At 62.6% G+C, this 55,103-nt stretch carries 58 protein-coding genes and 2 pseudogenes (2 of these 60 cut by a window edge); 29 read left to right on the top strand and 31 right to left on the bottom strand.

The window, feature by feature from the left end; genetic code table 11:
* The 4 genes from EJ066_RS02795 to EJ066_RS02780 form a co-directional block, all read left to right on the top strand.
* Nucleotides 1-199 carry the end of a nitrite/sulfite reductase gene (locus EJ066_RS02795; protein ID WP_126034709.1) on the top strand. It extends 1,472 nt beyond the left edge of the window, so 199 of the gene's 1,671 nt are visible here — the last part of the coding sequence; its start codon lies off the left edge, out of view; the stop codon is at nt 197-199.
* Entirely contained in the window at nt 174-938 is a 765-nt protein-coding gene (locus EJ066_RS02790) for a phosphoadenylyl-sulfate reductase (RefSeq protein WP_126034708.1), read from the top strand. Before EJ066_RS02795 ends, EJ066_RS02790 begins: the two co-directional genes overlap by 26 nt.
* Nucleotides 939-1,104: 166 nt before the next feature.
* Complete coding sequence (locus EJ066_RS02785) at nt 1,105-1,641, top strand: DUF934 domain-containing protein (protein WP_126034707.1); 537 nt, start codon at nt 1,105-1,107, stop codon at nt 1,639-1,641.
* Between the two features lie 118 nt (nt 1,642-1,759).
* Nucleotides 1,760-2,380 (top strand): DJ-1/PfpI family protein, encoded by a 621-nt coding sequence (locus EJ066_RS02780; protein ID WP_126034706.1) that lies wholly within the window; start codon nt 1,760-1,762, stop codon nt 2,378-2,380.
* Nucleotides 2,381-2,427: 47 nt separating this feature from the next.
* Here EJ066_RS02780 and EJ066_RS02775 read toward each other — a convergent pair whose 3' ends face one another.
* On the bottom strand, nt 2,428-3,450 hold the full coding sequence (locus EJ066_RS02775) for a fatty acid desaturase (RefSeq protein WP_126034705.1): 1,023 nt from the start codon (nt 3,448-3,450) through the stop codon (nt 2,428-2,430).
* A 150-nt stretch (nt 3,451-3,600) separates the two neighbouring features.
* A complete protein-coding gene (locus tag EJ066_RS32515) occupies nt 3,601-4,041 on the bottom strand; it encodes a hypothetical protein (protein WP_348629284.1) in 441 nt (146 codons plus the stop codon).
* 34 nt (nt 4,042-4,075) lie between these two features.
* On the opposite strand from EJ066_RS32515, the gene grpE reads away from it, so the two are divergent.
* Nucleotides 4,076-4,711: a nucleotide exchange factor GrpE gene (gene grpE / locus EJ066_RS02765; protein WP_126034704.1), complete on the top strand. Its 636-nt coding sequence runs from the start codon at nt 4,076-4,078 to the stop codon at nt 4,709-4,711.
* 86 nt (nt 4,712-4,797) lie between these two features.
* Here grpE and EJ066_RS02760 read toward each other — a convergent pair whose 3' ends face one another.
* The 10 genes from EJ066_RS02760 to sppA all read right to left on the bottom strand — a co-directional run bounded on the left by EJ066_RS02760 (nt 4,798) and on the right by sppA (nt 14,588).
* Complete coding sequence (locus EJ066_RS02760; protein ID WP_245455256.1) at nt 4,798-5,673, bottom strand: GNAT family N-acetyltransferase; 876 nt, start codon at nt 5,671-5,673, stop codon at nt 4,798-4,800.
* Nucleotides 5,674-5,846: 173 nt separating this feature from the next.
* Entirely contained in the window at nt 5,847-8,135 is a 2,289-nt protein-coding gene (locus tag EJ066_RS02755) for a PAS domain-containing hybrid sensor histidine kinase/response regulator (RefSeq protein ID WP_126034702.1), read from the bottom strand.
* Between the two features lie 109 nt (nt 8,136-8,244).
* A complete protein-coding gene (locus EJ066_RS02750; RefSeq protein ID WP_126034701.1) occupies nt 8,245-9,234 on the bottom strand; it encodes an MDR family oxidoreductase in 990 nt (329 codons plus the stop codon).
* A 51-nt stretch (nt 9,235-9,285) separates the two neighbouring features.
* Nucleotides 9,286-9,786: a signal peptidase II gene (lspA, locus tag EJ066_RS02745; RefSeq protein WP_126034700.1), complete on the bottom strand. Its 501-nt coding sequence runs from the start codon at nt 9,784-9,786 to the stop codon at nt 9,286-9,288.
* An 8-nt stretch (nt 9,787-9,794) separates the two neighbouring features.
* Nucleotides 9,795-10,652 carry an RNA methyltransferase gene (locus EJ066_RS02740; RefSeq protein ID WP_126034699.1) on the bottom strand — a complete coding sequence of 286 codons (858 nt, stop codon included), beginning with the start codon at nt 10,650-10,652 and terminating at the stop codon, nt 9,795-9,797.
* Entirely contained in the window at nt 10,653-11,699 is a 1,047-nt protein-coding gene (locus EJ066_RS02735) for a class I SAM-dependent rRNA methyltransferase (protein ID WP_126034698.1), read from the bottom strand.
* A gap of 158 nt (nt 11,700-11,857) precedes the next feature.
* The gene (locus EJ066_RS02730; RefSeq protein ID WP_126034697.1) at nt 11,858-12,829 is read right to left on the bottom strand and encodes an ornithine cyclodeaminase family protein; all 972 of its coding nucleotides are present in this window, start codon (nt 12,827-12,829) and stop codon (nt 11,858-11,860) included.
* A 36-nt stretch (nt 12,830-12,865) separates the two neighbouring features.
* Nucleotides 12,866-13,198, bottom strand: a complete 333-nt coding sequence (locus EJ066_RS02725) for a DUF1049 domain-containing protein (RefSeq protein ID WP_126034696.1) — start codon at nt 13,196-13,198, stop codon at nt 12,866-12,868.
* A gap of 81 nt (nt 13,199-13,279) precedes the next feature.
* Nucleotides 13,280-13,564, bottom strand: coding sequence for an integration host factor subunit beta (locus tag EJ066_RS02720; protein ID WP_006200394.1), 285 nt, complete (start codon nt 13,562-13,564; stop codon nt 13,280-13,282).
* Between the two features lie 70 nt (nt 13,565-13,634).
* Nucleotides 13,635-14,588 carry a signal peptide peptidase SppA gene (gene sppA / locus EJ066_RS02715; RefSeq protein WP_126034695.1) on the bottom strand — a complete coding sequence of 318 codons (954 nt, stop codon included), beginning with the start codon at nt 14,586-14,588 and terminating at the stop codon, nt 13,635-13,637.
* 321 nt (nt 14,589-14,909) lie between these two features.
* On the opposite strand from sppA, the gene lptC reads away from it, so the two are divergent.
* From lptC to ptsN, 6 genes are all read left to right on the top strand, one after another.
* Entirely contained in the window at nt 14,910-15,623 is a 714-nt protein-coding gene (gene lptC, locus EJ066_RS02710) for an LPS export ABC transporter periplasmic protein LptC (RefSeq protein WP_126034694.1), read from the top strand.
* Entirely contained in the window at nt 15,610-16,209 is a 600-nt protein-coding gene (locus EJ066_RS02705; protein ID WP_126034693.1) for an LptA/OstA family protein, read from the top strand. The genes lptC and EJ066_RS02705 overlap by 14 nt, the downstream gene beginning before the upstream one ends.
* Nucleotides 16,209-17,027 carry an LPS export ABC transporter ATP-binding protein gene (gene lptB / locus EJ066_RS02700; protein WP_126034692.1) on the top strand — a complete coding sequence of 273 codons (819 nt, stop codon included), beginning with the start codon at nt 16,209-16,211 and terminating at the stop codon, nt 17,025-17,027. The genes EJ066_RS02705 and lptB overlap by 1 nt, the downstream gene beginning before the upstream one ends.
* A gap of 199 nt (nt 17,028-17,226) precedes the next feature.
* Nucleotides 17,227-18,753: an RNA polymerase factor sigma-54 gene (gene rpoN / locus EJ066_RS02695; protein WP_126034691.1), complete on the top strand. Its 1,527-nt coding sequence runs from the start codon at nt 17,227-17,229 to the stop codon at nt 18,751-18,753.
* 266 nt (nt 18,754-19,019) lie between these two features.
* Nucleotides 19,020-19,604 carry a ribosome-associated translation inhibitor RaiA gene (gene raiA, locus EJ066_RS02690; RefSeq protein WP_126034690.1) on the top strand — a complete coding sequence of 195 codons (585 nt, stop codon included), beginning with the start codon at nt 19,020-19,022 and terminating at the stop codon, nt 19,602-19,604.
* 83 nt (nt 19,605-19,687) lie between these two features.
* Nucleotides 19,688-20,152 (top strand): PTS IIA-like nitrogen regulatory protein PtsN, encoded by a 465-nt coding sequence (gene ptsN, locus EJ066_RS02685; protein ID WP_095488401.1) that lies wholly within the window; start codon nt 19,688-19,690, stop codon nt 20,150-20,152.
* Between the two features lie 74 nt (nt 20,153-20,226).
* On the opposite strand, the gene EJ066_RS02680 is transcribed toward ptsN, so the two are convergent.
* The gene (locus EJ066_RS02680; RefSeq protein WP_126034689.1) at nt 20,227-20,484 is read right to left on the bottom strand and encodes a DUF1150 family protein; all 258 of its coding nucleotides are present in this window, start codon (nt 20,482-20,484) and stop codon (nt 20,227-20,229) included.
* A gap of 64 nt (nt 20,485-20,548) precedes the next feature.
* A complete protein-coding gene (locus tag EJ066_RS02675) occupies nt 20,549-20,974 on the bottom strand; it encodes an Hsp20 family protein (RefSeq protein ID WP_126034688.1) in 426 nt (141 codons plus the stop codon).
* 143 nt (nt 20,975-21,117) lie between these two features.
* On the opposite strand from EJ066_RS02675, the gene EJ066_RS02670 reads away from it, so the two are divergent.
* Nucleotides 21,118-22,059, top strand: a complete 942-nt coding sequence (locus tag EJ066_RS02670) for a nucleoside hydrolase (RefSeq protein WP_126034687.1) — start codon at nt 21,118-21,120, stop codon at nt 22,057-22,059.
* A 62-nt stretch (nt 22,060-22,121) separates the two neighbouring features.
* On the opposite strand, the gene EJ066_RS02665 is transcribed toward EJ066_RS02670, so the two are convergent.
* The 5 genes from EJ066_RS02665 to EJ066_RS02645 all read right to left on the bottom strand — a co-directional run bounded on the left by EJ066_RS02665 (nt 22,122) and on the right by EJ066_RS02645 (nt 26,969).
* Nucleotides 22,122-22,736, bottom strand: coding sequence for a LysE family translocator (locus tag EJ066_RS02665; RefSeq protein WP_126034686.1), 615 nt, complete (start codon nt 22,734-22,736; stop codon nt 22,122-22,124).
* A gap of 127 nt (nt 22,737-22,863) precedes the next feature.
* Nucleotides 22,864-24,312 carry an amidase gene (locus EJ066_RS02660; RefSeq protein WP_126034685.1) on the bottom strand — a complete coding sequence of 483 codons (1,449 nt, stop codon included), beginning with the start codon at nt 24,310-24,312 and terminating at the stop codon, nt 22,864-22,866.
* Nucleotides 24,313-24,321: 9 nt separating this feature from the next.
* Nucleotides 24,322-25,230, bottom strand: a complete 909-nt coding sequence (locus tag EJ066_RS02655) for a ribokinase (protein ID WP_126034684.1) — start codon at nt 25,228-25,230, stop codon at nt 24,322-24,324.
* Between the two features lie 105 nt (nt 25,231-25,335).
* On the bottom strand, nt 25,336-26,214 hold the full coding sequence (locus EJ066_RS02650; protein ID WP_126034683.1) for a methylated-DNA--[protein]-cysteine S-methyltransferase: 879 nt from the start codon (nt 26,212-26,214) through the stop codon (nt 25,336-25,338).
* A gap of 260 nt (nt 26,215-26,474) precedes the next feature.
* A complete protein-coding gene (locus EJ066_RS02645) occupies nt 26,475-26,969 on the bottom strand; it encodes a DUF2244 domain-containing protein (protein ID WP_126034682.1) in 495 nt (164 codons plus the stop codon).
* A 22-nt stretch (nt 26,970-26,991) separates the two neighbouring features.
* On the opposite strand from EJ066_RS02645, the gene nth reads away from it, so the two are divergent.
* A complete protein-coding gene (gene nth, locus EJ066_RS02640) occupies nt 26,992-27,789 on the top strand; it encodes an endonuclease III (protein WP_126034681.1) in 798 nt (265 codons plus the stop codon).
* Here nth and EJ066_RS02635 read toward each other — a convergent pair.
* Nucleotides 27,783-28,238 carry a DUF2214 family protein gene (locus EJ066_RS02635; protein ID WP_126034680.1) on the bottom strand — a complete coding sequence of 152 codons (456 nt, stop codon included), beginning with the start codon at nt 28,236-28,238 and terminating at the stop codon, nt 27,783-27,785. The genes nth and EJ066_RS02635 overlap by 7 nt on opposite strands.
* Before the next feature lie 173 nt (nt 28,239-28,411).
* Between EJ066_RS02635 and EJ066_RS02630 the strand changes: the two genes are divergently transcribed.
* A complete protein-coding gene (locus EJ066_RS02630) occupies nt 28,412-28,951 on the top strand; it encodes a GNAT family N-acetyltransferase (protein WP_126034679.1) in 540 nt (179 codons plus the stop codon).
* 30 nt (nt 28,952-28,981) lie between these two features.
* Here the strand turns inward: EJ066_RS02630 and EJ066_RS02625 are convergent, their stop codons facing one another.
* Entirely contained in the window at nt 28,982-29,773 is a 792-nt protein-coding gene (locus tag EJ066_RS02625; protein WP_126034678.1) for an IclR family transcriptional regulator, read from the bottom strand.
* 193 nt (nt 29,774-29,966) lie between these two features.
* On the opposite strand from EJ066_RS02625, the gene EJ066_RS02620 reads away from it, so the two are divergent.
* From EJ066_RS02620 to EJ066_RS02600, 5 genes are all read left to right on the top strand, one after another.
* Complete coding sequence (locus EJ066_RS02620; RefSeq protein WP_126034677.1) at nt 29,967-30,944, top strand: tripartite tricarboxylate transporter substrate-binding protein; 978 nt, start codon at nt 29,967-29,969, stop codon at nt 30,942-30,944.
* 130 nt (nt 30,945-31,074) lie between these two features.
* A complete protein-coding gene (locus EJ066_RS02615; RefSeq protein ID WP_126034676.1) occupies nt 31,075-31,611 on the top strand; it encodes a tripartite tricarboxylate transporter TctB family protein in 537 nt (178 codons plus the stop codon).
* A gap of 4 nt (nt 31,612-31,615) precedes the next feature.
* Nucleotides 31,616-33,139 carry a tripartite tricarboxylate transporter permease gene (locus tag EJ066_RS02610; RefSeq protein WP_126034675.1) on the top strand — a complete coding sequence of 508 codons (1,524 nt, stop codon included), beginning with the start codon at nt 31,616-31,618 and terminating at the stop codon, nt 33,137-33,139.
* A gap of 14 nt (nt 33,140-33,153) precedes the next feature.
* Nucleotides 33,154-34,338, top strand: coding sequence for a CoA transferase (locus EJ066_RS02605; protein ID WP_126034674.1), 1,185 nt, complete (start codon nt 33,154-33,156; stop codon nt 34,336-34,338).
* A 13-nt stretch (nt 34,339-34,351) separates the two neighbouring features.
* Entirely contained in the window at nt 34,352-35,203 is an 852-nt protein-coding gene (locus EJ066_RS02600) for a citryl-CoA lyase (protein ID WP_126034673.1), read from the top strand.
* 19 nt (nt 35,204-35,222) lie between these two features.
* On the opposite strand, the gene EJ066_RS02595 is transcribed toward EJ066_RS02600, so the two are convergent.
* Nucleotides 35,223-35,690: an NUDIX hydrolase gene (locus EJ066_RS02595; RefSeq protein WP_126034672.1), complete on the bottom strand. Its 468-nt coding sequence runs from the start codon at nt 35,688-35,690 to the stop codon at nt 35,223-35,225.
* 132 nt (nt 35,691-35,822) lie between these two features.
* Nucleotides 35,823-36,128: a hypothetical protein gene (locus EJ066_RS02590; RefSeq protein ID WP_126034671.1), complete on the bottom strand. Its 306-nt coding sequence runs from the start codon at nt 36,126-36,128 to the stop codon at nt 35,823-35,825.
* A 503-nt stretch (nt 36,129-36,631) separates the two neighbouring features.
* Between EJ066_RS02590 and EJ066_RS02585 the strand changes: the two genes are divergently transcribed.
* From EJ066_RS02585 to EJ066_RS02560, 6 genes are all read left to right on the top strand, one after another.
* Nucleotides 36,632-36,721, top strand: coding sequence for a K(+)-transporting ATPase subunit F (locus tag EJ066_RS02585; RefSeq protein WP_126034670.1), 90 nt, complete (start codon nt 36,632-36,634; stop codon nt 36,719-36,721).
* A gap of 103 nt (nt 36,722-36,824) precedes the next feature.
* Entirely contained in the window at nt 36,825-38,939 is a 2,115-nt protein-coding gene (kdpB, locus tag EJ066_RS02580) for a potassium-transporting ATPase subunit KdpB (RefSeq protein WP_126034669.1), read from the top strand.
* Nucleotides 38,940-39,052: 113 nt separating this feature from the next.
* Nucleotides 39,053-40,735, top strand: a complete 1,683-nt coding sequence (gene kdpA, locus EJ066_RS02575) for a potassium-transporting ATPase subunit KdpA (protein WP_189644417.1) — start codon at nt 39,053-39,055, stop codon at nt 40,733-40,735.
* 20 nt (nt 40,736-40,755) lie between these two features.
* Nucleotides 40,756-41,319: a potassium-transporting ATPase subunit C gene (locus EJ066_RS02570; RefSeq protein WP_126034668.1), complete on the top strand. Its 564-nt coding sequence runs from the start codon at nt 40,756-40,758 to the stop codon at nt 41,317-41,319.
* An 83-nt stretch (nt 41,320-41,402) separates the two neighbouring features.
* Nucleotides 41,403-44,126: a sensor histidine kinase KdpD gene (locus EJ066_RS02565; protein ID WP_126034667.1), complete on the top strand. Its 2,724-nt coding sequence runs from the start codon at nt 41,403-41,405 to the stop codon at nt 44,124-44,126.
* Complete coding sequence (locus EJ066_RS02560) at nt 44,123-44,812, top strand: response regulator transcription factor (RefSeq protein ID WP_126034666.1); 690 nt, start codon at nt 44,123-44,125, stop codon at nt 44,810-44,812. The genes EJ066_RS02565 and EJ066_RS02560 overlap by 4 nt, the downstream gene beginning before the upstream one ends.
* Before the next feature lie 277 nt (nt 44,813-45,089).
* Here EJ066_RS02560 and EJ066_RS02555 read toward each other — a convergent pair whose 3' ends face one another.
* The 4 genes from EJ066_RS02555 to EJ066_RS02535 all read right to left on the bottom strand — a co-directional run bounded on the left by EJ066_RS02555 (nt 45,090) and on the right by EJ066_RS02535 (nt 47,155).
* Nucleotides 45,090-45,272 carry a hypothetical protein gene (locus EJ066_RS02555; protein WP_126034665.1) on the bottom strand — a complete coding sequence of 61 codons (183 nt, stop codon included), beginning with the start codon at nt 45,270-45,272 and terminating at the stop codon, nt 45,090-45,092.
* The gene (locus EJ066_RS02550; RefSeq protein WP_126034664.1) at nt 45,272-45,460 is read right to left on the bottom strand and encodes a DUF3606 domain-containing protein; all 189 of its coding nucleotides are present in this window, start codon (nt 45,458-45,460) and stop codon (nt 45,272-45,274) included. Before EJ066_RS02550 ends, EJ066_RS02555 begins: the two co-directional genes overlap by 1 nt.
* Before the next feature lie 158 nt (nt 45,461-45,618).
* On the bottom strand, nt 45,619-45,879 hold the full coding sequence (locus EJ066_RS02545) for a DUF982 domain-containing protein (RefSeq protein WP_126034663.1): 261 nt from the start codon (nt 45,877-45,879) through the stop codon (nt 45,619-45,621).
* A gap of 514 nt (nt 45,880-46,393) precedes the next feature.
* On the bottom strand, nt 46,394-47,155 hold the full coding sequence (locus tag EJ066_RS02535; RefSeq protein WP_126043722.1) for an NYN domain-containing protein: 762 nt from the start codon (nt 47,153-47,155) through the stop codon (nt 46,394-46,396).
* A gap of 314 nt (nt 47,156-47,469) precedes the next feature.
* On the opposite strand from EJ066_RS02535, the pseudogene cml reads away from it, so the two are divergent.
* A pseudogene (gene cml / locus EJ066_RS02530) lies at nt 47,470-48,676 on the top strand (CmlA/FloR family chloramphenicol efflux MFS transporter).
* A gap of 80 nt (nt 48,677-48,756) precedes the next feature.
* Here cml and EJ066_RS02525 read toward each other — a convergent pair.
* From EJ066_RS02525 to EJ066_RS02515, 3 genes are all read right to left on the bottom strand, one after another.
* The gene (locus EJ066_RS02525) at nt 48,757-49,032 is read right to left on the bottom strand and encodes an Atu4866 domain-containing protein (protein WP_245455255.1); all 276 of its coding nucleotides are present in this window, start codon (nt 49,030-49,032) and stop codon (nt 48,757-48,759) included.
* A 92-nt stretch (nt 49,033-49,124) separates the two neighbouring features.
* Nucleotides 49,125-49,553 (bottom strand): carboxymuconolactone decarboxylase family protein, encoded by a 429-nt coding sequence (locus tag EJ066_RS02520; RefSeq protein ID WP_245455254.1) that lies wholly within the window; start codon nt 49,551-49,553, stop codon nt 49,125-49,127.
* Between the two features lie 58 nt (nt 49,554-49,611).
* A complete protein-coding gene (locus tag EJ066_RS02515) occupies nt 49,612-50,337 on the bottom strand; it encodes an SDR family oxidoreductase (protein WP_126034659.1) in 726 nt (241 codons plus the stop codon).
* A gap of 160 nt (nt 50,338-50,497) precedes the next feature.
* Between EJ066_RS02515 and EJ066_RS02510 the strand changes: the two are divergent.
* Nucleotides 50,498-51,024 (top strand): annotated as a pseudogene (locus tag EJ066_RS02510) (LysR substrate-binding domain-containing protein); the annotation flags it as partial.
* A gap of 312 nt (nt 51,025-51,336) precedes the next feature.
* Nucleotides 51,337-51,747, top strand: a complete 411-nt coding sequence (locus EJ066_RS02505; protein ID WP_126034658.1) for a hypothetical protein — start codon at nt 51,337-51,339, stop codon at nt 51,745-51,747.
* A gap of 516 nt (nt 51,748-52,263) precedes the next feature.
* Here EJ066_RS02505 and EJ066_RS02500 read toward each other — a convergent pair.
* A complete protein-coding gene (locus EJ066_RS02500) occupies nt 52,264-52,971 on the bottom strand; it encodes an outer membrane protein (protein ID WP_126034657.1) in 708 nt (235 codons plus the stop codon).
* 595 nt (nt 52,972-53,566) lie between these two features.
* Here EJ066_RS02500 and EJ066_RS02495 point away from each other — a divergent pair.
* On the top strand, nt 53,567-55,103 hold the 5' portion of the coding sequence (locus tag EJ066_RS02495) for an SLC13 family permease (RefSeq protein WP_126043721.1). The gene runs 236 nt beyond the window's last position; the window shows 1,537 of its 1,773 coding nt (coding positions 1-1,537); its start codon is at nt 53,567-53,569; its stop codon lies off the right edge, out of view.

Genomic DNA, 55,103 nt, shown 5'->3' with positions numbered 1-55,103 from the left:
CGACGAGAACACTTCGGTCGGCGAGATCATCGGCCGCGGCTTCAGTTCGGAAGAGATCACCGATGCCATCGAGCAGATTGTCGAGACCTATCTCGGCCTTCGGCTCGACAGACACGAAAAGTTCATCGACGCCTACCGCCGTGTCGGTCCCGCGCCGTTCAAGGAGGCGCTCTATGCTGGCGAAACCAAGGCCGCTTGACCGTATTGTCGACGTCGAGGCCGGCGTCGCCGCCGAAGCGGCGGGGCTCGATGCGCTCTATGGTCATCTGAAGCCGCTGGAGATCATCGAGCGGTCGGCCCGGGAATTCTTTCACGATGAAATCGCCGCGGTTTCGTCCTTCGGCGCGGATTCGGCGGTGCTGCTGCACATGATCGCCAAGATCGACCGGACGCTGCCGGTGATCTTCCTCGACACCGGCAAGCATTTCGAGGAGACGCTCGGCTATCGCGACGCGCTCGTCGCCGATTTCGGGCTGACCGATATCCGGGTGATCACGCCCGACGAGGCGGCGCTCGAACGGATCGATCCGACCGGCAATCTGAACGAGACCGACACCGACGCCTGCTGCGATGTCCGCAAGGTCGAGCCGCTGGCGCGCGGCGTCGAGCCGTTCCGCGCCTGGTTCACCGGCCGCAAGCGCTTCCAGGCGACGACGCGGGCAGCGCTTCCGGTGTTCGAGGCGGTCGGCTCGCGCATCCGCATCAATCCGCTGGCGCATTGGACGACCGCCGACCAGGCCAACTATATGCGCGCGCATGCGCTGCGTGAAAATCCGCTGGTCGCCTATGGCTATTTGTCGATCGGCTGCTTTCCGTGCACGCAGCCGGTGCAGCCGGGCGAGGACGCACGCAGCGGCCGCTGGGCGGGGCATGCCAAGACGGAGTGCGGCATCCATCTGTCGGGGCTGGAGAAGTCGCTGACCGACGCATCGCTTTAGGGTATGTTGATATTCAGCCGGCCTGCGAACGGCGGTTTCCTGCGCTTCCGGTGCTCACGTACCCAGAGTACGCTCCGCTCCGGTTCTCGGAAGCCACCATTCTCGGCTCGGCCTGACCTGAATCTCAACACACCCTAGGATTCTTTTGGGCTTTAGGAATTTTTTGATGACCGAACCGACGCCAGAGATCGCCATCCGCCTCTGGACCCCGAAGGGTTTTCGCGAGGACGAGTGGACCCATGCCGAAAGTGCCGATGCGCTGTCCGGCAATGGCCGTTTCATCCTGCCTCTGCAAATATTTCTCGACCTCGACCCGGCGGTGCGCCGGTCGGCGAAGGAACGCCTTGGCGTGCTGCTCCAGCCTGGCGACCAGCTCGAAAAGATCGCAGGCCTGCTCGACCAGGTATCGCTGGTGGCGTTGGCCTTCCCGGCATTCAGTGACGGCCGTTCCTTCTCCAAGGGCGAACTGCTGCGCAGCCGCCATCATTTCGAAGGCGCGATCCGCGCCACCGGGCAAGTTCTGGTCGACCAGTTGCCGCATATGCTGCGTCTCGGCTTCGACGAGTTCGAAGTGTCGCATCCGGTGCTTTTGAAGCGGCTCGAGGAAGGCCGCACCGGCGGTCTGCCGCTCTCCTATCAGCCGACCGTGAAGCCGGAGGCCAAGGGCCCCAACTATTCCTGGCGGCGGGTGCGCGCCAACTGATCGCCGAATCTGGTCGGACCACTTTGCAGATTCAGTCTTTTATTTTCACCATCCTGCCCTTAGGATAGGCCTATTATTTCGCCATCCGAAATAAATATCGCCAAGGGAGGAACCGGGAATGGCTGGTAAGAAGATATTGATGCTCGTTGGCGAATTCAGCGAGGAATACGAGATTTTCGTCTTTGAACAGGCCATGCATGCGGTCGGCCACACTGTCCATGTCGTGTGCCCCGACAAGAAAGCGGGCGACATTCTGAAGACCTCGCTTCACGACTTCGAGGGCCACCAGACCTATACGGAAAAGCTTGGCCACGACTACATCCTCAACAAGACCTTTTCCGAGGTGAACCCGGCCGAATACGATGCCGTTTACGCCGCAGGCGGACGTGGGCCGGAATATATCCGTATCGACAAGCGCGTGCAGGCGCTGGTGCGGCATTTCCACGAGACCGGCAAGCCGATCTTCACAATCTGCCACGGTGCGCAGGTTCTGATCGCGGTCGACGGCGTCGTGCGCGGCAGGGAAGTCGCGGCGCTCCAGTATTGCGAGCCGGAAGTCACGCTCGCCGGCGGCACCTACATCGATGTCTCACCGACCGGCGCCCATGTCGACGGCAACCTGGTGTCAGCCAAGGGCTGGCCGGGCCTTGCCGCCTTCATGCGCGAATGCCTGAAAGTCCTCGGCACCGAGATCCAGCACGGCGAGATGTTGATGCGCGCCGAACGCAAGGCGGCTTGAGCCAGGCCTTGCAAGCACCGCCGCACCTGTGGTGCGGCGGGGTGTTTTTACGCAGCCATCCGCGCTTCGCGGAACGACACCAGTTTCCTGCGGTTCTCGTCCCACAGCGCCAGCTTGACGCAGCGCAGGCTCTCGACAAGCGTGATGCGGCCGATTTGGCGCAGTTCCGGGTAGTCCCTCAGCACTTCCTGCAGCCGGTAGCATGGCACCTTGGCGGAGAGATGGTGCACGTGGTGGACGCCGATATTGCCGGTGAACCAGTTCAGCACCGGCGGCAGGTCATAATATGAGGAACCGTGCAGCGCCGCATGCTGGAATTCCCACTCGGAATCTTTTGCCCACTCGGTCTCCTCGAACTGGTGCTGGATGTAGAACAGCCAGATGCCGGCCGAACCGGCCAGGATGACGATCGGCAAGTGGACGACCAGGAAGGCGCCAAGGCCGACGAACCAGATGAGGATCGCAGCAGCAAGCGCGATGGCGAGATTGGTGGCCATGGATGACACCCAAGGCGTCAGGCCGCCCCGCATCATGCCGATCGGCAGCCTCTGCTCGAATATGAAGAGCCATATCGGGCCAAGGCCGAACATGACCAGGGGGTGACGATAGAGACGATAGGCAAGGCGGCCTTGCCAGGGCATCTGCCGGTATTCGGCGACGGTCAGCGTCGTGATATCGCCCATGCCGCGTTCGTCGAGATTGCCGGCGTTGGCATGATGGGTTGCGTGAGCGCGCCGCCAGCAATCGTAGGGTGTCAGCGTCAGGACGCCGAGGCTACGGCCAATCCAGTCGTCGACGGTGCGATTGGCGAAGAAGGCGCCATGGCCGCAATCGTGCTGGATCATGAATATCCGCACCAGAAAGCCGGCCGCCGGAAGGATGAGGATCAGGCCCCACCAATGGCCGTAGGCATAGGCAGCTGAGGACAAGGCCCATAGCGTGGCAAAAGGGATTAGGGTGATGGCAAGTTCAACGGCGCTGCGGCGCCTGTCCGGCGTCTTGTAGCGCGCCAGGATTTTCAACCAGGCACGTTTGCTGTTCGCCACAGCTTCGAGGGAAATCATGTTCATTAGAGAGCATAGACGGGCCATCCCGCTGCCGCAAGGCAGAGATCACGCAGAATTACTGCGCGTAATTGTCGCGCGATGCGCAAGGTGCTGCAATGCGGAAAGGGCATGCTTGGGTTCCGGTGGCACGGAACGACGGGCGTGTATGTCCGTCTATCGCCGGCGGCTATCGGCGGCTACGCTGCTCTCGATGCCGTCCAGGCGGTCGAGCAATTCCCTGAAACGATCGGGAATGTCATTCTCCGTCCGAAATGCCGGCAACGCGCGTAGAAAGCGCATCGTTGCCTCGGTGCCGAACTGGCGCCTGACGCCGGCTGCGAGCCTTTCACGCCTTTTGTCATCGTTGCGGGCGCCATTGTTGTTACGGTCGCTATTATTGCGGGTCGTCATCTCAAAATCCTGTGTCGGCTTCGAAACTCTTCCAGCGGACGAATGGTTCCCCCATCGCAGCATCTTGGCAAGCAATGCCGGCGGGTACAGTAAAATTTGAATTAATATCGAAAGGTCTTCATGAGGCGTCGCCAAAGCGCGAGCGGCATCTCCAGTATCGCTTGCCCTCTTGATTTTTGGCCGCCAAACCTCGATATCGGGCACAAATCCACATCATTCGAAATGACGGGAAATGGCGATGAGCGACCAGGCAAAAGACGAACGCGCGCCCGATGAAGCCGAGACGGCCGAGGACGCCATCGAGCGCACGGACCGCGGCGTCGACGGCGATTATGAAGCGCTTGTGCGGCTGCTGAAGGAAAACGACGAGTTGAAGGACCGTGCGCTCCGCGTCGCTGCCGAGATGGAGAATCTGCGCCGCCGCACCGCGCGCGACGTGCACGACGCGCGTGCCTATGCGGTTGCCAATTTCGCCCGCGACATGCTGTCGGTGTCGGACAACCTGCGCCGCGCGCTGGATGCGATCCCGGCCGAGGCCAAGGCGTCGGGCGATGCCGGCTTCAAGGCGCTGATCGAGGGCGTCGAGATCACCGAGCGCGCCATGCTATCGGCACTGGAGCGGCATGGGGTGAAGAAGCTCGAGCCGGAAGGCGAGAAGTTCGACCCGAATTTCCATCAGGCGATGTTCGAGGTGCCCAATCCGGAGGTGCCGGCCAACACGGTGGTGCAGGTCGTGCAGCCAGGCTATTCGATCGGCGAGCGTGTGCTGCGGCCGGCCATGGTCGGCGTCGCCAAGGGCGGTCCCAAGCATGTGGCTGGTGAAGCGCCGGTCGAGCCAGGGCCGGTGAACGAGCAAGCTGAGAAGGATGCTTAAGTTAAGGGAATAGGAGTAGGGCAGCAAGGGAGTAGGGCAAGGAGCCGTATCAATCGTGCGGCTCTGTAGTGTTCATACTCCGCTACTCACGCAGCGAAACGCTGGGCTTCCCCGCCATAATAGTTGACGTAGCGGGCGCCGATCTCCTTGACCGGCATCACCACGAACACGTCGACCGTCGAGAATTCGCGGTCGATGACGCAGCCGTCGCCGATGCGCGCGCCGACGCGCAGATAGCCCTTGACCAGCGGTGGCATCGCCGCGATCGCGGCCTTGGCGTTGACCGCCTCGATTGGCATCAAATCCATGGAACAGTAGCGCCCGGCGACCGCGCGCACGTCCCAGGCCGAGTTCGTCCGGCAGTGATTGGCGAGATAGGTCAGCGCTTCGGCATGCGCCGCCGGCACGGTGCCTTGGAACGAGGCGCAGCCGGTCATCACGCCGATCCCGTAGTGGTTGATATAGGCCCAAATACCTTGCCAGAGCGCCTCGATGGTGCGCTTCGAGCGGTATTCCGGCAAGACGCAGGAGCGGCCGAGCTCGAGGAAACGCTGGCCGGGATGGCGAGCGATGAGCTTGGTCAGCTCGAATTCGCCCTCGGAATAGAAGCCGCCGGCCGCAGCCGCGATTTCCTGCCGCAGCAGGCGGTAGGTGCCGACAATGCGGCGATGCTCGGGACCGGACAGCGAGGTGTCGAAGACGAGCAAATGATCGCAGAGCGGATCGAAGCGGTCCGCATCGCGGCAGTCCTGCGCCTGGAAAAGGTTCTTCCTGGCGCCAAGCTCGTCGTAGAATACCCGGTAACGCACTTCCTGGGCCGCGGCGATCTCAGCCTCGTTGAGGGCGAGCCGCACTTCGAGGTTGCCGATGCGACCGAGCGATGCGCCTTTTATGACGGCATCGACGTTCCGCCCGACGAGCAATGCGCTGCTGGCGTTCGGCCGAGTGTCACATTCCGGCATAACTGTATGCACGAGTGATTCTCCTTCGAGCCATCCCTCTTGGCACGGGGATACGGTGTAGGTGCAACAGGATTGTGACAGTACCGTGATACGGCGTTACGGGCAATACTTCGCCGGCTGGGTAATGCCTGCAACCGGCTATGCCATGTGAGGAAAGGGGCGCGACTCGCGGCTCAGGCCGCCACCTGGCCCTCGACCGCATGGACAAGCGCGTCCGGGTCGAGCGGCTTGGTGACGAAGCCGCTGGCGCCATGGGCGAGCACGGCGTGGCGGGTCTTTTCCTGACTGTCCGCCGACAGCACCATGATCGGAACCGGCGGTATGGCGGTTTCCTCCTCGTGCCGGCGGATGGCGGCGATGGCGTCCAGCCCGTCCATCACCGGCATGTGCAGGTCCATCAGCACCACGTCGAAGCGATGCTTGTGGCCGGTTCCGGTGACGGCCTCGACGGCGGCCTTGCCGTTGCTGACCACTTTCACCCGATGCCCGGCCTTCAGCAGCGTGGCGCGGGCAAGCATGGCGTTGATGTCGTTGTCCTCGGCAATCAGCACGGACAGGCCCTGCTGGCGGAGCCCAATGGCGCGGACGGATAGCGCGCCGGGCTTTTCCGGCTGCGGTTGGGTGAGGGTGGGCACGCTGCTGGTCAAAAGCACGCGCAGCAACGTCTCGCCGCGCACCGGCCTTGCCAGGAAGGTGGCGTAGCCGCTGGCGCGGAACTCGCCCAGCATGCCGCGGTCAGTCGGCGCGATCAGCGTGATCGCCTCGCAATCGGCAAAGCCGCTCTGACGAAGGCGCTTGAGCAACCTGCCGTCGCTGTCCTCCATGGCCGCGTCGACCAGAAGCACGTCGCAGCCTTCGGCGAAGGGAGCTGCCTGGGCGGCGGTCGCGGCCAGATCGACCATACCGCCATTGGCGCGGATGGTTCGAGCGATGGCATCCGCCTCGATGGCGTTCTTCGACAGGATCACCGCGCGCCGGCCCGACAGCGCGCTCTGGCGGTTCTGTGGCGCTTCGATGGCCGACACTGCGGGGATTTCGAAGACGAATTCGGAACCCTGGCCGAGCCGGCTCGACAGCGAAATCGTACCGCCCATGGCGATCGCCAGGCGCTTGGAGATGGCAAGGCCGAGACCAGCGCCACCATGCACACGGGTCGACGTGCCGTCAGCCTGTTCGAATTCCTCGAAAATGCGCTCCATGTCGTCCTCGCTCAGGCCGGGGCCTGTGTCGGCGACCGTGAAGCATATGCGGTCGGTGGTTTCGGTGCGGGCGCGGGCGATGCTCACCAATACGCCGCCGCTGTCGGTGAACTTGATGGCGTTGCCGATGAGGTTGAGCAGCACCTGCCTGACCCTCCCCGGATCGGCGGTGATCATCTGCGGCACGTCGGGTTCGACATGGCAACCCAGGCCGATATTCTTGGCGAAGGCGCGCGCCGCCAAAAGTTCGACGATGTTGTCGGCGATCTCGCGCACGGACATCGGCTGCGGTTCGGGATCGAAGCGGCCGGCCTCGATCTTTGAATAGTCGAGCAGATCCTCGATCAGCGCCAGCAGCGCGCTGGCCGAGGTCGAGACGGCGCCGACATAGGTCCGTTGTTCGGGCGAGAGATTGGTATCGGCCAGCAGCCTGGCCATGCCCATGATGCCGTTCATCGGCGTGCGGATCTCGTGGCTGACGGTGGCGAGGAAGCGCGATTTGGCCTGGCTTGCATATTCGGCTCGCTCACGGGCGGTGATCAGCGACGATTCGGCCTGCTTACGGGCGGTAATGTCGCGGGCGATGGCGCGATGCGAGACAGCGCCGCTCTCCTTGTCGCGCACGGACAGTTCGATCCATGAGAACCAGCGCGAGCCGCTCGGCGTGCTAATGGCGACGTCGGTGGAGCTCAGGCATTCGTGGTCGGAAAAAGCAGCATCGGGAACGATGCCGACGTCGATGCCGAGTTCGGCCAGGGTCCTGCCGGCAAGGTCGCGCTGTTCGGTTTCGACAAGATCGGCGAAAACCTTGTTGGCGTAGACGATGTGGCCGTCACGGTCGCGATGGACGACGAGATCGCCGAGCGCGTCGATCAGCCCGCGAAAGCGTTCCTCGCTCTCCTGCATCTCCCACATGCGGTCGGCCAGTGTCTCGATCTGGGCGCGGCTGCGAGCTGCGGTCTCGTCGAGCAGAGCGGCTGTGCGGCGCTCAGTGCGCTTGGCGCGCAGGTGCATGGCAAGACCGGCCATGCCGGTCGCCAAAAGGCCAACGGTGACGAAGATCGGCGCTCCGGTCAGATGCGACAGGCCTGCCAGCACGACGACGGCGACGAGCGTCAGGAACGGCAGGCCTTCACGATTGGCGACGGGCAGTTCCGGCGCCAGCGGCGGCGCGGCGACAAGCTGCCGCTTTGGCGGCTCTGGGCCGATCTCGTCGACGCTTTCGGCGCTCTCCGTTTCTCTGATGCCGGATTCCGTGACCATACGAAATCCTAGCCAGACAGAGATTATGGAAAATTGCGGCTGATCGTTCGAATTTTAGCGGTCGCGCGGTTTTTGCCTTCCTTTCGTGCAAAAACGCAGGCGACGGAGCTCACATGTCCACCACCACACGACCGCGGATCTTGCCGTCGACGATGTCGTGCGCGGCGTCGATGATGCCGTCGAAACCGATGGTCGTGGATAGGCTGGCAAGCTTCTGGAGATCAAGGTCCGTGCCGATGCGGCGCCACGCTTCCATGCGGACCGCCTTCGGCGCCATCACCGAATCGATGCCGAGCAGCGAAACGCCGCGCAGGATGAACGGGGCGACGCTCGCCGGCAGATCCATGCCCCCGGCCAGGCCGCAGGCGGCGACGGCGCCGCCATAGGAGGTCATCGAAAGGACGTTGGCCAGCGTATGGCTGCCAACCGCGTCGACGCCGCCGGCCCAGCGTTCCTTGGCGAGCGGCTTTGCCGGCTGGGCAAGCTCGTCACGCGCAATCACTTCCGCGGCGCCCAGGTCGATCAGATAGGGGCTCTCGGCGCTGCGGCCGGTCGAGGCGATGACATGGTAGCCGAGGCTGGACAGGATCGAGACCGCGACCGAGCCGACGCCGCCGGCAGCCCCCGTCACCACCACCGGGCCGCGATCGGGCACGATGCCATGCCGTTCCAGCGCGATAACGCAAAGCATGGCGGTGTAGCCGGCGGTGCCGATCGCCATGGCATCATGCGGGCTCATCCCCTGGGGCAGCGGCACCAGCCAGTCGCCCTTGACGCGGGCACGCTCGGCATAGGCGCCAAAATGCGTCTCGCCGACACCCCAGCCGTTCAGAATGACCTTGTCCCCCTTGCGCCAGTCGGCATGGGAGGACGAGACGACCGTGCCGGCGAAATCGATGCCCGGCACCAGCGGCCAGCGGCGGATCACCGGCGCCTTGCCCGATATGGCGAGGCCGTCCTTGTAGTTCACCGTCGTCGCCTCGACGGCGACGGTAACATCGCCTTCCATCAGGTCGGCTTCGGTGAGATCGGTCACCGCGACCGACTGCTTCTTCTCGGCGTCGCGCGAAACGAGGATGGCTTTGAAGGTTTCGGGCATGTTTTCTCCTCGGGCTTTTCGAATGGCACTGTATGGCGGTGGAAGGTCAGGTCAATCGCTTGAGGGCTTGGCCTCGCGCCGCCAACCGATGAGTTCGTCGAAGACAACCAGCACCGCGCCGACCGCGATGAAGGCGTCGGCGAGGTTGAATATGGCGAAGGACCATACCGGGGTATGGAACAGGATGTAGTCGATCACATGGCCATAGGTGGCGCGGTCGAGCAGATTGCCGAGCGCGCCGCCGATGATCAGCGCAAAGCCAATGCGGGTAAGCACGTGGCCGGGCGGCGTGCGGGCCGCGAGATAGAGCACGAAAGCGACGACGAAAGCGGCGATGACCACCAGGCCGGTGTCGCCGAACGACGAAAACATCGAGAAGGCAATGCCGGTGTTGTAGGTGCGATACAGTGCCAGGAACGGCACGAGATCGACCTTTTCCTGAAAGGCGAGGCCGGTCTCGACCAGGTGTTTCACCCACTGGTCGAGCGCTATCGCCGCGGCGACCAGCAGGGCGTAAGGCAACCATGATTTTGCCGTTTGGGATTTCGCCATTTGGGATGTCACGGTTTGGCGTCCTCCGGAGCAAGTTTCAGCGCATCGCGCCGGATCTCGAACAGCATGATGCCGGTGGCCACCGCGAGATTGAGCGAATCGGCGCGGCCGGCCTGCGGAATCCGCAGCAACCTGTCGCAGCTTTCGGCCAGGCTGTCGGGCAGGCCCTGCTGTTCGTTGCCCATCATCAGCAGCACGGGGCCTTTGGAAAAATCCACCGACCGGTAGTCGACCGCACCTTTCAGATGCGTGCCGGCGACGAGGCCGGGAAAGCTCTTTCGCCATGCGAGGAAGGCGTCCGGCGTCGCCCTGGCGACCGGCACGGCGAAGATCGAGCCCATGGTGGCGCGCACAGTCTCTACGGAAAAAGGATCGGTGGTCTCGCCGACCAGGATGACGCCCTTGGCACCGACGGCGTCGACCGTGCGGATGACGGTGCCGAGATTGCCGGGGTCGCGAACCCGGTCGAGCGCCACCCAGACATCGCCCTCCTGAGCGCGGATATCCTTCAGCGGCAGGACTTTCTGCGAAAAGACGCCGACCACCATTTGCGGATTGTCGCGGCGGGTGATGGCGACGAGCACTTTTTCCGAGACTTCGAGTACAGTGCCGCCGGCGGCGACGGTGCGCGCCGCGACCTTTTCGACCGCCGCATTGCCGCGTCCGGCCTTGGCGAAGACCAGCGTGCGGATCGACCAGCCGAGATCGAGCGCGTCGATGACCAGCTTCAGTCCCTCGGCCATGAAGGCGTTCTGCTGGTCGCGGAATTTCTTCAGCGCCAGCGCCTTGATCTCCTTGACCAACGGGTTGGCGAGGCTGGTGACCTCTTTCACCTGCCCTGGCGCGCCTGCGTGCCGATCGCTCATTCAGGCCACCCAGCGCGAGAACAGCGACGTGGACAACGCCCGGCCGGCGGATTTCTCACGGATGATCAATTCGCCGGATTCGACCGTGCCGCCCATGCCGGCAAAGGTGTCGCGCATCAAGGCATGGATGGCGAAGAAGGAGGCGCGGATCGAATAGGCGGTCAACACCACGGCGAGCGGCTTCGGCGTCAGGATCGAGCGGCAGACGTCGGTCAGATCAGGCAGATCCTCGAACAGTTGCCAGACTTCGCCCCTGGGGCCACGACCATAGGCGGGCGGATCGAACAGGACAATGTCGTAGCGACTGCCGCGGCGCTCCTCGCGCTCGGCGAATTTCACCGCATCGTCGACGATCCAGCGGATCGGTTTTTGCGACAGGCCCGCCATTTCCTGGTTCTCGCGCGCCCAGCCGATCGCCTTCTTGGATGCGTCGACATGGGTGACCTCGGCGCCGGCGCGCGCCGCCACCAGCGAAGCGAGGCCGGTATAGCCGAACAGATTCAGCACCTTTACCGGCCGCTTCGCCGCCGCGATCAGCCCGGCCATGTGATCCCAGTGCGAGGCCTGTTCGGGAAAGACGCCGACATGGCGAAACGAGGTGAAACGGCCGAGATAGTCGATGCCGTCATGTTTCATCGGCCAGGTTTCGCCGAGCGGCGTCCTTGGAAAGCGCCAGCGGCCGATGCCTTCCTCGTCGGTGTCGCCGGTGAAAATGGCGTCGGCGCGGTCCCAGTCCTTGGCCGGCAACGCTTTTTGCCAGATTGCCTGGCCCTCGGGCCGGACGATGCGATAGGGACCGTACTGCTCGAGCTTCTGCCCGGCGCCGCTGTCGAGCAGCGCATAGTCGGCGTTGGGCGCCACTTCGAGGATCAATGGCAGGTGTTCAGCGGGCAGGGCGCCGTCACGGCGGGAAAGGACACGCGGCGCGGCTTTCGGTTCGGGGCGGTTGCCCGATGCCGTGCCGGTTCCGCGCGACGCCTGTTCCGCCCCGCCCTTTGCGAGCCGATGTGAGCGGCTGTCGCGGCGTTTGTCGCGAAAAGGTTTCAAGAAGAGCATCTCCGGGGCGACTTGGGCCGCTTCTGCCATAGCACATTCACCGGTGCAACAAACCGAACGGGAATAGGGAAGTAGGGGAGTGAGTGAACAGGGAAAGTACGATTGGCACGAAGCCGCACGATTGGTACGGTCCCTACTCCCCTACTCCCCTACTCCCTACTCTTGAGTGCCTTGTAGACGGCGATGCCGGCGGCGAGGTCCTCCAGGGCCGCGCCGACCGATTTGAACAGCGTGATCTCACCGGGGCTTTGCCGGCCCTTCTTCTGGCCGCGCGCCAGTTCATGCAGATCGGCGACGATGGCTTGCGCCTTCAGCACACCCGAGGCCAGCGGCTGGACGATGTCGCCCGCCTCCTTGGTGGCGCCGGCGCGGGTGTCGACATAGACACGGGCACGCGCAATCGCATCGTCGTCGCTTTCGCGCATGGCCGGCGTGAAGCCGCCGACCAGATCGACATGGGTTCCCGGCTGCAAGAGTGCGCCCTTGATCAGCGGGTTGGCCGTAATGGTTGCCGACGACACGATATCGGCCTGGCCGAGCTCGGCGTCGAGATCGCTCGCGGCGGTGGCCGCAAAACCCTCGGCACGCAATTGCGCCGCAACCTTTTCGGCATTGGCCGGCGTGCGGTTCCAGATGCGGATGGCTTTGATCGGCCGCACCGCCGAATGCGCCTTGGCCAGGAACGGCGACAGCGCGCCGGCGCCGACCACCAGCAGTCGCGAAGCGTCCTCGCGGGCCAGATAGGAAGCGGCCAGCGCCGAGGCGCAGGCCGTGCGCCACTGCGTCAGCCGCTGGCCGTCGATCATGGCTTCGGGCTCGCCGGTGGCGCCGTCGAGCAGGAGGTAAAGTCCCATCACCGCGGGTTTGTCTACGGCGTTGTTGTCGGGCGACACCGTGACGATCTTGACGCCGATATGGCCGCCGGCCGATGTGCCGGCCGCATTGAAGTCGGTCCAGGCCGGCATCAAGAGCAGGGTCGAGGCCGCGCCGTCGGGGCGTTCGACCGTATGGTGGTGCCTGACCGGTTGTACCGCTCCATCGCGAAAAGCCGCGCGCAGCGTCTCGACCAGTCCGGGAAAAGTCAGTGCATGATCGACCTCGGCGGCCGAAATGGTCAGCATGAGAAGCTCCGCAGAGAGAACCGGCGACCCGGCAGTTCAGTTCGTCGGCTTCGGCAGCGCCGGGCCTTGTGGCGCAACCGGAGCGCGGCTGACCGCCTGGCGCAGGTTCTCGGCCTCGACGCCGCGCTGGCGCGCCAGCTTGCGGTAACGGCCCTGCTTGACCCATGTCGCCAGGCTGCCGACGAGCATGCCGATGGCGAGTGCCAGGAACAGGAAGATAAAAAGCGGCAGCGTCATCGTCAGCGCCGGATTGCCAGGGTTGAACGGGTCCAGGGTGAAGGCAACCGGATCGCGGTTGGCGACGGCCAGCGCAATCAGGATAACGGCCAGCGGCACGAAGACCACGATGAGCAAGAAACGATTGAACATGGAATTTCCTGTCGAAAGCGGGCTCTACCGAAGGCCAGCCCTACTGAAAAGGCCGGCACGGCGCATGAGCCCGCGCGGCGCTTATTTGCCGCCGTTCAGCCTTTCACGCAATTCCTTGCCGGTCTTGAAAAACGGCACCCATTTCTCCTCGACCTCGACGGATTCGCCGGTGCGCGGATTGCGGCCGGTGCGGGCGGGGCGGTTTTTCACCGAGAAAGCCCCGAAACCGCGCAGCTCGACTCGGTTGCCTTCGGCAAGCGCGTCGGTGATTTCGTCGAAAATCGCGCCGACAATGTTCTCAACGTCGCGCAGGAAAAGGTGCGGGTTGCGTGTGGCGATGATCTGCACAAGTTCGGACTTGATCATGAGAAGGCTCCCCGTGAAAACACTGTCGTCAAAATTATGAGGATGATTTTATTTGCTTTTTTCACTCGCCTCAAGGGTGCCAGACGGAAACGAGACCGTCAAGAAACAAGCGGTCGGCACCAAGTTCGCGAATGATGTCGCCGCCATAGTCGGGCAGGCCGAGCGCACTGCCGATGGTTTGCGCCATCGCCTTCGAGAACAGCAAGCTGCCGCCTTCCGTATCCTTCCACTCCACCACCTCGAGCTTGGCGTCGACGCCCTTGGTTGCGAGCCAGTCGATCGCTTCGGTCTCGCCGCCGACCGCGTCGATCAATTTGTTGGCGACAGCCTGCCTGCCGGTGAAGATCGAGCCATCGGCCAGCGCCAATGCCTCCGGCTTGGTCATGTTGCGGCGCTCGGCGACGATGCCGACGAACCAGTCGTAGCTGTCGAGGATGAGCTTGCGGACCATGGCGCGTTCGTTGTCATTGGCCGGCTTGAAGGGCGACGGCGCGGCTTTCAGCGGCGAGGATTTCACTTCTTCGAGCTTGATGCCGAGCTTGTCCATAAGGCCGCTGACGTCCGGATACTGGATCAGCACGCCTATCGAGCCGACGATCGATGACTTGCGCGCGACGATATGATCGGCCGCGGTGGCGATCATATAGCCCGCCGATGCGGCCAATGTCCCGACCTCGGCCACCACCGGCTTGTCGGCGGCCAGCTTGCGCACTTCCTCGTAAATCGATTCACCTCCGACGGTGGTGCCGCCCGGTGAATCGATCGACAGGATCACAGCTTTCACCCTCGAGGATTGACGGATGGTTTCCAGCCGTTTGATCAGTTCGTCGTCTTCGGTGATGGTGCCCTCGATCTTGACCTTGGCGATATGGTCGACCGCCGTGCCGGTGAAGTCGTCACCGTAAATCCAGGTCGAAAGGGCAACCAACCCGGCTGCTGCGACAACAAGCGTTGCAACGCGCCAAAATGTCAGCTTGCGGCGCAGGCGGCGGCGGTCGATCAGGTCGTCGGCTCTCAGTGCCATGGTTCAGCCTCATAGTCGGGTGGGAGAGATGCTTTTAAAGCAACCATCCGCGCCCGGCTACCGATTCCTGACGCGCTTGCGCCAAAGACGACGTCTTCAACGTTCGTGGGCCGGCATTTCAGGGGACGTCAAGACCAATCCACAGGCCCTAACGCTGTCCGCCCGCATCTGGTATGATGTACAGGTTGTGCCGGTTTCATTTTCGTTTGTACAACAGCAATCGTCACATTTTTGCGGTTTTCCTCCGCTTGTGCTTGCTTGAGGGCGTCGGCATCCCACCTATAGGGTGCTTGGCGGCAGGGGGTTTAAAAGAAAGCAGTCATGTTAGCGCGACCGATCGAACCGACCAACACCGAGACGGAGTTGGCACCCCCGGCCGTAGGCCCGGCGCGGGCCGATGCCTTCGGCATTGCCCAGCGCCATTCACGCCGTGTCCGTGTCTTGAAGCTGGCGGTGCCGCTGGTCGCTGCCGTGATCGCGGTCGCTTTCCCAGTTTATTCGTATCTCGCTGCGCCTGTCTCGGTCCAGGTCCAGGCCGATGGCAGCGCCTTCGCCAATGGCAAGCTGGTGATGGCCAACCCAAAGCTCAACGGGTTCACCAAGCAGAAACTGCCCTATTCCATGACAGCCTTGCGCGCCCTACAGGACGTGAGCAAGCAAGGCATCATCGATCTGGAGGGCATCGACGCCAAGCTCCCGATCTCTGCCGACAATGTGGCGGCGGTCAATGCCTCGCACGGCATTTACAATCGCGACGGCAACACGATGAGCCTGACCAGCGATGTCACCATAACCACCACCGATGGCTTGGAGGCAAAGTTCAAATCGGTCTTTCTCGACATAGCCAAAGGCACTATGAAGACGGATGACCCGGTCGACGTCAGCCGCGGCGGGTCGCGGATCACCGCAGATTCGATGTCGGTCCAGGACAACGGCAAGATCGTGGTTTTCGAGAACAGAGTGCGCGTCAACATCGACCCCGCCAGCTTGAAAGCGGCAGAGGCAAAGAGCGGAGAATCCCATGCGGCTCAGTAGTTCGATACAGCTCGTAGCCGCGGCTTCGGCCTTGCTGGGCCTGGGGCTGTTCCTGGGGATAGAACCGTCCCTGGCGCAGTCCAACACCACCAGGCAATTGTCTGGCCTCAAACTGTCCGGCGACAAGCCCATCCAGATCGAAAGCGACAAGCTCGAGGTCCGCCAGGCGGACAGCGTCGCCGTGTTCACAGGCAATGTAAGCGTCGTCCAGGGGCCGACCGTGCTCAAGTCCGGCAAGATGACGGTCTATTACGTCAGGGATGCCGGCGCTGCCGCCAAGGGCGCGGAGGCCGCAGGTGCCGCGATGACCGGCTCGGCCGACATCGACCGTCTGGAGGTCGACAACAAGGTCTACATAAAATCGGACGATCAGGTCGCCACCGGCGACCGCGGCAGCTTCGACATGAAGACGGAAGTGCTGGTGCTTTCAGGCAGCAAGGTCGTGCTCTCGCAAGGCGACAATGTGCTGGTCGGCTGCAAGCTCACCGTGCAGATGAAGAGCGGCCTGGCACAGGTCGATCCCTGCGGGGGTGGGCGCGTCATGATGTCGATCACGCCACCGAAGTCGAGAACGGCGAAGCCCTGATGGTCGACGTAGCATCGCTGATGGCGCGTCTTCCAGGACGCGCCGCCAGCAAACTTGCGGCACCGGCCACGGTCACCGTCGATACGGCAAAGTTCAAGGGAACCCTGATCGCGAAGGGCCTGACCAAGAGCTACAAGGGCCGCAAAGTCGTCAGCGGCGTGACGATCGGCGTGCGCGCCGGCGAGGCGGTCGGGCTGCTCGGTCCCAACGGCGCCGGCAAGACGACCTGCTTCTACATGGTCACCGGCCTTGTGCCGGTCGACGAAGGCACAATCGAAATCGATGGCTTCGACGTCACCTCGATGCCGATGTACCGCCGCGCTCGCCTCGGCATCGGCTACCTTCCGCAGGAGGCGTCGATCTTTCGCGGCCTGAGCGTCGAGCAAAACATCCGTGCCGTGCTCGAAGTGGTCGAAAAGAGCCGCAAGGAGCGCGAGCGCAATCTCGACGAACTGCTCGAGGAGTTCCATATCAGCCATCTGCGCAAGGCCCCGTCGCTGTCGCTTTCCGGCGGCGAGCGGCGGCGCCTTGAAATCGCACGCGCACTGGCGACCCGCCCCGCATACATGCTGCTCGACGAGCCTTTCGCCGGCATCGACCCGATCGCCGTCGCCGATATCCAGCAACTTGTGCGCCACCTGACGGCGCGGGGCATCGGCGTGCTCATCACCGATCACAATGTCCGTGAAACGCTCGGACTGATCGACCGCGCCTACATCATCCATGCGGGTCAGGTGCTGACCCATGGCCGGGCCGATGAAATTGTCGCAAACCCGGATGTGCGGCGGCTTTATCTCGGTGAGGGCTTTACACTCTGAAGTTGAGAATTCCTGTTCGAGAGCGATTTTTGGCGCGGGACAGGTCCTTTTCTCCGATTTCTCGTCCGAATAACGCACCGACAGGCGAGTTTTGATCGCCGTCGCCTTGACAAGCAAAAGCCGGGCCAGTTCTTATGCCCGACCGAGGAAAATCTTTCCGGCAGTCTGGATGCGTAGACGGGGCGTTTGAAACCGAACCATGGCATTGGCGGCAAAACTACAGCTACGACAGTCCCAATCGCTGGTGATGACACCTCAGCTGATGCAGTCGATCCGGCTGCTGCAGTTCACCCATATCGAGCTGGAACGCTTCATCGACGACGAGATCGAGCGCAATCCTCTGCTCGAACGCGCCGAGCCGCAGGACGATGCTGCCAGCGACCAGGCGCAGAAGATCGACGCCGCGCCGGACGAGGCCGCCAATGGCGACTGGTTCGAAACGGAAACGGCGTGGAGCGCCGAGGCGATCTCGGAAAAGCTCGATGCTTCGCTGGAAAATCTGTTCCCCGACGATCCCGGCACAGCAGAGCGGCTCGGTCCCGACCTGACGGCTCAGTGGAAATCGGCCTCCGGCAGCGGTTCCATGTCCTCGTCCGACGGCTTCGACGTCGGAGACATGGCGGCTACCGCCATCACGCTGCGCGAGCATGTCGGCGAACAGGTCGCGCTTGCCTTTACCGACCCGGCGGCACGCCTGATCGCCGGCGAACTTGCCGATGGCCTCGACGAGGCTGGCTATATGCGCGCCGACATCGAGGAAATCGCCGCCCGTCTCGGCACCGACAGAGCGGCGGTGACGAATGTGCTCGCGGTCTGCCAGGCATTCGAGCCAGCCGGCATCTTTGCCCGCGACCTCGCCGAATGTCTGTCGCTGCAGCTTGCCGTCCGCGACCGCCTCGATCCGGCAATGAAGGCTTTGATCGCCAATCTCGAGCTCCTGGCGCGGCGCGACTTCCAGACCCTGAAACGGATTTGCGGGGTCGACGAGGAGGATTTGCTCGACATGCTGGCCGAGATACGCGCGCTCGATCCGCGCCCGGGGATGGCGTTTTCGGGCGGCACCAGCGACGCCATCATCGCCGATGTCGAAGTGCGGGCGGCCAATGACGGGAGCTGGGTGGTCGAACTCAACGCCGAAACGCTGCCGCGCGTGCTGGTCGATCATATCTATTTCGCCCAGGTTTCACCGCATGCGAAGAACCAGACGGAAAAGGATTTCCTGGCGGAATGCCTGCAGAACGCCAACTGGCTGACTCGCAGCCTCGACCAGCGGGCGAAGACCATCCTCAAGGTCGCCTCGGAAATCGTGCGCCAGCAGGATGCTTTCCTCGTCCATGGCGTGCGTCACCTGAAGCCGCTCAACCTGCGCATGGTGGCCGACGCCATCGGCATGCACGAATCGACCGTCAGCCGGGTCACCGCGAACAAATACATGCTGACGCCACGCGGCGTGTTCGAACTGCGCTATTTCTTCACCGCCTCGATCGCTTCGTCGGGTGGCGGCGACGCGCATTCGTCGGAAGCCGTGCGCGATCGCATCAAGCAGTTGATCGACGAGGAGAAGCCTGTCGACGTGCTTTCCGACGACGCGATTGTGGACATGTTGCGGGAAAACGGCGTCGATATCGCCAGGCGTACTGTCGCCAAGTACCGGGAGAGCATGAATATTCCGTCGTCGGTGCAGCGACGGCGTGAAAAACGCGCTTTGGCCAGCGCCGGGCGTTGATCCCCGCGGAATTTCCACAGCTTTCGCGCTTCATTGACAAGCCGTAACGAAGTGGCTAGAAGCCCGCCCGCATGAGACGGGCTACTGCCCGCATGCGGATGGTCCGCCACGACGTTGGCCACGGGACGGTCAAAAAGGCGGCTTGTGATCAACCGGAAAGTTCGGATTTAAAATCGGCGCAAGTGACGCCGCAAAGCTTGTGCGCACAGACCACGGGTATAAACTCGGGACAGTTTGAAGCCTGAGCAAGGAAGGTCAGTTTTCAGATGACATTGCGCATATCGGGAAAACACATGGATGTCGGCGATGCGTTCCGTACGCGCATCAACGAACGTGTCGGGGAAGTGATCGGGAAATATTTCGATCGGGGCTTTTCGGGGCAAATCGTAGTCGTCAAATCGGGGTCGCGCTACACGGCCGATTGCATGATCCGGCTGGATTCCGGCGCTTCGTTGCAGGCGACCGGTGAAGCTCAGGACCCGACGCTCGCTTTCGAGGCCGCGTCCGATCGCCTCGAAACCCGCCTTCGGCGCTACAAGCGTCGGCTGAAGTCGCATAATTCAGGCAATGCCAACGGCGAACCCACCGACGTCGCCTATACGGTGATGGCGCCGCTTGCCGATGATGATGAGGACCTGCCGGAGAATTTCGCGCCGGCCATCGTCGCCGAATCAACCTTGACGCTGCGGACCATGTCAGTGGCGTCAGCCGTGATCGAGCTCGATGCCAAGGACAGCCCGGTCCTCGTCTTCCGCAACGCCGGAAACGAGCACCTCAACATCGTCTATCGCCGGCCGGACGGAAATATCGGCTGGATCGACCCGTCTACGACCAAGGTCGCGCAGGGATGACGGCCAAGGCCGCACTGGGATAAGGAACCAGCCGCACGCGAGAGCGAGGGCTGGCGACGGCAGGCGAACAAGGGATTTCAAGTATGGATCTGAGCGATCTTATCAACGTTCCGGCTATCTTGCCGGCGTTGAAGGCGAACTCCAAAAAGCAGCTGCTGCAAATGCTGTCCGAAAGGGCGGCGGCGATTTCCGGCATTCCGGAACGGGAGGTGTTCGACACCATCCTGCAGCGCGAGCGGCTGGGCTCGACCGGTGTCGGCAATGGCATTGCCATCCCGCACGGCAAGCTGGCCGGGGTCAAGCGGATCGCCGGGGTTTTCGCCCGGCTGGAGACGCCTGTCGATTTCGAGGCGCTGGACGACCAGCCGGTCGATCTGGTGTTCCTGCTTTTGGCGCCCGAAGGCGCCGGCGCCGACCACCTCAAGGCGCTGTCGCGCATTGCGCGGGTGCTGCGCGACGCCGACACGGTGGCCAAGATCAGGGGCACCCGCGACGCCGCCGCGATCCACGCGCTTTTATCGGACACGCAGGCCTCGCACGCGGCTTGAGCTTTCTTGATTAAATCCATTGAAGGGCCGCCGTGAGCGGCCCTGTCCGTTTCCAACCAGATCGTGCCGTTCCGTCAGTGAATGGCGACGGTGGTCAGGTCGTTTTCCATGGCGCCGGCCAGCGCCCGGTCACGGGCGTCCGAAAGCAGGATCGGCTGGCCATTGGCGGCAAACAGCGCCCACAGTTCCAGGCCGGGCGCGATTTCGCCGAGGCCCGGGAAACGGCCGCGCAGATCGTCGCTCGACACTTTCCTGAGATAGGCGACCGAGCCTTCGCCGAGATGGGCGAATTCGCCACTGGTCATGATGAGATTTTCGTCAGTTCTGGTCATTTCAAGCCTCCTTGGCGCGAGGACGCCGCTCAAAGGCCGCCCCGCATGAGAGCCATCGGTAAGATCAGTCTTTCACCGATATGTTTATTTTCCGTACCAGCCGTTCGGACTCGGGCCGATCGAGATCGATCGACAAAAGGCCGTTCTTCAGCTCCGCCGCGATCACCCGCATGCCGTCGGCCAGCACGAAACAGCGCTGAAACTGGCGCGCGGCGATGCCGCGATGAAGAAATTCGCGCTCGGTGTCGTCGTTCTGACGACCGCGCACAACCAACTGGTTCTCCTCCGTGGTCACATCGAGATCGTTTTCCGCGAAACCAGCGACAGCGAGGGTGATACGCAACCTTTCGGTCTTGCCGTCGGCACCGTTGAGGCGCTCGATGTTGTAGGGAGGGTAGCTGTCACCCGACTTCGCCAGACGCTCCAAGGTCTTTTCCATGGCGTCGAAGCCCAGGAGAAGCGGGCTGGAAAAAGGCGTCATTCGGCTCATGTTACATTGTCCTCTCAAGAGCGACATAAAGTGGAAAAACCCGGATGGCATTTTTCCCGATGGTCTTGATATGGTCCGCCCCGGGGCCAAGTTCAAGCCGTCAAAAGTCCCGCCCAAAAAGACTCCCCAAACAAGGAATTGAAATGCCCAAATCCCGCAAGATCATCATCGACACGGATCCCGGCCAGGATGATGCCGTCGCCATATTGCTGGCGCTCGGCAGCGCCGAGTTGGAGATCGTCGGCATCACCGCAGTTGCCGGCAATGTGCCGCTGAGGCTCACCGAAAAGAATGCACGCAAGATCTGTGAACTGGCCGGCAGGCCTGACATGAAGGTCTATGCCGGCGCCATCCGGCCGCTGGCGCGCGAACTTGTCACCGCCGAGGAGGTGCATGGCGAGACCGGGCTCAACGGACCGCAATTGCCCGAACCGACAATGAAGCTGCAGGACCAGTACGCGGTCGATTTCATCGTCGAGACGCTGATGAAGGAAGAGAGTGGCACGATCACGCTCTGCGCGCTCGGGCCGCTCACCAACATCGCGCTGGCGCTGATCCGCGAGCCGAAGATCGCGCCGCGCGTCAAGGAAATCGTGCTGATGGGCGGCGGCTTCTTCGAGGGCGGCAATGTCACGCCGACCGCCGAATTCAACATCTATGTCGACCCGCATGCCGCCAATGTCGTGTTCAAATCCGGCATCCCGGTCGTTATGATGCCGCTCGACGTCACCCACAAGGCGCTGACCACGGCCAAGCGCACTCAAGCCTTCCGCAAGCTCGGCACCAGGGTCGGCATGGCCACGGCGGAGATGCTGGAATTCTTCGAGCGCTTCGACGAGGAGAAATACGGCACCGACGGCGGTCCGCTGCACGACCCCTGCGTCATCGCCTATCTGTTGAAGCCGGAGCTGTTCAAGGGCCGCAACTGCAACGTCACCGTGGAAACCGCCTCGGAGCTTACCATGGGCATGACCGTAATCGACTGGTGGGGCGTCACCAAACGGCCGAAGAACGCCACGGTGATGCGCGACATCGATCACGACGCCTTCTTCGCGCTGCTGCTGGAAAGGCTGGGGCGGCTTTGAAAGCTTCCTTCTCCCCGTTCACGGGGAGAAGGTCTCGGCAGGGGGATGAGGGGAGGCGCGCCTCACTTCGCCTTTGAAAACGCCAGCCACAGGCCGCCGCCGATCAGGAAGCTGCCGCTGATCCGCGACAGGAGCTTGACGCGGCCGGCCGACAGCAGGCGCCCGGCGCGGCCGGCGGCGAGCGCGTAGGTCGAATCCGATACGGCGGCGAAGATCATGGCGGTGAGGCCCATGACGCCGATCTGCAGCGCGTGGTTGCCTTCAGGGGCGATGAACTGCGGAAAGAAGGCGCCGAAGAACACCAGCGTCTTCGGATTGCTGATCGCCACCAGCAGCCCTTGCAGGAAAAAGCCGCCATGCGGCTTCTTCGCCGACCCGTCGGCGTTCAGCTTGCCCTTGGAGCGGAACATCTGCACGCCCATCCAGATCAGATAGGCGGCGCCGATCAGTCTGACCCACTCGAACCAGTGGCCCATGCCCGCGATCAGCGAGGTCAAGCCGATGCCGACGATAGCGATCATGATGGCGAGCCCGGCCTGCGTGCCGGCGACGTTGGCGAGGCCGGCGCGAGTGCCATGGCGGATGCTGTTGGCGATGATCAGCGTGACCGTCGGTCCGGGCACCAGGATGATGACGAGGCAGGCGACAAGATAGGTGGCGTATAGCTCCAGCGACATGGCTATCCTCGATAGATGGGTCTTTCCCCGATAGAATGCCGCTTGCGACGCGGCCGGCCGTGATCAATGCATGGCGGTGGCGTTGGCGCAAGCTGGCAGGATATATAGCTGGCAGCCTCGACCCGGCTTAGACCCCGGCCTGCCATGGCAGCGTTGCCTCATAGGCCGCCGCTGCTCTCAGCACGGCCATGTCGCCGCGCGGCCGGCCGATCAACTGCATGCCCATCGACCTGCCCTTGGCGTCGAAGCCCGCCGGCACGTTGATCGCCGGACAGCCGCCCAGCGTGGCGAAGGCGGAAACCTGCATCCAGTGGTGATAGCTGTCCATGGCTCGCCCGGCGACCTCGCTCGGCCAATGCGTGCTGATATCGAACGGAAAGACCTGCGCGGTCGGCAGCGCGACGAGGTCGAAGCGCTCGAACAGCGACAGCAGCGTTTTGTGCCAGGACGAGCGCCTCACCGTGGCGGCGTGGATCTGCGGCGCCGTGAGGCGCAGCGCATGTTCCACCTCCCACACGGCCTCCGGCTTCAGAAGACTGCGCTTCAGGGGATCGTCGTAATGCGCCTTGAGCGCGCAACCGCTGCTCGCCTGGCGCAGCGTCACAAAGGCCCGCCACAGCGCTTCGAAGTCGAAATCCGGCATCAGCGGCTCCGTCACGAAGGATGCGTCCGCCAACCGATCGAGGGCAGCTTCGCAAAGATCAAGAATGCCTGCTTCGAGTGGCAGATGGCCGCCGAGATCGCCGAGCCAGGCGATGCGGCCGCCTGCCGCTGCCGCCTGCAGCCCCTCTGTGAAAGAGCTTTGCTTGTGATGTGAGAGCGGCGCGCGAGGGTCGTAGCCAGCCTGCTCGTCGAGCAGCAGCGCCATGTCGCGCACGCTGCGGCCCATCGGCCCTTCGACGCCCATCTGTGCGTGAAAGACGTCAAGGTCGGGGCCGGCCGGAACAAGTCCCTGAGACGGACGGAAGCCATAGACATTGTTGTAGGCGGCCGGGTTGCGCAGCGAGCCGCCAAAGTCGCTGCCATCGGCGACAGGCACCATGTCGAGCGCAAGTGCTACCGCCGCGCCGCCGCTCGAACCGCCGGCGGTCAAGGCCGGGTCGAACGCGTTGAGCGTCGGACCGAATACGGTGTTGTAGGTGTTGGAGCCAAGCCCGAATTCGGGAACGTTGGTCTTGCCGATGATGATGGCGCCGGCCTTGCGGATGCGCTCGACGAAGAAGTCGTCCTCCTGCGGAACGAAATCGGCGAAGATCGGCGAGCCCAAGCTGGTTCTGAGGCCCTTGGTCTGTGCAAGGTCCTTGATGGCGATCGGCAGGCCGAACAGGGGTCCGGCATCTCCCGCATGCGCCAGATGGGCGTCTGCCTTGTCGGCCTCGCACAAGATGTCGGTACGGTCGCGCAGCGAAACGATGGCGTTGACCAGCGGGTTCACTGCGTCGATCCGGTCGAGGAATGCCGTCACCACCTCGCGCACGGAAAGCCGCCGGTGCCGGATCGCGTCGGCAAGATCCACGGCGGACAGACGGCAGATGTCGCCGGCGGGCGGCACGGCGTGTTTCGTGGCAGGACGCATGGCTCTCACCTAGCTTGCGGATTTTTGTAACGCCGCGTCGACTTCCTTCGCCAGCGGGATCGCCGGCTGGGCGCCGGGCTTCAGGCAGGCGAGCGAACCGGCGGCGGCAGCGCGGGCGAGCGCCTGTTTGAGCGGCAGGCCGGATGACAGCCCGGCGGCGAAATAGCCGCAAAACGTATCGCCGGCGCCGACCGTGTCGACCGGGGTGACTTTCAGCGCCGGAATCGTCAGGAAATCTTCGGGCGTGGCGGCCAGAACGCCGTCACCGCCGAGCGTGACGACGATTGTGCGGCCGGTCTTCCCGGCATAGTCGCGCATCCGCGCCGGGCGATCGCGGCCGCTCAGCGACAGCGCCTCGCCGTAGAGGTCGAATTCGGTTTCGTTGGCGACGACGTAGTCGGCCTTGCCGAGGAAGACTGTCGCCTCGCTGCGGAACGGTGCTGTGTTGAGCACGGTGGCCGCGCCTGCCGTCCGTGCCGCGTCCAGTGCTGCATCGACGGTCTGCAGCGGGATTTCCTGCTGCAGGAGCACGACATCGCCCTTCTTCATAAACGCCTTGGAAAGGTCGCCTGTCACGACCGAATCATTGGCGCCTGGCACCACGGCAATGACGTTCTCGCCGTCGTCGGCGACCATGATCAACGCCGTGCCGGTTGAGGCGAAGGTTTCACCGACCCCGGACAGGTCGATCTTGCCCTCTCTTAACAGGGCCAGCGCGTCCGCCGCGAAGTTGTCCTTGCCGACCGCGCCGACCATGCGCACCTTGGCGCCCGCGCGCGCGGCGGCCAGCGCCTGGTTAGCGCCCTTGCCGCCAGGCGCGGTTGTGAAGCCGGAGCCCCGAACCGTCTCGCCTGGTGCGGGCAAGCGGTCGACACTGGCGATAAGGTCGAGGTTGATCGAGCCGATGACGATGATCAAGGAATGCCTCCTGCTGATTTGGCGGGAAGCTACTCCGTAAGGCCGCTGCTTGCCAGAGCGCGCGAGATGAACGCGCGCTGCTGGCCCAAGCCTATGGGCGGATCATCAAGACCCGACCTGTCCCGCTTCCCAGCCAAGGATGGCGCGTTTGCGGGTCAGGCCCCAGTGGTAGCCGGTGAGCGCGCCGGACTTGCCGAGAGCCCGGTGGCACGGCACCACGAAAGACATCGGATTGGCGCCGACCGCGGCACCCACCGCCCGGCTGGCGCTTGGCGCGCCGATGCGGGCGGCGATCGAGGAATAGGTGCAGGCCTTGCCCATCGGGATGCGCAGCAGAGCCTCCCAGACGCGGACCTGGAAGTCGGTGCCGATCATGACGACGCGCAGCGGCTGGTCGGCGCGCCACAGCGCCGGATCGAAGATGCGCGCGGCATAGGGCGCCGTCGCCGCCATGTCCTCGACATAGGTTGCGTTCGGCCAGCGGCCGGACATGTCGGCGAAGGCCGCCCGCTCGCCGCCGGCATCGTTGAAGGCGAGGCCGGCAAGCCCGCGCTCGGTGACCATGATTAGGGCGATGCCAAAGGGCGAAATGTGGTAGCCGTAGCGGATGGTCAGCCCGGCGCCGCGCGTCTTGTAGTCGCCCGGCGACATCGCCTCGTGAGTGACGAAGAGATCGTGGAGCCGGCCGGGGCCTGACATGCCGACCTCAAAAGAGGCCTCAAGCAGCGGCATGCCGGAATCGAGCAGCTTGCGCGCATGGTCGAGCGTGACAGCCTGCAAAAAGGCCTTGGGCGACAGGCCGGCCCAGCGGGTGAAGAGTTTTTGCAGGCCGGTCGGCGTCTCGCCGACTTCCTCGGCCAGGACCTCAAGCGAGGGCTGATCGCGGTAATCGAGGCTGATCTTCTCGATGGCGTGACGGACGATTTCGTAGTCGCTGCCTTCGGGCGTGATGTCTTTTTCCAGAATAGCTGTCTGTGCGTTCATGGGACCTTCTCCTTGACAGTGAATATCGTCCTTCATGGCTCCGGTCACCACCCGAAACTTGCCTTCTCGGGGCACATGCCCAAATGGAGGCCGGCTTTGGGAAAAGAGCCGATCATGGTTGGCGAAAAGGTGCATCTCAGCAGGAGGAGGAGACGCTGCTGAATCACCGTCTGGAGAGCCGGTTGCCTACTGAAAGACCATTTCGCGGATGAGGCACCGGCCGGACGCCGAATGGGCTGATTCGCGGGCGTGTATTGGCTTTAACGCGCCTTCGCGGTCGCCAGTGCCCGCGAAAAGGCTGACGCAAAGCTCTCGCGGTCGTCGGGATTGAGGAAGCCGCCGATCGGCACATTCTGGCCTTGTGCTTCCACCGCCATCCTGGTGATGCCGATCTCGGCGTGGCGGGCGACCGAAAAACGCGCCCAGAACGGGTTGAAGCGATGCGCTTCCGATTTGCCGGAGGGTGCGGTCTTGCGGATGTCGAGGCTGGTACGCGAGACCGACACCTCCTCGCGGGCGCGGGCGGCACGATAATTGGCGCGAAAGGCGATGTAGACGGCAATCACGTCAAGGCCGAGGAAGCCGAACACCGGCCAGGCGCCGCGCGACAGGAAAAACGCTCCGGTGACCAACCAGCCGAACAGCAGAGCGCCCATCAAGATGGCAAAACCGGTCTTGCCCAGCGACCGATGCGGTGTCAGCAACGCCTGGAAGAATGGCTCGTCGGCCTGAAATGAGGCGTTTGTGTCGCTCATCGCGGGATATTATAGGGAGGGGATGACGAACCCCAAGTCCAAAAATTCCTCCTCGCTCGAAAATCAACTGCCCCCCGGCCGACGCGATGGCTCGAACACCAAGCCGCGCCTTCGGCCGGTGCGGTTCCCCTACAGCCCGGCCGAGGTGCATGAGATTTTCCGGCGTTTTTCCGTTCAGCGGCCCGAGCCGAAGGGCGAGCTCGAACATATCAATCCCTTCACGCTGCTGGTGGCGGTGGTGCTTTCGGCACAGGCGACCGATGCCGGCGTCAACAAGGCGACGCGGGCGCTGTTCAAGGTCGCCGACACGCCGCAAAAGATGCTGGCGCTCGGCGAGGCCAAGGTCGGCGATTATATCCGCACCATCGGGCTTTGGCGCAACAAGGCCAAGAACGTCATCGCGCTGTCGGAAGCGCTGATCCGCGACCATGGCGGCGAGGTGCCCGACGATCGCGATCAGCTGGTCAAGCTGCCGGGCGTCGGACGCAAGACGGCCAATGTCGTGCTCAACATGGCCTTCGGCCAGCACACGATGGCGGTCGATACGCATATCCTGCGCATCGGCAACCGGCTGGGGCTGGCGCCCGGCAAGACGCCGGAACAGGTCGAGCAGGGGTTGTTGAGGATCATTCCGGACGAATATATGCGCCACGCGCATCACTGGCTGATCCTGCATGGGCGTTATGTCTGCAAGGCGCGCAAGCCGGATTGTCCGGCCTGTGTCATCGCCGATATCTGCAAGGCTGAGGTGAAGACGACCAGCGTGCCGGCGCCGCTGGTTGAAATCGCGCCGCTTGGGCCGGTAGGCGAAATTCAGTAGCCGTAGCCGCGCGCCATCGCCGCCGCGAAGACCGGGATCAGCAGGAAGATGAGCGCTTCGGCGCGGACATAGGTTCGAACGGATGCAAGTTCCGCCGCCGGCACCTGGAAGCCGGGGCTGGCCGTGGCTTGCCTGTTCCAGGACACGAAGCGGACAGTCGGGATGATCGACAACAGGCCGACGACGGCGAACGCCGCGATCTTTGCCCAGAACACCCAGTTGTAGACGTAGAATTCCCAGCCCTTCAGGCCGTAGATGACGCGGGCGATGCCGACGATGATGATCAACATGGCGATGATGCCGTAATGGCGATCGATGCCGATAAGCCGCCGGAGCGTCGCGGCGTGCAGGTCGCCGCGGATCAGGACGAATTCGGCGCCGATGATGCCTGCCAGTGAAAACACCAGCAGATGATGAAAGATGGCAAGCAGAAGATCGGTGGTATCCATGCCCTTTTCCTTCCGTCGGACGGCACGGCGGACGCCGCTGAATCACCTGTTGGCGAGAAAGTAGCACCGATGGGCAGGATTCACATTGGGCTGGAAGATGATCTGCACAGGCTTTGGCCCTTGTTCGGTACAGGCGATTTGCTACGCATAGCGATGCAACCGAGGCATGATTCATGGATAGTCCACAGGCGGTCGTCGTTCCCGTCATCGAGACGCCGCGCACCATCCTGCGACCGCACCGGCTCGATGATTTCGATGCCTATGTCGCCATGTGGGCCGATCCGGCCGTCACCCGTTTCATCGGCGGCAAGCCGCGCACGCGAGAGGAAAGCTGGATGCGCTTCCTGCGTCACGCCGGCCTGTGGTCGCTGCTGGGCTATGGCTTCTGGGCGATCGAGGACAAGGCATCCGGCCGCTTCATCGGCGAGGCCGGCTTTCACGATCTGAAGCGCGGCATGGTGCCGTCGATCGAAGGCGTGCCGGAAGCCGGCTGGGCACTGGTCTCGTGCGCACATGGCCAAGGGTTCGCCAGCGAAGTCGTCGGTCGGGTTCTCGCCTGGGGCGACGAGGCATTCGAGCGCGCAAGGACCGTCTGCATCATCGATCCGGAAAACACCGCTTCACTGAACGTCGCGGCAAAATGCGGCTACAGGGAAGTGTTGCGGACCACTTATCATGACAATGCGACGATCCTGCTGGAACGGCAGCCTTGAGGGGGGCTGCCTGCCATCCTGTGGTTCCGGTCAGGCCGAACCGAGGCTCTCTACGCCTTCCGCTTCGGCGCCCGCTTTGCGGGCCGCCTGTTCGAGCGTCGAGGCGTCTTCGCCGAAAGCGCGGGTGGCGCGCGCGGCAGCATCGAGCAGTGGACTTTTCATGCGCTGGAGAAAGGCCGCATCGACGCGCGTGCTCGGGCCGGACAGCGTCAATGCGCCGAGCAAGGTGTGTCCCGGCCCGAACACCGGTGCCGAGACGCCCGCCGTCTCGGGGTCGCGATCGCCGACCGACAGACAATGGTAGGTCTTGCGGATCGTCTGGTAAGGCTCGCCTTGCTGACCTGAAAACGCGGCAAGCACGCGACCGCCGGAGCCGGCCAGCAAGGGCAGCACGTCGCCTTCCCGGATCGTGTAGCGGATCGGATGCTTGGACTCGACTCGGTAGAGACAGGTACGCACGTCACCCGAACGGACATAGAAAGCGACGCTTTCCCAGCTTCGATCGCCGAGATCGCGCATGATCGGCAACAGGATGTCGACCGCCACGACCGAACGCTGGTAGAGGGCGCCCAGCCGGAAGGTGGCAGGGCCGACGCGATAGCGGCCATCGTCGAGACGCTCCAGCAACTGCCCGCGCAGCAACGAGTGCGCCAGCCTCAGGATCGTGCTCTTGTAGAGGCCGGTCCGCGCCGCGATTTCGGCGAGGCTGAGCGACCGGTCGGCGGTGGCGAAAGCATTGAGGATGGCGATCGCGCGGTCGAGCGCTGCAACGCCGTCGGCCGAGGCAGGCCCGGATTGTGTGCTGGCCGTCTGCTTGACCACGTCGTTCCGTTTCCCGGTTGGACAAAAGGCCGATCGAAACACTTGTGGCGCATTCAGAGAGTTCTGTCCAGCAGAATGCCGTTCCTGTTGACAGAATGAGGCAAAGATTGCATGGATTTTTTTGTCGAGCGGGCCTGAATTCAGGCTACGTTGCCGGCAGGCACCGAGGAGGTGTCGTGATTGGAGGAGTCCCATGCTGAACAGACGCAGATTTTTAATGAGCACCGCTGCTGCCGGCGCCGCCGGTTTCGCGGCGTTGCATCTCTCGCCCGCTTTCGCGCAGGATGCACCGCAGATCCAGATCTTCGTGCCGGCAGCGCCCGGCGGCGGCTGGGACCAGACAGCGCGCACGATGGACCAGGTGCTGCGCAGTGAGAAGCTGATCTCCGGTTCGCAGATCACCAATGTCGGCGGCGCCGGTGGCACGGTCGGCCTGCCGCAGTTCATCAGCCAGTGGAACGGCAAGGGCAATTCGCTGATGGTTGCCGGCATGGTCATGGTTGGCGCCATCATCGCCAACAAATCGGCCAATAATCTCACCGAGGTCACGCCGATCGCCCGCCTTACCGGCGAGTTCGAGGCGCTGGTGGTGCCGGCGGCCTCGCCGTTCAAGACAGCAGCGGATTTCGTCGCCGCCCTCAAGGCTGACCCGACAAAGGTTCCGGTGGCTGGCGGTTCGGCCGGCGGTTCGGACCACATATTGTTCGGCCTCATCGCCAAGACGGCCGGTGTTCCGGCAAATAACCTCTCCTATGTGCCGTTCGCCGGCGGCGGCGAGGCGCTGTCGGCGCTTCTCGGCAACCAGGTCGCGGCCGGCATCTCCGGCTTTGGCGAATTCTCCGAACAGGTCAAGGCAGGTGCGCTTCGGCTGCTCGCTATTTCCGCGGACAAACGCCAGGAAGGCATCGACGCACCGACGCTGAAGGAAGCCGGCATCGATGTTGAACTGTTCAACTGGCGCGGCGTCTTCGCACCGCCCGGCGTTTCCGACGCCGACAAGGCGGCAATGATCACGCTGGTCGAGACGATGGCCAAAAGTGATGCCTGGGCCACCGAATGCAAGAACCGCAACTGGACGCAAATTCTGCTCACCGGCGACGACTACGCGAAATTCCTCGCCGAAGACACGACCCGAATCGAGGCCATCCTCAAGGATCTCGGCCTTGCCTGATGTCTTCGGAAAGGGGCGGCCCGCGTCGCCCCTTTCCGAAGTTGGCCAGCCGCATGGACATACGATCCAGAGCGAGTGAAACTGCGGTGAGGTCGGCTGTTGGGAGACCGGCTATCCAGGGAGGACGATCATGAGCACCAGCGACCAGCAGGCGGCGCGGCCGCGCCTTGCCGTGCCCGAATTGCTGATCGGTATCGGGCTTCTCGCCTGCGCCGGCGCCGTAGCCTGGCAGACGCTGGCGATTCCGGTGTCGCCGCTCTACTCCAAGGTCGGCCCGACCGTTTTTCCCTACATCACCATGATCGGCATGACGATCCTTTCCCTCCTGCTGATCGTGGCCGCGCTGCGGGGCGGCTGGCAACCGGAGGAAGAAAAGGAAACGCCGACCGACTGGAAGGCGATGGGCATCGTCGCCGTCGGACTGGTCGCGAACCTTGTGCTGATCCAACCGCTTGGCTTCACCGCGGCCTCGGTGATCATGTTCGTTCTCATCTGCCACGGGTTTGGCAGCAGACATCCGCTGCGTGACGTGCTGCTCGGCCTGATCCTGGCGCTTGCCGCCTATTTCGGCTTCGCCAGAGCGCTTGGCGTCAGTATCGGCGCCGGCTTCATCGAGAACCAGCTGAACCCAGTCCTCGATTCGATCATCCGTATGTTGAGGGCCTGAAGCCATGGAAACGCTTGGCCATCTCGCGCATGGATTTTCGGTCGCTTTTACGCCGGTCAATCTCATGTGGTGCCTGCTCGGCACGACGCTGGGGACCGCGATCGGCGTGCTGCCCGGCCTCGGACCGGCGCTGACCATAGCCCTGCTTTTGCCGATCACCTATCAGGTTGCGCCGGAAGCATCCTTCATCCTGTTTGCCGGCATCTATTACGGCGCCATGTATGGCGGTTCGACGACGTCGATCCTGCTCAACACGCCGGGCGAAAGCGCTACCATCGTCACTGCGCTGGAAGGCAACAGGATGGCTCGTTCCGGCCGCGGCGGCGCTGCACTTGCCACCTCGGCGATCGGTTCCTTCGTCGCCGGCACGCTCGGCACGCTGGGGGTCGCCTTCCTGGCGCCGGGCGTGGTCAAACTCGCGCTGTCTTTCGGTCCGGCTGAATATTTTTCGCTGATGGTGCTGGCCTTCATCACGGTTTCGGCGGTGCTCGGCTCGTCGTCGGTGCGCGGCCTGACCAGCCTGTTCGCCGGGTTCGTCATCGGCATGATCGGCGTCGACCTGCAGACCGGCCAGCCGCGCTTCACCTTCGGCATGAGCCAATTGCTCGACGGCGTCGACGTGATCGTCGTCGCCGTCGGCCTCTTTGCGGTCGGCGAGACGCTCTACATGGCCTCGCGCCGCTATGCCGGCAAGGACGAGATCGTGCCGCTGAAGGGATCGCTCTACATGACCGCCGCCGAATGGGCCCGCTCGTGGAAGGCTTGGCTGCGCGGCGCCCTGCTCGGCTTCCCGATCGGCGCTCTGCCGGCCGGCGGCGCCGAAATCCCGACCTTTCTGTCCTATGCGATCGAGAAGAAACTTTCCAACCACAAGGAAGAGTTCGGCACGGTCGGCGCCATCGAAGGCGTTGCCGGCCCGGAAGCCGCCAACAATGCATCGGCCGCCGGCGTGCTGGTGCCGATGCTGACGCTCGGCCTGCCGACCTCGGCGACGGCCGCGATCATGCTGTCGGCCTTCCAGAGCTATGGCATCAACCCCGGGCCGCTGCTGTTCATGACCCAGTCCAACCTGGTCTGGGGGCTGATCGCCAGCCTGTTCATCGCCAATATCATCCTCGTCATCCTCAACCTGCCGCTGATCGGGTTGTGGGTGCGGCTGCTGAAAATCCCGACGCCGCAGCTCTATGCCGGCATCCTGGTGTTCGCCACGGTCGGCACCTACGGCATTTCGCAGTCGCCGGTCGACCTCGTCATTCTCTATCTGCTCGGTGCGGCCGGCTTCCTGATGCGGCGCTTCGATTTCCCGACGGCGCCGGTCATCATCGGCATGATCCTCTGGCCGCTCGCCGAGACGCAGTTCCGCCGCGCGATGACGATCTCGAACGGCGACTGGTCGGTGTTCTACAAGCATCCGCTGTCGCTGACGCTGCTGACACTGGCGTTCATCGGGCTGGTCGGACCGCATATCTGGGCTTACGTCGAGCACAGGCGCAGGCGTGGGCCCGAGCATGTGCCGGGCGATGCCTGAGCGTTCGTGACATCATGACCGATCTGCTGTCCGGCATCCGCGTCCTCGACCTCACCAATGTTCTGGCTGGCCCTTACTGCGCCTATCAGCTGGCGCTGCTCGGGGCCGATGTGATCAAGGTCGAGGCGCCGCAAGGCGGCGATCTGGCGCGCCAGCTCGGCGGCTCGCCGGAACTCAACAGCACCGGCATGGGCGCTTCGTTCCTGGCGCAGAACGCCGGCAAACGATCGGTGGTGCTCGATCTCAAGAAAGAGGCCGATCGCGAACGCTTCCTCGATCTGGTCGCCTCCGCCGACGCGCTGGTCGAGAACTTCCGCCCCGGCGTGATGGACCGGCTGGGGCTCGGCTATGCAAGGCTGAAAGAGGTCCGTCCCAGCCTTGTCTATTGCGCGATTTCGGGCTTCGGCCAGACGGGGCCGATGCGCGACAATCCTGCCTACGACCAGATCATCCAGGGACTTTCCGGCATCATGAGCATCACCGGCACGCCGGAGACCGCGCCGCTGCGTGTCGGCTATCCCGTCGCCGACACGTTGGGCGGGCTGGTCGGGGCGTTCGCCATCACTGCTGCACTTGTGAGGCAGAAGACGAGCGGCGAGGGCGCCTTTCTCGACGTGTCGATGCTCGAATGCACGCTCTCCGCACTGGGCTGGCCGGTCTCCAACTATCTGACGGCTGATGTCGATCCGCGGCCTATGGGCAACGAGAACATGACGGCGGCACCTTCCGGCACGTTTCGCACCGGCGACGGCCTGCTCAACATCGCCGCCAACAAGCAGGAGCAATTTGTCACGCTCTGCCGGCTGATCGGGCTGCCGGAGCTGGCGTCGGACCCGCGCTTTGCCGAGCGCGAGATGCGCAAGCGCAACCGCATCGCCTTGAAGGAATTGATCGAGGACGCCCTGGCGAGCGGCTCGGCCGCGGTCTGGGAGGAGACGCTCAATCGCGCAGGCGTGCCGGCGGGCAGGGTGCTGACGATCCCGCAGGTGCTGGCCGAGCAGCAAGTGATCGAGCGCGACATGACCACCCGTTTCGATGGCGTGTCGAAGGTGGACCGGCCGCTGACCGTCGTGCGCGGCGGGTTCATGGTCGATGGCGCGGCACCCTTGCCGACCAAGCCGCCGCCGGCGCTGGGCGAGCATACGGACGAGGTGTTTGCCGGCTTGCAGCCCCGGGCAAAAACGCGAGCGCAGGCATGAGCGGCGCGAGAACATGAGCAGCGCTGGGAAAAAGACCGGTCGCGAGCGCGGCGAGGAATGGTGGCAAACCGGCATCATCGAGATGCGCCCCGGCGTGATCCGGCTGCGAGGCTACGAGATCCAGGATCTGATCGGCCGCGTCAGCTTTCCAGCGATGATCTGGCTGATGTTGCGCGGCGAACTGCCTGGTGAGGAGCAGGCGGCGCTGCTCGGCATTGCGCTGGGTGCCGCAGTCGACCATGGGCCGCAGGCGCCGTCGATCGCCATTGCCCGCATGGCGGCCACCTGCGGCGTCGGCATCAACAGCGCCATGGCATCGGCCATCAATGTGCTTGGCGACGTGCATGGTGGCGCCGGCGAGCAGGCGCTTGCTTTCTACGGCGACATCGCCGCGGCATTGGATGCAGGGACGGCGCTTGCCGATGCCGTCCCGGCGCGGCTCGATCGTTTCTTCGCCGACGAAGAATCCTATGTGCCGGGGCTCGGCCATCGCTTCCATCCGGTCGATCCGCGAGCGCCGCGCCTCATCGAGCTGACCCGCGATTTTGCCGCGCGTGGCGTCGTCAGCGGACGTTTCGCCGACATCGCCGAGGCTGTCGAGGCGGAGGTCGCGCGGCGCAAGGGCAAGAAAATCCCGCTCAACATCGACGGCGCCACCGCCGTCATCTATGGCGAACTCGGCTTCCCGCCGCCGCTGACGCGCGGCCTTTTCGTGCTGTCTCGTTCGGTCGGCATATTGGCGCATGCGTGGGAGCAGTCGCAGGAGACCGACCGCAACAAGGGGCCGCTGCCGCGCGAGTGGCTTTGGGCCTATACCGGCACGCCGGTGCGGCCTTTTCCCGAGGGGGATGACGGCTCCAAATGAGGCTTTCGTTCGACTTGCGTTAAGCGGGCGCGGGCTGGGGAACCTTCAAGTTCTTCAGCAGCGTCGACAGATCGGGCTCGTCGATGAGCATCGCCGCGTCTTCCGGCGCCAGCCATGCCCGCTGCCGCCTTTTGGCCTCCTGCCAGTTGGCCAGTTCCTCGGTCACCGCCAGCAGATAGACAGTGACGTCGACGCGGACGAAGCGGTTCGTCAGCCGCTTCCAGTAGGAATACGTGCCTGCCGGCTGCTTCAGCGTCTTGCCGAGGACGCCGGCTTCCTCCTGCGCTTCGATGGTGGCTGCCTTGCGCCCGCTCTTGCCTTTCATCGGCCAACCCTTGGGCACGATAAAGCGCCTTGTCGATATCGAGGTGACCAGCATCACCTCGATATCGCCACGCTCGCTCAGCCGAAAGGGAATCGCAGCGACCTGACGAACCCGCTCACCCCTCCTCGCCTTGCGTACGACCTTCTTCTTGGTGGCTACCATTCCCGACGATCCAATCAGGGCAGTGCCCAAGCACAAAGGCACGTTGCGAAATCAAAACGACTTTGATGCTACTTCAAGCACAGCGGCGTTCAAGCACATAAGTCGGCTAAATAAGTGGAAAGCGCCGGCTCATCAGCGGCAGGTGCTGACGAAGCCGTTGCCCGAACGCTGCAACTGGCAAGTGGGCTTCATCTGCGGCACATCGGGGCGCTGCTGCGGCGCGATCTCGCGATCCTGGGCGCGGAACTGCTGCTGCTGCTGCTGAAATTGCTGCCGCCGCAGCCTGTTCTCCAGCATCTGCAATTCGTTTTGCTGGACCAAGGTATTGCGATTGGCGGGGTTGAGGACCTGCGCCGAGGCCGCCGGACCTGCGCCCGGCAACATAGCCGTTGCCAGCATTGCTGACATGAAGATCGTCAATAGGCGAAGTCGCGACATCCATTCATTCCTGCAAACAGAACCTCCAAACATATAGAGCAGTTGCCTGGTGATGCCATGGTTAAAGCCTCGCTGGGGCGGAATTGGTGGGCTCAAAGCCCCTAGACCCTCATGCGCGGGTATCCGACCGAAGCATTGCCGTCATATGACGACTATGAATGTCGGAGTTTTGGTCAGTGTCCCTCGCGCAACAATTCGATTCCGTCAAGTTCAACATTTTTCGATTCCATACAGCAGGAGGTATCTCTTTGGCCGGCTTCAGCGGCGCGATTGCCCGAACCGCGGAGCTCGGCCGATTGAGCTGGTGCGCCGCATCTATATGAGATTCCTATAATTCCGACTTTGCTCCCCTCTCGAAAACATATGCGTTGACTGGCAAGTAACCGCACCATGGGGCGGTGACCTTCGCATGCCCTGAATGCGCTCCAGAAGCGTACCTGGTAAAGGAGGCATCTCACACCTCCTGAACTGTACGTCGCATGGAGCATGCCGAGGAGGCTGTGATGATTTTCGACTACGCGCTTGCAGGTGTCGTGACAGTGGGCCTGCTGATCTATCTCACCTATGCGCTGCTGCGGCCCGACCGATTCTAGGAAGCGGTCATGATCCGGACCGGCGACGACGGTCCAGGGGCGGGATCGCCCATCCTCCTGGCACGCAAGCTAAGACACCATTCTGACCGACGGAGTTACGTTGATGGACACTTCGAACCTGCGCAAGCGGATGCCGGTTTCGGCATTGGCCGATCCAAAGATCATAGGACCGGCGATCGGCTCTGCCTTCGCCAAGCTCGATCCGCGGGTCCTTGCGAAGAATCCCGTCATGTTCGTGGTCGAGGTTGTCGCGGCGCTGACCACTGTCCTCTTTCTGCGCGATCTGGCGGTGGGCGCAGAGGGTCTCGGCTTCACATTCCAGATTATCCTGTGGCTCTGGTTCACGATACTGTTCGCGAACTTCGCCGAAGCAGTGGCGGAGGGGCGCGGCAAGGCGCAGGCTGATACGCTGAGAAGGACACGGACTGAAACGCAGGCCAAGCTCCTGACGGAATCCGATAGTTCCAAGTACAAGACCGTCCCGGGCACGAGCTTGAAGGTTGGCGATGTCGTCCTGGTCGAACCGGGCGATACGATCCCGTCGGATGGCGAGGTTGTCGAGGGTGTTGCCTCCGTCAACGAAGCGGCGATCACCGGCGAGTCGGCGCCAGTCATTCGGGAATCGGGCGGCGACCGCTCGGCGGTGACCGGCGGCACGCAGGTGCTGTCCGACTGGATCAAGGTGCGAATCACAGCCGCGCCAGGCTCGACCTTCCTCGATCGCATGATCAAGCTGGTAGAAGGCGCCGAGCGCCAGAAGACGCCGAACGAGATCGCCCTCAATGTCCTGCTCGCAGGCTTGACCATCATCTTCGTTCTGGCGGTGGCGACGATCCCCAGTTTCGCGAGCTATGCCGGCGGCAGCATCCCGATCCCGGTTCTCGTCGCGCTGTTTGTCGCCTTGATCCCGACGACCATCGGCGCGCTGCTGTCGGCCATCGGCATCGCTGGCATGGATCGCCTCGTTCGCTTCAATGTGCTGGCCATGTCCGGCCGCGCCGTAGAAGCTGCCGGCGACGTCGATACGCTGCTGCTCGACAAGACCGGAACGATCACGCTGGGTAACCGGCAGGCGACTGAATTCCGGCCGATCCGCGGCGTATCCGAGCAGGAGCTCGCGGATGCGGCGCAGCTTGCCTCGCTTGCCGACGAGACTCCGGAAGGCCGGTCGATCGTCGTGCTGGCCAAGGAGAAATACGGGATTCGTGGACGTGATGTCGGCGAGAGCCGTGCTAACTTCATTCCGTTCACGGCCCAAAGCCGCATGAGTGGCGTCGAGATCGGCGACTCGTGGATCCGCAAGGGCGCGGTAGATGCCGTCCTGCGCTTCCTCAATGTCTCACCGGGCGCGGCTGCGGGCGCAGGCACATCCCGTTCCGCACGCTCGGCGCCGAGCCCCGACGCTGTACGCGAGCTCAACGCCATCGCCGATGAGGTCGCCAAATCGGGTGGCACACCTCTTGCTGTCGCCCGGGACGGCAAGTTGCTCGGCATCGTGCATCTGAAGGACATCGTCAAGGGCGGCATTCGCGAGCGCTTCCAGCAACTGCGGCTTATGGGCATCCGCACCATCATGATCACCGGCGACAATGCGATGACGGCCGCGGCGATCGCGGCTGAGGCCGGTGTCGACGACTTTCTCGCCCAGGCGACGCCCGAGGACAAGCTCAAGCTCATCCGGGATGAACAGGCCAAGGGCAAGCTCGTCGCGATGTGCGGCGACGGCACCAACGACGCCCCGGCGCTCGCGCAGTCGGATGTCGGCGTCGCCATGAACACGGGCACCCAGGCTGCACGCGAAGCCGGCAACATGGTCGACCTCGACTCCAATCCGACGAAGCTGATCGAGATCGTCGAGATCGGCAAGCAGCTTCTCATGACCCGCGGCGCCTTGACGACCTTCTCGATCTCCAACGACGTGGCGAAGTACTTCGCGATCATCCCGGCGATGTTCGTGACTCTGTATCCACAGCTGGGAGCACTGAACATCATGGGCCTGGCGACGCCGCAGAGCGCAATCCTTTCGGCCATCATTTTCAATGCGGTGATCATCATCGCGCTGGTGCCGCTGGCACTAAAGGGCGTTGCATATCGAGCCATCGGCGCGCCAGCCGTGCTGCGCCGAAACCTGCTGATTTACGGATTGGGCGGGCTGATCATACCGTTCATCGGGATCAAGCTCATCGACATGCTCGTATCCGCATTACATCTCGCGTGATCGGAAGGATTTTCCAATGGTGCTGATCTATCTGCTGCTCGCAATCGCAGTTTTTGCCCTCCTTTATTGGATGACCTTGTCGGTCGATCGAGCCTGACGCTGGGAGCTGATCCATGTTTGCATATGCCATTCTATTCGTCGTTTTCATCGTTGGCGGCACTGCCCTTCTGTCCTGGCCGCTCGGCCGCTATATGAAGTGGGCGATGGACCCGGACGCACCCGACGTCGGCGCGGCCGGACGGTTCAACGGGATATTCCGAGCCTTCGGCGGCTCGATCACGCGCGCGCAGCAGGACTGGCAGCGGTACCTGGTCGCCATGCTCGTTTTCAACGTGGTGATGTTTGTGGTGAGCTTCGGCATCCTGGCCCTGCAGCAACATCTGCCGCTCAACCCGGACGGCATGGAGGCTGCCGAAGGAAGCCTGATCTTCAACACTGCGGCTTCCTTCACCTCCAACACCAATCTCCAGCATTATTCGGGCGAATCGACCTGGAGCTACATGTCGCAGCTCGGCGCGCTGATGTGGCTGCAGTTCGTGTCGGCGGCGACCGGCATTGCCGCCTTGGCAGCGCTTGCGCGCGGTCTCGCGGGAAAAGGCATGGGCAACTTCTTCGTCGACGTGCAGCGCGCCTCGTTTCTGGTGCTGCTGCCCGTGGCGCTCGTTGTCGCGTCGGCCATGGTGATCGGCGGCATGCCGATGACGTTTCAGGGCTCGGCGGTCGCGACGACCCTGGAAGGCGTCCAGCAGACAATTGCACGCGGACCTGTCGCGGCGTTCGTCGCCATCAAGCAGCTCGGCACCAATGGCGGCGGCTTCTTCGGGCCAAACAGCACGCACCCGTTCGAGAATCCGAACTTCTGGACCAACGCACTCTCGATGATTTCCATCATCATCATCCCGATGGCATGCGTGTGGATGTTCGGCCGGATTATCGGACGCATGCGTCACGCAACCGTCGTGTTCGGCGTGATGTTGGCGCTGGTGCTGACCAGGATCACTTTTGCTGTCTATTTCGAAACGGCTCCCACGCAGGCCTTTGCCCAGCTTCCGATCGAACAGACTGTCGGCAACCTGGAAGGCAAGGAGCTGCGCTTCGGCACTACGTCAGGGCCGACCTGGGCCGTGCTGACCACGTCGACCAGCAACGGCTCGGTTGGCGCAATGCATGACAGCCTGAACCCGCTCGCCGGTCTCATGCCAATGATCGGCATGTGGCTGAACGAGGATTTCGGCGGCGTCGGCGTCGGCATGATCAACATGTTCCTCTATATCGTCGTCGGAGTATTCATCGCCGGCATGATGGTGGGGCGAACGCCAGAATACCTCGGCTGGCGCATAGAGGCCCGGGAGGTCAAGCTCGCCATCCTCGCGCTTCTGGCCCACGGGCTCTTCATTCTTGGCGGCACCGCCATCTTCGCCGCCACGCCGTGGGGCCAGGACGTGCTGAACAATATCGGCCCGCACGGATTCAGCGAGATGCTGTACGAGTTCAGCTCGGCGAGTGCGAACAACGGATCGGGCTTCGAAGGACTGGGCGACAACACGGTGCCCTGGAACGTGGCGACCGGCATCGTCATGCTGCTCGCCAGGTTCATCCCCATCATCCTGCCGCTGGCGATCGTCGGATCCCTGATGACGAAGCGGCGGACCGCGGAATCGGCGGGAACGCTCGGCGTGGAGGATGGAACCTTCGCTGGCATGCTTGTGGCGACGATCCTCGTCGTCGGCGCTCTGACCTTCTTCCCGGCTGCCACGCTGGGACCGGTTGCAGAGCATCTCATCTACATGAACTAAGAAGGCTGGAGCACAGGCACATGGAACCTTTCATCGCTAGCATCCGCCTCGTCGTGGCCAGCATGCTCATCTGCGTTGCCGGCTACGCGACTGTGATCTGGGGGATCGGTCAGGTCATCAACCCTGAGGCCGCGGCAGGTTCGCTGATAACCCGCCCGGACGGAACAGTGGCTGGCAGCCAGCTGATCGCGCAGAAATTCACCCAGCCGAAGTACTTTTGGTCACGGCCCTCGGCGGTGGACTATAATGGCGCCGGCGCAGCAGGCAGCAACAAGTCGCCCACAAGCCCCGATCTTACTGATCGGGCTCGCGAGATCGTCGCGCAATACGGAGCTACCGCCGAAAACCCGTTGCCGCCCGAATTGGCCGCAGCGTCGGGCGGCGGCCTCGATCCCCATATCAGCGAGGAGGCCGCTCTCTATCAGGCCTCGCGGATCGCTACGGCGCGCAGTCTTTCGCGGTCGCAAGTCGAGGCCTTGGTCAAGGACCATGCTTTCGCGCCGGGCGGCTTCCTTACCCCGGGTCGGCTGGTGAATGTGCTGGAACTCAATCTCGCACTCGACCAGGTCGGGACGGCTCAATGAACAATCGGAGCATCGCGTTCGGCTTGATCGGCGAGCCGAAACGCGGTGCTTTCTCGCCAACATCCGGATAGTATCGAGGCGTGATGCCGGAAGAACGACGAGACCATGACAAGCGACCCTCTCCCGACGCCTTGCTCGAGGCGGCCCGGATGGAGGAAGGCCGAGCCGGCAAGCTTCGCATTTTTGTCGGAGCCGCACCTGGCGTCGGCAAGACATACGAAATGCTGCAGACCGCCCGTGCCCGGAAAAAGGACGGCCACGATGTCGTCGTGGGGGTTGTGGAAACCCATCGCAGGATAGAGACCGAGGCGCTGCTGGAAGGGCTGGAAGTCATTCCTCGGCGAAGGATCGAGTATAAGGGCCGATGGCTCGAGGAAATGGATCTCGACGCCATCCTGGCGCGCCGTCCACAAATCGTCCTCGTCGACGAGCTCGCCCATACCAATGCAGCAGGCAGCCGCCACCCCAAGCGCTACCTCGATGTGCAGGAAATCTTGAACAGCGGCATCGACGTCTATACCACAGTCAATATCCAGCACATTGAAAGCCTGAACGACGTCGTTGCGCAGATTACGCGAATCCGCGTTCGGGAGACGGTTCCGGATTCAATCTTTGACCGAGCCGATTCCGTCGAGCTGATCGATCTCACGCCGGAAGATCTCATCGGACGCCTCAAGGAAGGGAAGGTCTATATTCCCAAGCAAGCCGAGCGGGCGCTGGAGCACTTCTTCTCGCCAGCCAATCTGACGGCGCTGCGTGAGCTTGCCCTGCGCCGCACGGCTGATCGCGTCGACGAGCAATTGCTGACCCAGATGCAGGCCCGCGCCATCGCCGGACCATGGCCGGCCGGCGAACGCATTCTGGTCTGCATCAGCGAGGATCCACGCGCCGTAGGGCTCGTACGCTACACCAAACGCCTCGCGGATCGCCTGCACGCTCCTTGGACGGCACTCTCAATCGAAACGCGGCGCAGCCTGCAGCTGAATGAAGAACAGCGTGACCGCGTAGCAGATACGCTTCGCATGGCGCAGAGCCTTGAGGGAGAGGCCATTACCATCCCAGGGGGCGCGCGCAGTGTCGCCGATGACCTGATCGCCTACGCACAGGCGAACAACATCACGCATATCGTCATCGGCAAGTCGACCCGCTCGCGATGGTTCGAGATTCTGCACGGCTCCGTCGTGCATGACCTTTTGCGTGGCGCCGGCAACATCAGCGTTCACGTCATTGCCGGCGAGGAGCTGAAGAGCGATCTCATTCCCAGGAAGACCGTGACGACGGCCGAACGGCCGCAGCCCTTCGACTTTCTACCCTACGCTTATGCAGCGCTCGCAGTCGCTGCGGCGGTCGCAATGAGCATAGCGTTATGGCCGTTGATCGGCGTCACGAATACCGACCTCGTCTTCCTCACCGCTGTCGTCGGTATCGCTGTGCGCTTCGGCTTGTGGCCTTCGCTTCTTGCCAGCGTCGTATCGGCGCTTTGCTACAATTTCTTTTTCACCAAACCTTACTACACATTCTTCATTTCCGATCCAACGAACATCATAGCTGTCCTGTTCTTCACGATCGTCGCCATTGTCGTTTCGAATGTTGCGGCGCGGGCGCGCGCACACGCCCTCGTTGCGATGGCCCGCGCCCGCACCACGGAGCTGCTTTATTCCTTCACGCAAAAGCTCGCCAGCGTCGGTATCCTCGACGATGTTCTCTGGGCAACTGCTTACCAGACAGCATTGATGCTGAAAGTACGGGTGGTCCTGCTCCTGCCGGAAAATGGTTCGATTGCCGTCAAGGCCGGCTATCCGCCCGAAGATACTCTGGACGAAGCCGATTTGGCGGCGGCCAAGTGGGCCTGGCAAAGCAATCGCCCCGCCGGGCGCGGCTCCGAGAACCTGCCCGGTGCCAAGCGCTTGTTCCTGCCCATACGGACCGGACGCGGGGCGGTGGGTGTTGTCGGCATCGACAGCGACAAGCCGGGGCCGCTTCTCACGCCGGACGGGCGTCGCCTGCTCGACGCCTTGGCCGATCAGGCGGCGCTGGCGATCGAGCGGGTCCACCTGGTCGAGGACATGGAGCGCGTCAAACATACCGTTGAAACCGAGCAGCTACGGTCGGCGCTCCTGACATCGATCTCGCATGACCTGAAGACCCCGCTTTCCGCGGTGCTCGGATCGGCGGAAGCGATGCGGAATATGTGGCCCGACCTCGCCGATGCGCAAAGAGCCGATCTGCTTGCGACGATCATCGACGAGGCCGAGCGGCTCAACCGGTTCATCGCCAACCTCCTCGACATGACCAAGCTCGAATCGGGCGCGATCGTTGCGAACACATCCCTGCACGATGTCGGAGAAATCGTCGGAAGCGCGCTTGATCGCGCTGCCCGAATTCTTGACCAGCACGAGGTCGAGCTGGAGTTCGCCCCCGACCTGCCGATGCTGATGCTCGATGCCGTTCTGTTCGAGCAGGCACTGTTCAATCTCCTGGACAATGCGGCCAAGTACTCCCCGGCCGGGACGACCATCCGCATAGAGGGCTGGCGTGATGAAAATTCGGTCTGCCTGGAGGTGTTCGATGAGGGCGGCGGTATTCCGATTGCCGATTTGGAACACATCTTCGACAAGTTCTATCGGGCACGAAAGGGTGATCAAGTTCGGGCCGGCACCGGCCTGGGGCTGGCGATTTCGCAGGGGTTCATCGAAGCGATGAACGGGACGATCACCGCGGCGAACCGCTCGGACCGCTCCGGAGCGGTGTTCACGATCAGGATGCCCGTTCCCGCGAATTCCAAGCAATTGGACACTGCCGCATGACTGCTTCCACGCTCCGGGTTTTGGTCGTCGACGACGAGCCGCCCATCCGCAAGCTGCTGCGCATGGGTTTGGGGACTCACGGCTATGACGTCCTGGAAGCGCCGAACGGAAAGGCCGGCCTGGAGTTGTTGGCCCAGAATCCCGACCTGATCATTCTCGATCTCGGTCTTCCCGACATCGATGGCCTCGAATTGTTGAGGATGATCCGCGCGCGCAACGAAGGTGTCCCAATCGTGGTTCTGTCAAGCCGGGGCGACGAGGCTGGCAAGGTCCAGGCGCTCGATTTCGGCGCCGACGATTACGTCACGAAACCTTTCGGCATGGATGAGCTTCTCGCACGAATGCGAGCCGCGCTTCGGCACCAGCTCCAGGTGCAGGGCGAGCGACCGATTTTCCATGTCGGCGATCTTTCCGTCGATCTGGTGCGTCGCATCGTGAAGATGGGCGAAGAAGAAATAAAGCTCTCGCCCAAGGAGTATGATCTGCTGCGTCTGATGGTTCAGCACGCCGGCAAGGTTCTGACCCACAGATTCTTGTTGAGCGAAATCTGGGACGGTCTGACCGACACCCAATACCTGCGCGTCTACGTCCGGCAGATCAGGCAGAAGATCGAAAAGAATCCTGAACGCCCCCAATATATCCTCACGGAGACCGGGATCGGCTATCGGCTGCGCGCACCGAACTGAGCGGGGGCAATACGCCGGAAGATCGGGCCGAACGAGTTCAACACCCCGGCCTGCTCAAGTTGCATGGCTGGCAGGGCTGTATGCGCCTCTATCCGGTGCCGAAATCAATCGCCGCGGGTATAGATCACCGCATAAAACGGGAACAGGCTGAGTTTGTTTGAAAACCAGTAAGCTGCTCAGCATTTTCCGGCCCGACACCAAGACAAAGAGATGTGCGGGTAGCTGGACGCGTGCGACGGCGATGCGGCGAGGACGGACGCTCCGCCAGACCGGCGGCTCAGCCTTCGGCCTTGAAGTTCTTTGCTTCCTTCTCGACCTTGGCGCTGTCCTTGCCGTGCTTGCGCATCAGATCCTTGGCTTGATTGAGCGACACGTCGGTGGTCTCGGCCAGGCGCAGGGCTTCCTTGTCCTCCCGTTCGCGTTTCTTCCGATCGGCCATTGCGGCTTTCTCGTCAGGCATTACAACGCCTTTATGCTCTCGGCGATCTCATTCAGCACCTTGCGATCGGTGCCGTGGCGCTTGATGAGCGTGCGGGCTTGGCCCGGAGTGATGCCAGCCTCCTCGGCGAGATGCCTCACCTCATAGTCTTCATCGCCGGCTGCTCGTGAACGATCGCGGTTGTCGGTCCTGGTCTTGTCGTCGGCCATGGCGGTTCTCCTCGTTTCAATGAGGGCATAACGAGGAAGTTTTTGCGAGGTTCCTTAAAGCGCGTCGCGTTTGAACGGATTCATGCGACGCGCTTTAAGTTCTTGTTTTTATGCATGTCGTTATCGCAAAACCGCTGCACACTTTTGCGCGACATGCATTAGTGCCGGCCTTCGCGCACAAACACATTGGCTTCCTTGGCTGCGGCTGTGAATGCGCGCCGCGCGCTGCCGACCGCCCGCCGCTGCTCCATCGCATCCATCATGGCTTTCAAGGCCGCGCGGTATTTCGGCCCGCGCATTTCGTCTGGCCACTTGTCGACCAGAAGCGAGGCCGCCTGGACCGTTCTCGTCACATAAAGGGAGCGTCCGATCCGTCCGCTCTCGATTGTCACGGGAACGTCGAATTGTTCATCACGCATTGACGCTACTCCTCGACACGAACGAAAGAAACGACGCAGCGGGGGATTTGTTCCGGAGACGAATGGCGTGATCCATCCCGATCACAAATTCATGGTCGCAGTGTCGCTCACGTCGCCGATGTAGTTCAGATGGGAGCAAGCTCGTTGCGGCAGGGCGACATGCGTTAGCGGGACCTGTGGTCGAACACGACCCCCATGGTCCTACCAATTGCGGTCATGACGACAAGCTCGACCAGATGATCGTCACTGTCCCCACAAGCCGGGGCTGCCCGGCGGATGGCATCTATTGCGGCTCTGGTCGATATGGTATCGCCGGCGCGGAATTTTGAAAGCGCAGATGAAACAAGTTCCTGGGCTGTCAAGTCAACGACAGGCGGTTTGGACGCTACGTTCATTGGCTTCTCCCGCCAAGAACTACCTCTCATGAGATAATACGCCGAATGGCAGTTTCCGCCAGCGAAATAGTGGTCCGACCAGAGGCGCCGGCCGGACCGGCCAAGGTTCCTCTGCAGGGTCAGCGCGACGCTGCCGATTTCGATCTCTCCTGCTTTCCAGCCGCCGGCTTGATCCTTATACGCACCGCTCCACCCTCGGGATGATCGATCTCAAAGGCATTGGTCTTCCGCACGAGGTCGCTCAGCTTGCGAAAGCCAAAGGTTCTGGGATCGAAGTCCGATGCCAGATTGGCGAGCTGATTGCCGACAATGCCGAGCGGCACCCAGCCGTCCTCGGTTTCCATCTGTGAAATGACCTTGGTGATGATCGGCGTCGCGGCGCTGGGCGGCTGCAGCGATTTCGTGGGCGCCGTATCCTGAGCGTTGGCTGGCGCAGTCGGAAGGAGGTTTTCGGTGTACACGAACCGGCGGCATGCCTGCCGAAAACTCTCCGGTGTCTTCTGCTCGCCAAATCCGTACACGTCGATCCCGTGTTCCCTGATGCGAGCGGCGAGGCGGGTGAAATCGCTGTCGGAGGACACCAGGCAGAAGCCCTCGAACCGCCCGCTGTGGAGGAGGTCCATCGCGTCTATGACGAGCGTAATGTCGGATGCGTTCTTGCCGGTGGTGTAGGCGAATTGCTGCTGCGGGATGATCGCGTGCTTCGAGAGCACATCGGCCCATGCCTTCGAACGGGTGCTGGAGAAGTCGCCGTAGATGCGACGAACGCTTGCCTCGCCGATCTTTGCGATTTCCTCGAACAACCCGTCGGCAATCTTGGCAGAAGCGTTATCTGCGTCGATCAGCACTGCAAGCCGTGGAGAACGTGGTTCGGTCGGCAAGGTGGATCCCCTTTCTGGCGTCGCACCCAAGACATATGGTGTAGCGGCACCATGCGATACCTTTTTATCGAAATTCCCCAGGCAAGGCCTCTGTCGAGATCCGTGCAACAGCGTTGTCAAGCCGAGGGCAGTCGGTAAGGGTTCGCTCATCAATCATTTATCGTTTGGAGCATCGGCATGGGAGCCGCAAAGTCGTCAGACAGGTAAGCCGAAACAACTCGCTTTGTTGTTGCGGCGCTCTGTCGAACCCATCCCCAGCCGATTGCTGACGAGCAGACGCCGCCGGATTTCTCTTATTCGAGCGGATAATTGTCATGATCACAACACGCCCCATATGGGGCCATCCGCTGTCGGCGGCCTTGCTGCTGATGGCGCCTTTTGACGTTCTCGCCTCCCTGGCGATGGATATCTATCTCCCCGTCGTTCCGGCGATGCCCGCAATCCTGGGCACGAGCCCACCCGTGATCCAGCTTACGCTGAGCCTCTATATGGTGATGCTTGGCGTGGGGCAGGTCGTGTTCGGGCCGATCTCGGATCGCATCGGGCGACGCCCGGTGCTGCTCGCCGGGAGCCGTGCTTTTTGCCGCCGCTTCGCTAGGTGCGGCTTCATCATCGAGTGCCGCGCCCTTCGTCATTTTCCGTTTGCTTCAGGCCGTTGGCGCCTCGGCGGCGCTGGTCGCAACTTTCGCCACGGTTCGGGACGTTTATGCCGATCGCCCGGAAGGCGTCGTCATCTATGGCCTGTTCAGTTCGATGCTGGCCTTCGTGCCGGCGGTCGGCCCTGTTGCGGGAGCGCTGATTGCGGACAATTTCGGGTGGCGCGCCATTTTCATCGCTCTGGCGGCGCTGTCGGTGCCAGCCATACTGAACGCCGCGTTCAGATGGCATGAGACCCGGCCCGAAGGCCAAGCCGTCGTCCGCCGGTCGGTGCTGCCGATCTTCGCCAGCCTGTCGTTCTGGACTTACACATTGGCGTTCAGCGCGGCCATGGGCACCTTCTTCGTGTTTTTCTCGACGGCGCCATGTGTCCTCATCGATCGGGCCGGTTATTCGGAACTCCGGTTCAGCATCGCCTTCGCGACCGTTGCGGTCGTCATGATCGTGGCAGCTCGCTTCGCAAAGGGATTTGTGACCCGGTGGGGCATTGCCGGAAGCGTAGCGCGCGGCATGGCCTTGCTTTTGTGCGGCGCGGTTCTTCTCGGCCTCGGCCAGATCCTCAGCTCACCGTCCTTCGGCAGCTTCATCCTGCCGATGTGGGTCATGGCGGCTGGCATCGTCCTTACCGCATCGGTCACGGCCAATGGTGCGCTTGCGGGATTCGACGACATCGCCGGGTCGGCCGTCGCATTCTATTTCTGCATGCAAAGCCTGGTCGTGGGCGCTGCCGGAACGTTGGCGGTGACGTTGTTGAAGGGGGATAGCGCGTGGCCGTTGGTCGGCTATGCGGTTGTGATGGCGATGCTGGTGTCGACCGGGCTGGCGCTGCTCCAGTCTCGCGCCCGCCGCTCACAAGAGCGGTGAGATCCGCCGGGCGGCGTCTCATGCCGCCCCGGTATCTCAACTATGCCGCCAACCCCTGCTTGCAAGCGAAGCGCGGAGCATCACTGCTTCTCCCGATACAAGATCATGCCGGCGTGGTGCAGCACGCCGTCAATGAACCTTCCATCAGCAGTAAAGCCGGTGTCGTCCCAGTAGTCGATGTGATTTCCTCGGATCTCATAGCGCCCCTGGTATGCGCTCTCACGGTTTCCGCGGGCTTCGTCATAGCGGCCGTTTGGAAGCAAGTTGTGGCGGATATAACCATCGGCCGTGCCCCACATCCCGACATAGGGGTGGCTCTCTGGAAGTTGGGTAACCGTGTTTTGCGTGACGTTCATCTGGGCAAGACCTTTCTGTGCCGGTAAGACGGCCGCGCCGGCAAGAAGCACGGCAGCGGCAAACATCGAAATCTGCTTCATGGGGCAGATCCTCAGGGTTGTTTGCCGGGGGCGGCGCGACGCTCGGCGAACAGTTCGGAGAGCGCTTGCGATGCTGCGATCGCGCGGGGGAAGCCGGCCGGAACCGTCACCATGTAGATGACTTCCTTCAGCTCGCCCTCGGACACGCCAATATTCAGCGCATAGCCGGCATGAATCTTCATGAAGGCGGCCTCGCCCATGGCTGCGAATGCGGCGACGGCGGCGAGTTGGCGCGTGCGGTTGTCGAGCCCCGGACGAGACCAGACGTCACCGAGCGCATAGGCCTGGGTTGCTTCGGCCAGAAATGGAAACTCCTTTCTCATGCGTTCCAGCGTCGGCTGCGGAACGCCATTGTTCAGGCTCCCGACGACGGTATCGCCGCGTTGCAGTCGCTCCTCCGTCGTCTGCGCGATAGCCGTTGTGAAAGTCCCGCAGAGCATGAGCGCGGCAGCGATTGCCTTGTGCGAAACCTGAAAACGAAAACCCATTGTTGCCTCCCTACTTGCCGGCTTTCGGCCGGATGACGATCTCGTTCACGTCGACATCGTCCTGCTGCTCGATGGCAAAGCGCACGGCACGGCCGATCGCGTCGGGCTGCAGTGCAATGGCGCGATAGGTTTTCATCGCGTCCGCCGCCACCGGGTCGGTGATCGTGTCGGCGAGCTCGCTCTCGACCACGCCGGGATGGATGCACGTGACGCGGATGTTGTCGTGCTCCTGCCGCAAGCCATCGGAGATCGCGCGGACGGCGTATTTGGTTGCGCAATAGACCGCGGCCGTCGGCGACACCGAAAGCGCGCCGATGGAGGCGATGTTGATGACATGGCCGGAACCTCGGGCCGTCATTTCCGGCAGCACCGCGGCGATGCCGTAGAGCACGCCCTTGATGTTGACGTCGACCATCCGATCCCACTCATCGACCTTCATCGAGGCCATCAGCGACAACGGCATGACGCCGGCATTGTTGACGATCACGTCGACGCGTCCCCAGGCTTGGCGCGCCGCCTCGGCAAAGGCGGCGACATCGGCGCGGTCGGTCACGTCCAGGCGGCGTGTCATTGCCTCCCCGCCCTTTGCCTTGATCTCTTCAGCGAGTGTATCCAGTCGATCGGTGCGGCGCGCACCGAGCATGACCTTTGCTCCGGCAGCGGCGAGCTCCCGTCCGATGGCAGCGCCAATGCCGCTCGAAGCCCCGGTGATGAGCACAATTCTGTTGAGGGACATGTCTCGTCTCCATCTTGTTGATCTTGCGAACCGCGATGCAGCGGTTGCCACGAAGATGGATCTGTTTCACTGTTGCGATAAGACGACTATTCCTTCCCAATGTGGAAAGCATGGCTAACCAATGGAGCCTGATCTCAATGCGCTTGCGGTGTTCGCCCTCGTTCAGATCGACATCACGGTGACGGATGAGGAATTCGATATCGTCGCGGAGGGATACGACGCCGGCCTCAGGCTCGGCGAGGTGATCGAGCAGAACATGATCGCGGTGTCGGTCGCCGGTGACGAGCGGCAGCTCGCCGTCTGCGCGCCGGCTTATCGCGATCGGTTCGGGGCGCCTTCGCATCCGAGGGAGCTCGCGGTCATCGCTGCATTGGCTGGCGCCGCGCACCGAAGGTCGCGCCCTATCGTTGGGAATTCGCCGAGAACGGCAAGGAGTTCAGCGTCGCCGTTGCGCCGGAGATCACGACCAACGACATGGCGCTGATGATAAAGCTGGCCATCGCTGGCGCCGGCATCACCTTCGGCATGGAGGAGAGCTTTCGCCCGTGGATCAATCGGGGCGATCTGGTGCCAGTTCTCGAGGATTATTGCCCGCGCTTTGCCGGCTTCTACCTCTATTATCCGAGCCGTCGCAATGTAGCGCCGAAGCTGCGCGCCCTTGTCGATCACCTACGGCGACTCGGTTAGTGTTTTGCGCGCGGGCGATCGCACCTTTGCAGTCTTTTTCGATTGGCGGGAGCGAACCGAACTTGCTTTCCGCTCCTGGCACGATTCTGCCTCGTGCTGGTCCTGCTATTCTATTGCAGCAGCTTGCCCACCATCCTTTGGGACGGGAGTCCAGATCGTCAACCTCGCTGCGCGCCGGCATCTCGATGTTGCAATTACATTAGCATGAGCGCATGTTTTTGATCAGCCGGCGCAAGCCGGTTAGGCCCGGTGGCCGGCCGGTCACCCCCATAGGCTGCCGGGCCGCCGGCAACGGCTTGGGAGGAAATGGACATGCCTAAAATCTCGGAACTGTTTTTCAAGACAGCGATCGTCTTTCTTATCTTGGGAATCGCAGCCGGCCTGCAAATGGCAATTTCAGGCAGTCACGGTGCTTACCCCGCTCACGCACACATCAATCTTCTGGGATGGGTCACAAGCGCGATATTCGGTGGATACTACGCCCTGAACCCGGCAAAAGCTGCCCGCAGGATCGCTATGGTCCATTACGGTGTCTACAATCTTGGCATGGTCGTGATGTTGCCGGCTCTCTACCTGATGCTGCATGGAAATCCGGCCCTTGAGCCGATTGTCGCCACCGGCTCAATGATCGTCGCTGTCGGCGTGCTTATCTTTGCCTTCGTGGTTTTCTCCGCCGAAACCGCGCGCTCAGTCTCGGGAATACCTGCGGTTTCACCTAGATAGCGTCGGGGACAGTTCTGAGCCAATCAAAAAGCCCGCGTCTCTGGCGGAGAACGCGGGCCGATCGGGTTGCCTGTCGTCGTCGCCCCCCAAAGCTCGCCTGAATGACCTCCGCAACGGGTGGTTTGCGGAACGTATGAATTTGGCGAGTGCAGTCCGACACTGTGACGGAACATCGCTCGGAGATGTACGGCGTGCATACAATTGTCGGCAACGGGTCGGATCACGACCTTGCGGCCAAACCCTCCGCAACGGGCGCATGGGCGGTTAGGGAGCACTGAGCAATCTCGGCCGGGCGGCGTTTGTTAACACCGGCTCGGCGATTGGCCGTCATCTTCGGATGGGGCCTTCTGTTTGGCGAGACGTACACCAGGCCCGCCGTCAAGGCACTGCCCGCGCTCCAGAAACACGACGCCTGCCGCTTCTAAGGCGATGCGGATGTTGAGGCAGCGATGGGCGATCGAGCCCTAACGAAAAACCCCGGCGCTTGCGCCGGGGATTTCCTTGCGTCCCAAGGGATCAGAACTTGTAGCTGACGCCGACCCTCACCGCATGCGTGGTTAGGTCAACCGGCATATCGACTGTCGGGAATCCCGGAGCCAAGTCGCCCGAGGCTTCTCCAAAGTCTGTATACCGGTACGCCAGTCGCGCGGTCCAATGTTCGTTGAAGGCCCACTCGCCGCCGGCACCGATTGTCCAGCCGTTGAGCGTATCCGAATAGCCCCCACTGACAGGAAGCGGGGCCGGGCCGCCACCGAAGTCGAAATCGCCAATCGCCCAGCCGCCGGTAACGTAGAGAAGCGCCTTGTCGTATGCGTAGCCGAGTCTTGCGCGGATCGAGCCCTGCCAGTTCAATTCGCTGGTTCCAACAGAAGTCGCTCCGGTTACATTTTCGAAACTGCCGTCCACGCTACCGCCTTCGAAATCGCCCTCGACACCGTAAACAAAAGAGCCGGATTGCCAGTTATACCCGACATGGACACCACCAATGAAGCCATCGGGTTCGGAATCGTCACTTGGCGCACCGTTGGAGTAGCTGTGATCTGCTTGTCCCCAGAGATAGCCGCCCTGAACACCGACATAAAAGCCGCTCCAGTCGTAGGCAACAGGTGCCGCAGCCGGCGCGGGCTCGTAAACAACTGCATCGGCCGCGAAGGCCGGAGCCGTAAGCAAGGCCAAGGCCGCACCGCTGAAAAGGAAAGTAGTGGCAAACACGATTTTCTTCATGGTCCGATGCCTGTGTTAAAAGGAAGTCACCAAGAATAAGATTAACACAAAGGTTGTGGCTGAACTGTAACTGCGGCGCAACACACGGAAGCAAAATGCGCCGTTCGGTGGTGGCGGTGATGGGTCTTTGACGATCTAAATTGATGTTGGCCTGCCGAGATCGGGCGGGCTGGTTTGAGCGGCCGACGCCGATGCTTCGGCATCAGGGGCACCCTAATGTGGACAATAGGCGCGCTTTTACCTCCGCAGCTTCACGCCAGTGCCGTTGATGAACTCAACACCTGCCGCCTCAGGCACGGAGCAGCGGACTTCGGTGTGTGGAGCATTCGCTGCTATGCCGCGAGTGGGCGGAGGCATATGACATTTGGTGGCGGAAGCCGAAGCCGGAGAGCGGCGGCTATCGGGCCGCCTGACCTCACCGGCTGGCTCTGACGAGGTCCACAGACCGCTTATGGATAACTCTCCCAGAGCATGGTGACGAGGTGGTGATCATCGCCTCGGGTAAGCGAGCCAGCAAAGCCGTGATCAGCAAAAGCAACAAAAGGGCGGTTTGGCCGTTGTGATCAGCCGAATTAGCGGCGAGGCATTCGAAGACATGACTACGCCGCAAATACTATCGTTCGCCGTTACCTTCGTGATGATGGCGGCGTTCGTATGGGGCCGGTATCGATATGATCTGGTCGCAGTTGCGGCACTGTTGCTTGCACTCGCGGTCGGCATTGTGCCTTTTGACGAAGCCTTCAGCGGGTTCAGCGACGATATCGTGATCATTGTCGGCAGCGCCTTGCTGGTGAGCGCAGGCATAGCACGCTCGGGCATCATGGAAGTCGCCATCAGGCGCTTTGCTCCGAACTTATCGGGAGTTCGGCCGCAACTGGCGCTGCTGGTGATCGTGGTCACCATTCTGTCTGCCTTTGTAAAGAATATCGGTGCGCTCGCCATCATGATTCCGATCGCCTTCCAGTTCGCGCGCCGGTCGAGCATTTCACCCTCGATATTCCTGATGCCTATGGCGTTCGGGTCACTGCTCGGCGGACTCATGACGCAGGTGGGAACATCTCCCAATATCATTGTGTCGCGTGTGCGGGAGGAGCTGACCGGAACCGCGTTCACAATGTTCGACTTCACACCTGTTGGAGCTGCCCTAGCCGTCGCCGGAACGATCTTCCTGCTGTTCTTCTATTGGCTGTTACCGGTGCGCGAAAAGCTCGGCGGGTCGCTGAATGAAGCCATCGACATCAAGAATTATCTGACAGAGGCTCGAATTGTCAGCGATTCCACGGTGCTCGGGAAAACCGTCGCAGACCTCATGAAGCTCTCCGGCGGCGACGCTATCGTGACTTCGATCCTGCGCAATCGGACTTTGCGGATGACGCCACTGCCTGATGCTGTCCTCAAGGTGAACGACATTCTGCTGCTCGAAGGCGACCCAGAGGCGCTGGATCGCCTCGTCTCCCAGGGCAAGCTCAGCGTCACGGGCGATAGGGTCGGCGGTGACGACACCACCAGCGAGATGGTAGCTATCGAAGCCGTAATCGGTGAAAGCTCCCCTTTGATCGGCTGGACAGCCCAGCGCCTTGCCCTTTACGACCGCTTCAACGTCAACCTCCTGGCCGTCAGCCGTCGCGGCGAGCGCCTCGACCGCAGGCTGGCCAAAGTCGAGCTAAGGCTCGGCGACGTCGTCATGTTACAGGGCAATGCAGCGACAATACCCGAGGTACTGCGTGAACTCGGCTGCCTGCCGCTGGCGGAAAGGGCTATCCTGCTTGGTAGCGTCCGCAAGGGTCTCGTGCCGGTAACGATCTTGGCTCTCGCCATGGTGGCGACTGCGTTTGGGCTGCTCCCAGTCCCCGTGGCTTTCTTTGCGGCCGCGGTCGGCATGGTGCTTTTCAAGGTTATCCCGGTCCGGGAGGTCTACCAATCGCTGGATGGTCCAATCCTCATCATGCTCGCCGTTCTCATTCCAGTGAGCGATTCGCTGCGCAGCACAGGCGCGACGGGAGTAATTGCCGGCGAGCTTGCCAAACTGGGGACCATTCTTCCGGCGCCCGGCGCACTGATGCTCATCCTTGTCGCCGCCATGGCCGTTACGCCATTCCTCAACAATGCCGCCACCGTTCTTGTCATGGCGC

This window comes from Mesorhizobium sp. M9A.F.Ca.ET.002.03.1.2, assembly GCF_003952365.1.
Lineage (GTDB): Bacteria > Pseudomonadota > Alphaproteobacteria > Rhizobiales > Rhizobiaceae > Mesorhizobium.
This window is presented reverse-complemented; position numbering and strand designations above follow the sequence as displayed.

Excerpts from the sequence above, each read along its gene's own strand:
- EJ066_RS02785 (WP_126034707.1), top strand. The coding sequence starts at position 1,105 with ATGACCGAACCGACGCCAGAGATCGCCATCCGCCTCTGGACCCCGAAG.
- EJ066_RS02675 (WP_126034688.1), bottom strand. The coding sequence starts at position 20,974 with ATGAGCCGAATGACGCCTTTTTCCAGCCCGCTTCTCCTGGGCTTCGAC.
- EJ066_RS02645 (WP_126034682.1), bottom strand. The coding sequence starts at position 26,969 with ATGAGCGACACAAACGCCTCATTTCAGGCCGACGAGCCATTCTTCCAG.
- EJ066_RS02790 (WP_126034708.1), top strand. The coding sequence starts at position 174 with ATGCTGGCGAAACCAAGGCCGCTTGACCGTATTGTCGACGTCGAGGCC.
- EJ066_RS02650 (WP_126034683.1), bottom strand. The coding sequence starts at position 26,214 with ATGAACGCACAGACAGCTATTCTGGAAAAAGACATCACGCCCGAAGGC.
- EJ066_RS02545 (WP_126034663.1), bottom strand. The coding sequence starts at position 45,879 with ATGCGTGATGAACAATTCGACGTTCCCGTGACAATCGAGAGCGGACGG.
- EJ066_RS02600 (WP_126034673.1), top strand. The coding sequence starts at position 34,352 with ATGAGCAGCGCTGGGAAAAAGACCGGTCGCGAGCGCGGCGAGGAATGG.
- EJ066_RS02680 (WP_126034689.1), bottom strand. The coding sequence starts at position 20,484 with ATGACCAGAACTGACGAAAATCTCATCATGACCAGTGGCGAATTCGCC.
- lspA (WP_126034700.1), bottom strand. The coding sequence starts at position 9,786 with ATGGCGAAATCCCAAACGGCAAAATCATGGTTGCCTTACGCCCTGCTG.
- EJ066_RS02730 (WP_126034697.1), bottom strand. The coding sequence starts at position 12,829 with ATGCTGACCATTTCGGCCGCCGAGGTCGATCATGCACTGACTTTTCCC.
- grpE (WP_126034704.1), top strand. The coding sequence starts at position 4,076 with ATGAGCGACCAGGCAAAAGACGAACGCGCGCCCGATGAAGCCGAGACG.
- EJ066_RS02610 (WP_126034675.1), top strand. The coding sequence starts at position 31,616 with ATGGAAACGCTTGGCCATCTCGCGCATGGATTTTCGGTCGCTTTTACG.
- EJ066_RS02515 (WP_126034659.1), bottom strand. The coding sequence starts at position 50,337 with ATGTCCCTCAACAGAATTGTGCTCATCACCGGGGCTTCGAGCGGCATT.
- EJ066_RS02560 (WP_126034666.1), top strand. The coding sequence starts at position 44,123 with ATGACTGCTTCCACGCTCCGGGTTTTGGTCGTCGACGACGAGCCGCCC.
- EJ066_RS02755 (WP_126034702.1), bottom strand. The coding sequence starts at position 8,135 with ATGGTCACGGAATCCGGCATCAGAGAAACGGAGAGCGCCGAAAGCGTC.
- EJ066_RS02665 (WP_126034686.1), bottom strand. The coding sequence starts at position 22,736 with ATGTCGCTGGAGCTATACGCCACCTATCTTGTCGCCTGCCTCGTCATC.
- EJ066_RS02670 (WP_126034687.1), top strand. The coding sequence starts at position 21,118 with ATGCCCAAATCCCGCAAGATCATCATCGACACGGATCCCGGCCAGGAT.
- EJ066_RS02525 (WP_245455255.1), bottom strand. The coding sequence starts at position 49,032 with ATGAACGTCACGCAAAACACGGTTACCCAACTTCCAGAGAGCCACCCC.
- EJ066_RS02775 (WP_126034705.1), bottom strand. The coding sequence starts at position 3,450 with ATGAACATGATTTCCCTCGAAGCTGTGGCGAACAGCAAACGTGCCTGG.
- lptC (WP_126034694.1), top strand. The coding sequence starts at position 14,910 with ATGTTAGCGCGACCGATCGAACCGACCAACACCGAGACGGAGTTGGCA.
- EJ066_RS02550 (WP_126034664.1), bottom strand. The coding sequence starts at position 45,460 with ATGGCCGACGACAAGACCAGGACCGACAACCGCGATCGTTCACGAGCA.
- EJ066_RS02505 (WP_126034658.1), top strand. The coding sequence starts at position 51,337 with ATGCCTAAAATCTCGGAACTGTTTTTCAAGACAGCGATCGTCTTTCTT.
- EJ066_RS02635 (WP_126034680.1), bottom strand. The coding sequence starts at position 28,238 with ATGGATACCACCGATCTTCTGCTTGCCATCTTTCATCATCTGCTGGTG.
- EJ066_RS02590 (WP_126034671.1), bottom strand. The coding sequence starts at position 36,128 with ATGTCGCGACTTCGCCTATTGACGATCTTCATGTCAGCAATGCTGGCA.
- raiA (WP_126034690.1), top strand. The coding sequence starts at position 19,020 with ATGACATTGCGCATATCGGGAAAACACATGGATGTCGGCGATGCGTTC.
- EJ066_RS02500 (WP_126034657.1), bottom strand. The coding sequence starts at position 52,971 with ATGAAGAAAATCGTGTTTGCCACTACTTTCCTTTTCAGCGGTGCGGCC.
- EJ066_RS02705 (WP_126034693.1), top strand. The coding sequence starts at position 15,610 with ATGCGGCTCAGTAGTTCGATACAGCTCGTAGCCGCGGCTTCGGCCTTG.
- EJ066_RS02725 (WP_126034696.1), bottom strand. The coding sequence starts at position 13,198 with ATGTTCAATCGTTTCTTGCTCATCGTGGTCTTCGTGCCGCTGGCCGTT.
- EJ066_RS02720 (WP_006200394.1), bottom strand. The coding sequence starts at position 13,564 with ATGATCAAGTCCGAACTTGTGCAGATCATCGCCACACGCAACCCGCAC.
- EJ066_RS02555 (WP_126034665.1), bottom strand. The coding sequence starts at position 45,272 with ATGCCTGACGAGAAAGCCGCAATGGCCGATCGGAAGAAACGCGAACGG.
- nth (WP_126034681.1), top strand. The coding sequence starts at position 26,992 with ATGACGAACCCCAAGTCCAAAAATTCCTCCTCGCTCGAAAATCAACTG.
- EJ066_RS02615 (WP_126034676.1), top strand. The coding sequence starts at position 31,075 with ATGAGCACCAGCGACCAGCAGGCGGCGCGGCCGCGCCTTGCCGTGCCC.
- EJ066_RS02740 (WP_126034699.1), bottom strand. The coding sequence starts at position 10,652 with ATGAGCGATCGGCACGCAGGCGCGCCAGGGCAGGTGAAAGAGGTCACC.
- kdpA (WP_189644417.1), top strand. The coding sequence starts at position 39,053 with ATGTTTGCATATGCCATTCTATTCGTCGTTTTCATCGTTGGCGGCACT.
- ptsN (WP_095488401.1), top strand. The coding sequence starts at position 19,688 with ATGGATCTGAGCGATCTTATCAACGTTCCGGCTATCTTGCCGGCGTTG.
- EJ066_RS02520 (WP_245455254.1), bottom strand. The coding sequence starts at position 49,553 with ATGCTCTGCGGGACTTTCACAACGGCTATCGCGCAGACGACGGAGGAG.
- kdpB (WP_126034669.1), top strand. The coding sequence starts at position 36,825 with ATGGACACTTCGAACCTGCGCAAGCGGATGCCGGTTTCGGCATTGGCC.
- EJ066_RS02750 (WP_126034701.1), bottom strand. The coding sequence starts at position 9,234 with ATGCCCGAAACCTTCAAAGCCATCCTCGTTTCGCGCGACGCCGAGAAG.
- sppA (WP_126034695.1), bottom strand. The coding sequence starts at position 14,588 with ATGGCACTGAGAGCCGACGACCTGATCGACCGCCGCCGCCTGCGCCGC.
- EJ066_RS02570 (WP_126034668.1), top strand. The coding sequence starts at position 40,756 with ATGGAACCTTTCATCGCTAGCATCCGCCTCGTCGTGGCCAGCATGCTC.
- EJ066_RS02565 (WP_126034667.1), top strand. The coding sequence starts at position 41,403 with ATGCCGGAAGAACGACGAGACCATGACAAGCGACCCTCTCCCGACGCC.
- EJ066_RS02630 (WP_126034679.1), top strand. The coding sequence starts at position 28,412 with ATGGATAGTCCACAGGCGGTCGTCGTTCCCGTCATCGAGACGCCGCGC.
- EJ066_RS02660 (WP_126034685.1), bottom strand. The coding sequence starts at position 24,312 with ATGCGTCCTGCCACGAAACACGCCGTGCCGCCCGCCGGCGACATCTGC.
- EJ066_RS02605 (WP_126034674.1), top strand. The coding sequence starts at position 33,154 with ATGACCGATCTGCTGTCCGGCATCCGCGTCCTCGACCTCACCAATGTT.
- EJ066_RS02620 (WP_126034677.1), top strand. The coding sequence starts at position 29,967 with ATGCTGAACAGACGCAGATTTTTAATGAGCACCGCTGCTGCCGGCGCC.
- EJ066_RS02585 (WP_126034670.1), top strand. The coding sequence starts at position 36,632 with ATGATTTTCGACTACGCGCTTGCAGGTGTCGTGACAGTGGGCCTGCTG.
- EJ066_RS02760 (WP_245455256.1), bottom strand. The coding sequence starts at position 5,673 with ATGCCGGAATGTGACACTCGGCCGAACGCCAGCAGCGCATTGCTCGTC.
- lptB (WP_126034692.1), top strand. The coding sequence starts at position 16,209 with ATGGTCGACGTAGCATCGCTGATGGCGCGTCTTCCAGGACGCGCCGCC.
- EJ066_RS02780 (WP_126034706.1), top strand. The coding sequence starts at position 1,760 with ATGGCTGGTAAGAAGATATTGATGCTCGTTGGCGAATTCAGCGAGGAA.
- rpoN (WP_126034691.1), top strand. The coding sequence starts at position 17,227 with ATGGCATTGGCGGCAAAACTACAGCTACGACAGTCCCAATCGCTGGTG.
- EJ066_RS02595 (WP_126034672.1), bottom strand. The coding sequence starts at position 35,690 with ATGGTAGCCACCAAGAAGAAGGTCGTACGCAAGGCGAGGAGGGGTGAG.